The following is a 57671-nucleotide window of genomic DNA, read 5'->3' on the forward strand; positions in this document are numbered from 1 at the left end:
GTATCTTCAGGGTGTTGGGGAGGCAATTCACTAACCTCTTTTTCAACCACTATGGTTTTTAGGTGTACCGCATATTTGGAAGGCGTAATGCCCGTATCGTATTTTTCTGCATAAGATTTGATCTCATAAGGATTATATAGGAATACCAGACCTTTATCGCCAATATAATAACTTTCGGGCAAAGAGAATTTTCCATCCGTAAAGAAATATTTTTTGTCCAAGGGTTCTGTAGGGCTCAGTTTTTCATCTTTTCTGAAAATGCTTTCTGCTATCCTAAGCAGTTCGGTTCTTTTATCACTTTGTATAAGTGAATCCAGTGTAATAGGCCTGTTGGTTTTAGGGTTGAAGTTAAGGTAAGAAATAGAGGTATTGCCATGTGCGCCACCTGTGTAATCAGAATGTACATATTTTAAAGCAATATAATTATGGGTCTGCCTGATCACTTTAATGTCGATTAATAGGTACCACCATTGTGCAGTGCCCGGATTTTCGGCGTAGAATTCATTATACCCCCTAATAAAGCTACTGGCAATATCCTCATAGGAAGCTACTTTTTCTTCTTCTGCGAAATAATTGAATACCTGCCTTTTGAGGTAACTGTTAAGACTGTCATTTTGAAAAATAGGATATTTTACAACAGCACTTGAGGTATCCGCCCTTTCGTTAATCCCTGGTTTGACCAGATGGTTGCTTACCACTTTTACTGAATCGTAGGTATAGCTAAGCGTGTCGTTTTCTGCGGTAATGGTATAGGCTACTTTTTTATCTTTATTTTCATTCCTACAGGCAAATAACATACTAATGGCAAGTAAAATAATAATGCTGTTTTTCATAATATGGATTTTATGGGTTACAAACTATTTAGTTTCTCTTTTGAAAAGAAGGCATTAAGCCATTCACTTTCATATTCTGCTCCATATTTGTTGTAAAAATTGATAGCAGGTTGGTTCCAATCCAATACCTGCCAATTCATTCCGTTATATTTTTTTTCTTTAGCCTCTTCAATAACTTTTTCAAAGAGCAGCTTTCCAACACCCTGACCTCTGTAACGCTCGGTTACCAAAAAATCTTCCAGATATAAACGACAACCTTTCCAAGTGGAGTATCTGATATAGAACAAAGCTAAACCGATAATGGTTTGGTCATGAGTGGCTACAAATGCTTTCCACACAGGTTTTTCTCCAAAACCGGCCTCAACAAATTCAGCTAAGGTAACGGTAACTTCGTGCGGAGCTTTTTCATAAATGGCAAGTTCGGTAATCAATTCCAGTAACCTTGGGCAATCTTCACTTTTGGCCGCTCTTAATTCAAATTTCATGTTTGCGAATTTTTTTATTGTTTGGTATGCGTTATCCACGTAAAACTTATAATGTACTCCTTAAAACTCTAATTCTTTTACTTTCGAATTTTAACTTTCCTTGTTTTTCCAGTGTTTAATTACCCTTTTGCCAAATATATTGCTGCCAATTCTGACCATTGTGCTGCCTTCTGCAATGGCAAGCTTATAGTCTGACGACATGCCCATTGATATTTCCCTGAAACTTTCTTCTTTTCTAAAAAAACTCACTTTTATACCTTCAAACAATACTTTTAGTTCGTTAAACTCTATTGAAGTCTGTTTTTCCTGTGCCGTATTGGTGGCAATCCCCATTAAACCTATGATCCTTACATTTTTAAGTTCGGCGAATTCTTCCGATCGCAGTAGTTCAACGGCTTCATCAAAGTCTAGACCGAATTTGCTTTCCTCGTCGGCAATGTAAATCTGTAAAAGGCAGTCAATAATTCTATTGTGCTTTATGGCTTGTTTATTAATTTCCTTTAATAGCTTTAGGCTATCTACAGATTCGATCAGTTTTACAAAAGGGGCGATGTATTTGACCTTGTTGCTTTGTAAGTGTCCAATCAGGTGCCATTCTATATCTTGGGGCAATTGAGCTTGTTTGTCAACCATTTCCTGCACCAAATTTTCTCCAAAAACCCTTTGTCCCGCATGGTAGGCTTCCAAAACAGATTCGGGTGGATGGTTCTTTGAAACGGCAACAAGCTTTACACCTTGGGCTTCTAATTCGTTTTTATATTTTAATAAGTTATCGGCAATGCTCATTTATCATTATTTTTGGTAAAATTAATAACCTTAGTTCAATTTGACTAAGAAAGATGAAGTTTTATAGAAATGAATAGATTTTTTGCCATCGTTTTTTTAACGATTTTATTATATGGCTGTAAGCCGGGGATCCCAAAGGACATTGTACAACCTCCCGAAATGGAAAAAATTTTAACGGATATCCATATTGTAGATGGTTATGTAGCTTCTATGTCTAGTCCAGACAGTGCAAAAAAGGTAACTGCGCCCATATATAAAGGTATTTTTAAAAAATATGGGATTGATTCCGCTATGCATGCCAAAAGTATGGACTATTATTATAGACATCCGAACATCTTGGTGAAAATGTACGATAACATTACAAGTAGGCTAGAAAAACAAAAAGTAGAAGAATTGAAAAGGCAACAAAAACCTGAAAAAAATAAAGAACCGAAGCCGGTAAAATAATCATATGTTGTATCCAGAAAATTGTGAAGAGAGATTAGGGTTTAATGAAGTTAGACAATTGGTTCGTCAACATTGTTTAAGTACAATGGGGCAAAACTTGGTCGATAAAATGCAGGTCATGTCCAAACATGACCAAATAGATAAGTTTTTGAGACAGACCAAAGAGTTCAAAAGCATTTTAGAAAACCAGGAACCTCTGCAGATCAGTACTTTTTTTGATATTAAGGTATTGGTAGATAAAATTAGGGTAGAAGGAGCCTATCTTGTTGAAGAAGAACTGTTCAAAATCTATACTTCATTACAGACCGTTTTTTCGGTGATACGTTTTTTTGAGGATAGAAAGGATATCTATCCTAGTTTGGAAGCGCTTTTTGAGCATTTGCCTATCGAGCGAAATATTCTAAAAAGAATAGAAAATATACTCGATGCAAAAGGAAAGATGAAACCTAATGCCTCTCCAGCATTAATGGACATCACTTCTTCCATTAGCAAGGGAGAACTGGAGGTGCGCAAAAAGATGGACTCGATCTATAAGATGGCCGTAGCCAGTAATTGGGTAGCCGATGGAAGTCTAACCATAAGAGATGGCAGGATGTGTATTCCTATTTTGGCCGAGAACAAGAGGAAATTGAAAGGGTTTATTCACGATGAATCTGCCAGTGGCCAAACCGTGTACTTGGAGCCAGAGGAAGTCTTTTCGCTGAATAATAAGCTTCGCGACCTTGAATTTGATAGACGTAGGGAGATTATAAGGATCTTAATTGCCGTAACTAACGATTTAAGGCCGTATACGGCCATGCTTTTGTCATACCATGGTTTTCTAACCAAACTAGATTTTGTAAGGGCCAAGGCATTATTTGCCATTCAGATTGATGCAAACATGCCTGTTTTGTTACAGGAACCCAAAACGACATTGATCAATGCCAAACATCCACTGTTGATGCTTTCTTTTGCAGCGGAAAACAAAATGGTAGTGCCTTTAAATATCCACCTGGATGCAGGAACGCGGATAGTGCTGGTTTCGGGACCAAATGCTGGTGGTAAATCAGTATGCATGAAAACAGTAGGTTTATTGCAAATGATGTTGCAGACTGGCCTTTTGGTGCCTGTTGATGAGCATAGCCAAATGGGCATCTTTAGCCAGATTTTTGCCGATATAGGAGATGACCAGTCCATAGAATCAGATTTGAGTACCTATAGTGCCCACCTGAATAAGATGCGATATTTTGTAGCGTATGCCAATCCCAAAACTTTAGTACTTATTGACGAATTTGGTACGGGCACAGATCCTCAGTTTGGAGGACCCATGGCTGAAGCCGTACTGGAAGTGTTGAATAATAAAAAGGTGAGAGGGGTAATTACCACCCACTATTCCAACCTAAAACTGTTTGCAGGAGATACTGAAGGCCTGGAAAATGCGTCGATGTTATTCGATAACCGTAAAATGAAACCGCTTTATATTTTAGATATAGGAAAGCCAGGCAGTTCGTATGCCTTTGAAATTGCGCAAAATATAGGCTTACAACCAGAAGTTTTACAGTTGGCCCAGCAAAAAATTGGCACTAACCAAAATAGTATTGATAGCCTTTTGGTCGACTTGGAAAGGGAAAAGAGACAGGTGCATGAAGCTAAGGTAAGGTTGGCAAATCAGCAGAATAAGCTTAAGAACTTGTTGAGCGAAAATGAAAAACAGAAACAGTTTCTCGAAGAGAATAAAAAGATATTAATTAAGGAGGCCAAGCTGGAAGCGCAAAATATTGTGAAGGACGCTAATAAGTTGGTAGAGAATACCATTGCGGAAATTAAGCAGAAGCAGGCTGATAAAGAAGCCACAAGGGCATTAAGACAAAATTTACAAAAGAGCATTGTTAAAAATGAGGTAAGGCCAGAATCTAAACCTATGGTACAATTTGATCACACCGCCATAGAAGTGGGCGATTGGATACAGTTGGTTAATACCGACACTACTGGTCAGGTTTTGGAGATCAATAGAGATAATTTAGTGGTCGCTTTTGGCGATCTGCGTTCGGTGGTAAAGAAGAACCGTGTACAGAAGATTAGTAATAAGCAGGCCAAAAAGATAGTGCAGGGTAGTTCTTTTTCAAATAGTATGAATGAGGCAATTACCAACTTCAAAGCCGAACTTGATTTAAGAGGCATGCGTGGCGAAAATGCATTGCAGGAGGTTGAGAACTATCTGGATAAGGCCATCATGCTGGGCTTTCCTTCCGTAAAAATTATACATGGTAAGGGAGATGGCATTCTGCGTAAGCTCATAAGGTCTTACCTTAAAAAATATAAGGAGGTAAGCCGTATGGAAGATGAGCATCCAGATAGAGGTGGAGATGGAATTACCTATGTGTATTTAGGCTAGGCTAATTTTGTTTTATCAGTTCATGTGGTAATGTGATCATATTCAGTATAGAGGAAATTGGTGACATTATGGCGGCTGCACATAACAAGGCAATAGAGCTTAATTCGCAGGATTGCGGTCCGGGAGGTCCCATCCCAAAGATTTATATGATGGCGCCATAACAGAATAACTTATACAGAATGTTTTCTGTATGATACTTTTTATTGACACAGCAAACCAAAGTATGCGTTACGTTGTTCTTTTTTAAATGTGACGGATATGAAAACGATATATTGTGGCTTGCTGATCGTTTTTCTTTGTATAGGTTGTAAGAAAAATAGGCAGATAGATGAAGAGGCTAATCTACCCGATGCAACGTTGAAGACCAAGGTTTTGGCCTCGGGTTTAAACTTACCTTGGGAAATTATATATGGGGCCGACCAATTCATTTGGTTTACGGAAAAATCAGGTAAGATCAGTCGTTTGAATCCCCAAACGGGAGAAATTGTTCGCTTGCTGGTCATTAATGAAGTACGTGTAAACGGAGAAGGGGGTTTGTTGGGAATGACTTTGCATCCTAACTTTAGTGCAAATCCTTATGTATATGTATTCTATGGTTATGGCAATCCTTATAAAAACAAATTGGTAAAGTTTAGCTATGCAAACAATGCGTTAAGTAACCCTCAAACACTTTTAGATAATATACCAGCGTCTACCAATCATAATGGTTCTCGCTTACTTATTGTTGGCGACAAACTTTTTATAACTACAGGCGATGCAGAAGATTTAAGCACACCGCAAGATGTAAATTCATTAGCAGGAAAAATATTGCGATTAAACCTAGATGGAAGCATTCCTGCTGATAACCCCTTTGCCAACAATCCAGTTTGGTCTTACGGACATCGCAATGCCCAAGGCTTGGTAGCAGTAGGCAATAAATTGTTCGCTTCAGAACATGGACCAGATACAGATGATGAAATCAACATCATAGAAAAAGGACGTAACTATGGATGGCCAAACGTAAGGGGCTTGTGTAATGAAACAAATGAAAGGCCATTCTGTACACAAAATAATGTGGTAGAGTCTATTATGCAATGGACACCCACCATAGCCCCAAGCGGATTGACATACTATCATTCAGACTATATTCCACAATTTAAAAACTCCTTATTGCTGGCTGTGTTAAAAGGAGCAAAACTGACGCAATTGAAATTAGATGAAACACAATCCAGCATTACCGGCACTAAAGATTTTTTTGTTAACGCTTATGGAAGAATTAGGGCAGTTTGCCAATCTCCAGAAGGAAAAGTGTATATCTGTACCAGCAATGGCGCTGATGATAAGATCATAGAGATTTATAAATAATAAATTTATTAAAGAGTCTGATTTTGTAATTTATTGATGCTGATGTGGTTATCAATTGTATTGGCCTGTCGTTAGTGTATGGATTACAATCTGTTTTTAAGTTTTCATTTTTGGAAGCCAGTTAATAACTTCCTATTTTAGCCACAAAACATGCAATATGATTAATAAAGTTGTCAAAAATGCAGATGTAGCAATTGCTGATATCAAAGATGGTCAAACATTAATGCTAGGTGGATTTGGTTTATGTGGTATTCCTGAAAATTGCATCAATGCTTTGGTGTCCAAGGGGGTAAAAGAACTTACCTGTATTTCAAATAATGCTGGTGTAGATGATTTTGGCATCGGATTAATGCTAAAGACACGTCAAGTTAAGAAAATGATTTCATCGTACGTAGGTGAGAATGCCGAATTTGAGCGTCAGTTGCTGAGCGGTGAACTTGAGGTAGAGTTAATACCACAAGGTACGCTGGCCACACGTTGTATGGCTGCAGGTTATGGTATGCCCGCTATATTTACACCTGCAGGCGTAGGTACGGAAGTGGCAGAAGGGAAGGAAGTAAGAAACTTTAATGGCAAAGAATATTTATTGGAATATGCATTTGATGCCGATTTCGCTATTGTAAAAGCTTGGAAGGGAGATGCTTCTGGTAATTTAATATTCCGTTCCACCAGTAGGAATTTTAATCCTATAATGGCCATGGCTGGAAAAATAACCATTGCCGAAGTGGAAGAACTGGTAGAAGTGGGGGAACTTGATCCAGATCAGATCCATACACCTGGGGTTTTTGTACACCGTATATTCCAAGGTGAACATTATGAAAAACGTATTGAGCAACGCACCGTAAGGCCTAAAAGCTAATGAAACAAGTAATCGCTTTAGAAGAAATGGCCATGTTTCTGCTGGCTATCTTCGGATTTTCCTACTTGCCATTTTCATGGTGGGTATTTCCTGCATTATTATTGTTGCCAGACTTAAGTATGCTTGGCTATCTGGTCAATAATAAAACAGGAGCAATATTATATAATATGGTACATCATAAAGCATTAGCCATTGCGCTATTTATCATTGGGATGTGCCTGGGGTCGGCTGTGCTTCAACTTGTAGGTATTATCCTTTTTGCGCATTCAAGTATGGACAGAGCTCTAGGGTATGGTTTAAAATATTATGATGCCTTTAGTCATACACACTTGGGCATTATTGGAAAAAATAAATAAAATATGGCATTTTCAAAAGAAGAAATAGCAAAGCGAATAGCTAAAGAAATAAAAGATGGGTATTATGTAAATTTGGGCATTGGTATTCCAACTTTAGTCGCAAATTATATTCCCACAGGAATTAATGTCGTATTACAATCTGAAAATGGGCTATTGGGGATGGGACCTTTTCCTTTTGAAGGAGAGGAAGATCCAGATTTGATCAATGCGGGCAAGCAAACCATTACCACCTTGCCTGGTTCTTCCATATTTGATTCGGCTATGAGTTTTGGTATGATCAGGGCACAGAAAATAGACCTCACTATTTTGGGCGCAATGGAAGTATCCGAAAATGGAGATATTGCCAATTGGAAAATACCAGGCAAAATGGTTAAGGGCATGGGGGGTGCAATGGATTTGGTGGCCTCTGCCAAGAATATTATTGTAGCTATGCAACATGTAAATAAGGCGGGAGAAAGTAAATTATTGCCTGCATGTACATTGCCCTTAACAGGTGTGAAATGCATTAAAAAAATTGTAACTGAATTGGCAGTGTTGGATGTTTTGCCTGAAGGTGGATTTAAATTGCTGGAAAGAGCGCCAGGTGTAAGTGTAGAGGAAATTAGGAAAGCAACGGCTGGTAAGCTATATGCAGATGACGATGTGCCTGAGATGGTGATTGATTAAGTTATTACATGAGTTCGGAGAGGAGCTCAAAATTAGTAATAAAAGTATCTTCGATAAGTTCGTCCGTTATTTCATAGTGAAGCACGAGATACTTATCGAAGATAGGTTATAGAGGCCGTTCGGTATACCGAAAATTAGGGATAAGAAATGATCATCATTTTAGGTGTGTTATCACACCAAGTCTTAAAGCAGCGTTGTTCAATGGGATTGGGACATCAAATATTGTAAGCCCGCTAGATCTTCGGTTACAATGTCTGGTTTTATGGCAGATTGTTCTACATCCGTCATCCTTGCTTCGCCTGAAAGTACCAATATGCCAAGTGCATTGGCATTTTTGGCCATTTGCACATCAGTATAGATACGATCGCCCACCATGGCAATTTCTGATGGTTGCAGATGATAACGATGTAAAATCCCAGCTAACATTCTTGGATCTGGCTTGCCGATAACTACATCTGGCTCTCTGTTGGTAGCGCCTTTTAAGCAGGCACATATAGAACCACAATCGACCAAGATATTAGGTTGGTCGGTAGGGCATACCCAGTCTGGATTGGTGGCAATGTATGTCATTTGTTGAGCAATCCAATAAGCAGCCCTACATAGTCGGGTATATACTAACGAAGTATCAAAACCGACAATTACGGCATCAGGCCGATCCTCGGCATTATCTTCAGTAGAAATAAAGCCCGCTTCTTCAAATTCCTTGATCATACTTGGTGTGCCCAAGATAAATAAGCGTTTGAATTGCGGGTGCTTAGATTTCAGGTAATCTATGGTAGCCAAGGCAGAAGTGTACAGCTCTTCCTTGGTTGCGGAAATGCCCATTTTTCCTAAATACCTTAGGTAATCATCGGTACTTTTTGAGGGGTTGTTCGTTAAAAAAGAATAGCCAATGCGGTGTTCTTTTAGGTAGTTTAGAAAAGCTATGGTGAATGGAAACAGGGTACTGCCATTATAGATCGTACCATCCATATCCAATGCAATATGTTTAATGTTTTTTAATTTAAGCTTGATAGCTGATGTTACTGTCATTGTAAATTGTGTTTCAAAAAATACGCTTATGTTGTTTCATAACCATGGGCCCTAGATTTCCATCCCAGTAAAAATACCATGATGCCTACAATACCTAGTCCGAAGAGAATGCCAAAAGTATGATCCCAGCCATATGTTTCGGCCAGATAGCCCATTCCATATCCCGATAAAACCGTGCTGGCATAACCAAATAATCCAGTAAAGCCTCCGGCGGTTGCTGCAGCACGACGAGTTGCTAAATTTGCCGCTGCAATACCAATTAATGCCTGTGGACCATAGATAAAGAAACCGATAAACATCAATAGAACAGTGATTAATAACGTTGATGGATGTTCTATCTGCCAAAATATGCCAATAAATAAAGTGGCACCTACCATGCAGAATAGACAGGTTCTAATGGCCCTTCCCTTAAAATATTTATCGGTTACATAGCCTGCCAATAACATTCCGGCAATTCCGGCAATTTCAAATCCTGCTACAATCCACCCAGCCTTGCTCAGTTCGATACCTTTCCATTGTTTTAGGATACTTGGTCCCCAATCCAATACCGCATAACGAAGGGCATAAACGAAGAAGTTGGCAATGGAAATGATCCAAATGTTTGGATTTCTGAACACCATTTTATTGATGAAAGCTTTGTATTCCTTCGTTTGCTCTTGTTTATCTTCATTTTTTTTATGGCTTATGCCCAATTCGGGTAGTCCAACTGATGAGGGGGTATCTCTTAGCATAAACCATAAAAAAACAGCCCCCAATAAAGCTATAATGGAAGGTACGTATAGGCACCATTGCCATCCCCAGGTAACTACATAGCCACATAAAATGACTGTTAAACTCGCTCCTATAGAGTGTGAAGCATTCCACCATGACATTTTGGTTGCCAGTTCTGAAGGAGGTACCCAATGAGATAATAGCCTGGCCGAAGGAGGGAAACCCATTCCCTGGAACCATCCGTTCAATACCCACATTATTCCGAACAGCATTACGGTAGTACCAAAGCCAAAAATAATATTACAAATGGCGCATAGCACCAGGCCGATGACCATAAAGTATCGGGCATTAACCCGATCGCCAATAAATCCATTTACAAATTTGGAAACCCCATACATTAAGCCGTGTAAGGTTAAAAATGCACCTAGCTCTTTTTTACCTATCCCTAATTCTGTTTCCATGGCAGGCATGGCGATACTTAAGTTTTTTCGTACGAAATAATACATGGCATAACCAATCATGGTACCTATAATAGTTCGGGTTTGCCAATAGCTGAACTTCTTTTTGGAAGAAGCATCCATTGCGGTATACTCTGGGTTTATGGTATTGTCCATTATTTATTTATGGTTTAGCAATTTATAAAATTAGGTGGTTTGAGTTTGAGTTGATGTTTTGGAACGATTAAATTTCCCAAATGCCATGTTTTCCAAAGAGCTTATCAAGCCATTGTTCCAGATGGCCAGTTCTTACCGCCAGGTCGAGTATGGTAAATCTTCTTCTAATGTATTGCGCCCTTATAAAAGTCTCTTTCAAACGTTCTCGGCTAATGCCGATCTGTTCGGGTTCGGTAGGGGCACCAACGGTTGCCAAGCGGGCCTTTGCTTCTTGAAGTGGAACAATCTGTTTGGTCAGCTTAGTTTTAATGTTTGGCCAATTTTCTTTTAGCAATTGAAGTTGTCTCTCTAATTCTTGATGATTGTTATACTTTGCACTGCTTTCTTGTAGGCCAATTTCTGGAAAATCAGTGCCTTCGAAAATGGCCAGCGATTGTTTCTTTAACTCCTCCAAAGTTGGCCATTGAGCTAAGCTGGCTGGTATATCTAGATTTTCAAAATCTGTTTTTAACAACTGATCATATAGTGCTGTAATGGCCAAGGTGCCAATACTTACCTGAAAGCCATGGGAAATGTGTTTGCCGTGATGTAAATGATGTTCCATGTTCCACAAATGGCTAAATTGATGTTCGGCACCAGAAGCAGGTCTGCTAGACCTGGACCACTGCATGGCAAAACCACCTAACATTAATCCTTCGGTTAATTGTGTTACGGCTTTTTTATCACCTTGTTTTGTACCATTTGGATCGGAAAGTGCTTCATGTAGTCCATCTTGTACAATAGACCAGGCCGTTTGATCTATGGGTTCAACCTGTAGGGCATCAGCTAAAATCCAGTCGGCCCCAGCGGTAACTTTCGCAAATAGATCAGCATAACCGGATGCAGTCATTTCGTTAGGTGCCGCACTTAAAATATCGATGTCGGCCAAGCAAGCTTGCGGGGCTGGGCAGTTAAAAGTCTGTTTGGCACCATTGGCTGTAATGGAGGCTCCAAATGCGGTATAGCCGTCCATTGATGCCGCTGTGGCTACGCATAGGTATGGCCTGTTGGTAAGGTGTGCAGCCAATTTGGTAAGGTCGTTGATCGTGCCTGAACCTACAGCTACAGGGATAGCCGTATGTTTATTTAAGATATTAACTAATTCATCCACATATTTATAGGCTGCGTAGATTTCGGGATCTGTATAAACAAATGCAGCTTCCTGTTCGATGTTTTCACTTTCAAATTGTTTCACTATGGTTTTTCCTGCCAGGTTGAAGGTGGTAATGTCGGCAACAATAATGGCTCTTTTTCCTGGAAATTGTTCTTTAAATAGTTCGGAAGTTTGTTTTAATATACCCTGTCCAATAAGTAGGGCTTTGGTTTCACTGGCAGATTGTAATGCGGTAGCTACTTTTGACATTTGTAAATACAGTAAGTTAGTTTGGTTCTATGGTTGATTTAGTCAATTTGTTCTTTTATCAAATTAACGATTTTTAATAAAATAAAACAAATAAAAAGTTAAAATAACATTTTGAAATAATATTTATTTTAAAATAAAAAGTATATAAAACAAAAAAGCGCCTGATTAGGCGCTTTAAAATATGGTGATTGGGCTTTTAGCCGCAATAATTTTTTCTGAATTCGTCAGACATTTGCTCTGATATTCTAATAATATCATCGGCTTCATTAGAGTTATTGTAGATCAGATAGTTGCAGGTATCCTTATAAGGCAATAGATATTGTTTGTAAGCAGGCATGACATGGTTGTGCCATTTATATAATACATCTTCTTCCGGATAGCCTCGTTCAATCCCGTCTCTTTGTATTCTTCTGTCCAAGGCAATATTTTCATCGGCCTCTATAAAGATTTTATAATCGATAAGTTCACTTATTTCAGAGAAATGCAGTATGAAAAGTCCTTCTACAATAACGATGGGAGCGGGGTGTATTTCTAATATTTTGGTAACCGCTAAGGGGTTATTGAAATTATACTCCTTTTTATATACCGTTTCTCCTTTTATCAGTTTTTTAATATCCAGTAGGAATTGTTGATCGTCAATAGTGCTGGGCAGATCAAAATTGTATAATTTATTTTCTTCCTGTGTCATTTCGCCAGCAGGAATGTAATAATCATCTTGAGATACTAAAGTCACTTCATCTGTTTTGAAATGATGGAGAAAACTGTGTAGGAAAAAGGTTTTGCCAGAGCCACTTCCTCCAGCAATACCAATAATTACAGGGCTATTATTTTTCATTATCTTTTGGTCCGTACGATAGGTTACAGAAAAAACGTTTGTCTAAAGCACCTACAGCATCGGCAACTGCTTTTGTCATTACAATAATAACATCTTTTGTGTTTTCATTCTCTGTGAATTTACCAACAACCTTTGCGAAAGTAGAACGATTGGTCATTGGATTGGTAATTTGAATGATTGTACCTACGGGTGCAGTACGGTGTAAGATGAGCATTTTATTCGGATCTAGATCTGGATCGCTGATCCAAACGCCTGTTCCTTTTTCTTCAATACGATTTAAGCCATAAGTGCTTGCCGGTTTCTTTAAACTTGGGTTTTTCAAAGTGACAGCGGCATCGTTTGGTTCTTCATCTGTCTCATCAGCGGTAGCCACTAAAGGCTTTTCTCCCTTAATAATTAGTTTTTGTCCAACAGTAAGCTCATTAGAAGTGAGGTTGTTGAAGTTTTTGAGTTGGTAAGTGGTCAGTTGATATTTCTTGGCAATGGAATAGATGGTTTCATTTGCACTCACAATATGTTCGAAGGAAGGATCGGCTTTTGTTGGCGCTGTTGGGCTTTCAACTTTAGCTTCTATGGCTTTGGTCACTGCTGGTACAGCTACTGATGGTTTGGGAGTATTGGAAACTACCTCTGTTCTGGTCGTTGGAACGATCAGAACTTGGCCTATTTGAAGGTTGTTCGAAGTTAAGGCATTTAATCTTTTGATCTCCTCTACTGTCGTACCATATTGATTAGCAATTAAATTAAGATTTTCCTTGGCCTTAACCTTATGTTCTTCTGTTGCATTTGTTGTGGCAATGACAGTCGGTAGGATAGCCGGTGCCTGACTGGGTGCCTTATTTGGGCTGTTTGTATTTGTAAATGGTACTTTTAAAGATTGGCCCACCTGTAGGTTGTTGGAACTTAAATTGTTCAGTCTTTTTATTTCACTAACGGTGGTCGCATATTTTTCTGCAATGAGATTCAGGTTGTCTTTAGCCATCACCGTATACTCAAAGAAGCCACTGTCATTGTTGGAGGTAACTGGACTTGTAGCTGTTTTTGTAGAAAAGGGCAAGTCGGTTGGCACTTTGATGATCACGCCTATCTGCAAATACTTGCTGTCATTAAATGTAATAACGTCTTTTGGATTAACATTATATCTTCTTGAAATGGAATAGTAAGTTTCCTTCGCTTCAACCTTATGTATAATCAGCTTTTTGCCATTGTTGTTTTCAACACCTATGGAATCTATGGGCTTATAGGCAAATGAAACCGTGGTGCTGATCAAGAGAGCGGCTAGCATTATATATTTCTTTAGCATCAATATTTTAAATTTTGGAGGTACAATTATACGAATAATATATTTTAAGATATCAATGTAACTAAACGGTAACAATTAATATTCTATTGTACGAAATTATAATTTGTAAAAACTTATTAGGGTAATATTTGTTATTTTGATGTTACTAAAAACCTAATAGATTATGTCAGCAAAAGAAATAAGTTTAAGTGAAAAACAAGTAAAACCTATAGTAGATATGCTAAATGAATATTTGGCAAATTATCATGTGCATTATCAAAAACTAAGAGGATGTCATTGGAATATAAAGGGTCAAAACTTTTTTACCCTGCATATTAAGTTTGAAGAACTTTATACCAATGCGCAGTTAACTATAGATGAAATTGCAGAAAGGGTACTGACTTTGGGCAAACCTCCCCATAGCCGTTTCGCAGATTATATCAAAGAATCGACCATTAAAGAAATCAATACTATTGGAATGGTGGATACCGCTATGGTTGAAGCTATATTGGATGATATGTCTAAATTGATAGAACTGGAAAGGGACTTGCTGGATGCTACCGATAAGGCAGGCGATGACGGTTCTAACGATATGGTAAACCGTTTCATGCAGTTTAAGGAAAAAACAACTTGGATGTTGCGTTCTTTCTTGGGCAAACAATAGAAAGTATCAATTAAATACTTGGCCTTAGGTTTGCGGATGGTTTAAAATCTGTCAATCTGAGGCTTTTTAGTGCATAGACATCGCTAAATTTATATCTTTGAAGTATGGGATATAAAAGCTTGGCCCAATGTGTCGACGATTTGGAAAAACATGGCCATCTGATCAGAATTAAAGAGGAAGTAGATCCTTATCTAGAAATGGCCGACATACATTTAAGCGTGTATGAAAAGCAAGGCCCGGCCTTACTTTTTGAAAATGTGAAGGGCAGTCCGTTTAAAGCAGTTTCAAATTTATTTGGTACCATAGAACGTTCGAAGTTTATGTTTCGGGATAGCTTGGCGAGCGTAAAACAACTTGTCGAATTAAGATCAGATCCCATTAAGGCGCTTAAAAATCCTTTTAAATATGCTGGTACAGGATTAGCAGCGCTGTCAGCCCTGCCCTTAAAGCAGTCGCTGTTTAAACAGGTATTTCAGAAAACAACAATTTCCAGATTGCCACAGATCGTAAACTGGCCAATGGACGGAGGCCCCTTTATCACCATGCCCCAGGTATTTACCGAAGATGTGGATAAGCCTGGTGTGATGAATGGAAATTTGGGCATGTACCGCATTCAACTTGCCGGAAACGATTATATACAGGATAGGGAAATAGGGTTGCATTATCAGATACATAGGGGCATAGGTGTGCACCAGACTAAGGCCAATGCCAAAGGTCAACCGCTTAAGGTCAGTATTTTTGTGGGTGGCCCACCTTCGCATCCTTTGGCTGCAGTTATGCCTTTGCCCGAAGGCCTGTCTGAATTGACTTTTGCGGGAGCACTGGGCAACAGAAGGTTTAGGTATTTTAGGGACGAAGAAGGTTTTGTAATTTCTGCAGATGCAGATTTTGTGATCACAGGTACGGTTTATCCACAGGAAAATAAACCAGAGGGACCATTTGGTGATCATTTGGGTTATTATAGCTTAATACATCCATTTCCCCTAATGAAAGTGCATAATGTTTACCATAAAAAGGATGCATTATGGTCGTTTACGGTTGTTGGGCGTCCACCACAGGAAGATACGAGCTTTGGAGAGCTGATACACGAAATTACAGGTTCAGCTATTCCCCAAGAGATACATGGCCTAAAAGAAGTGAATGCGGTAGATGCTGCAGGTGTACATCCTTTATTATTTGCCATAGGCAGTGAACGGTATACGCCTTATCTGAAGGAAAGAAAGCCTCAGGAGATACTCACCATCAGCAATCATATTTTGGGCAAAAACCAATTGAGCTTGGCAAAGTATCTTTTTATAGCGGCTCGGGAAGACAATGAAAAGCTGAATACACAGCAGATCGAACAATTTTTAACGCATATATTGGAACGGATAGATTTGACAAGAGATCTTCATTTCCATACCAATACAACTATTGATACGTTGGATTATTCTGGAGATGGATTAAATACAGGATCTAAGGTTGTTTTTGCGGCCGCGGGAGAAAGGAAACGAGAACTGTTAAGTGAGCTGTCCAAAGATTTTAAGTTAAATCATTTTCATCATTTTAGCTTGGCCATGCCGGGTGTTCTTGTTGTGCAGATGCCTGTATATACCGATCAGCAGCAGGCTAAAAAAGAAATATCACAGCTCAAAGAACAATTGAAGGCTAATGAAATGGCTGCTTTGCCCTTGGTGGTATTATGCGATGATAGCGATTTTACGGCAGCCAATATTAACAATTTGGTTTGGGTTACCTTTACCCGTAGCAATCCTGCTGCCGATATAGATGGCGTTGATGATTTTGTGGTTAACAAACATTGGGGCTGCAAGGGGGCATTGATTATTGATGCCCGTAAGAAACCACACCATGCGCCAGAGCTAATCAAGGATATAGAAATAGAGAAGAAAGTGAAAAGGATGGGAGAGAAGGGCGGTACACTACACGGAATCATATAAGCAAAAAGCCTCCGAAATCATTTCGGAGGCTTTTTGCTGTTATTGTTATATTTAATTAATTAAAATCTAATACCAAAAGTTAAAAAAACATTGTTTTTGTTGTTTTTAGCATCCGCTACAGGCTCTTTAAAGTCATCTAATAAATAAGGACTAAATGTACTGTGCGTCTGTACTCTTTGGTAGGCTAAATCAAAATAATAGTTCTTATTTCTATAACCTATACCACCACTGTAAAATTGGGTTTGAAAATAGTTGTCGCTATCATCTTTGTAAGCACTGCCGTTAATTCCGTATCCTGCCCTTAGGCTGAAAAGATCACTAACTTTAACTTCCCCGCCAACACGATAGTTTATGGCGCTTTTATAGTTGGTCTTTACTTCATTATTGTTTTGGTTAATTGTGCTCATGTCTCCACCATTTCTGCTAGAAAAACGAATAGTAGAATAGTCCACAAAATCAACATCGGCAGATAATAATGCCCTGCTGGCTATAATATAGCTGGCACCAAAAGACCCTTTCAAAGGGGTGCGCAAGTTGTAAGAGAAATCATAGGTTTCGGCATCTAAAATAGCTTTGTCCGTACTGCTTACAGAATAACTGTCGTCTATGGTAAACCATGTTGGTGTTTGTAAGTTAACACCCAGCCTCAACTCGCTAACGGGTCTAAAGATAACCCCTAAACGAGCATTAACTCCCGAACCTTTGGTATCCTGGTTTTGAAAATAGTCAACTTTATAGTTCTCTACATTACCGGTTTCATTAAGGCTAATGTCATTGGTCAGATTCAGATTGACTAGGCCCAAGCTGGCGCCAATATAAATTTGGTTGGAAATGTTTATGGCTCCAGCAACATTAAATTCTGATACAGCACCCGAACGCATTACATTTCCGAACTGCGTGTTTCCCAATGTGCCAGCATTTTCTTCATAAAACATATTATAAACGGAACTTGTATTGTTGATACCAGAAAAATTGGCTTCTAACCCATAGTCATTATTACGATTGTAACCTATACCTACTACTGCACTAACTAAACCTTTTTGTGTGTCCTGTCCCTTGGTCCTGTAAGTAGGCATATGAAATACAACCCCCAATTGATTGAGGTTAATCTGGCTTCTATTGCTGGAAGTATTGGTGTTTAGGTAACTTGAGTTAATGTTTGTTCCGTTGAATTCGGGTGTAAATACAAACTCAGATCTTGTAAATAGGCCTAATCCGGCCGGGTTACCGCCAAGAGAGCTGATGTCGCCTCCAACACCGATCTGTGCATTTCCCATCCCTTTAAACCTGGCTGAACTTCCGTAATTGGTTTGGGAGAACCGTAAGGCATCACCTCCATAGGTAGGCAATATCACTTGCGCGTTAGTATAGCTAGTGGTAGCTATGGCTACCACTAGCATTGCTATATATTTTTTCATCTGTATGTTGTAAAATAATCTGATAATGAATTATTAACCTCTACCACCACCACGTGTTGGACGGGCTCCACCACCACTACTACTGCCGCTGCTTCCACTTCCGCTACTACCACTGCTAGATGGAGGAGGGGTATAAGATGGTCTAGATGGAGGTGTGTAGCTTTCTCTTGGTGGTGTTGAAGGTCGCTCGCTTACCCTGGTAGGTCTTCCGGCATCACCACTGTTAGAAGATCTTTCTGGTCGTGAAGCATTTCCGTTGGCTGAAGGATTATAGCTTTGTGGCCTAGGCCTGCCTACACCATTATCTATAACATTACCACGTGAAGGAACATTACCATTGTATCTTCCGCTAGGTCTGGCATATCCGTCACCTGTTCTGGTAGGTCTTGGTCTGTAGTTTTCATTTCTAACAATGACGGTGCCTCCCCAGCCTCCGCCCCAATAACCACCTCCCCAGTAGCCGCCGCCCCAGCCGCCATACCAAGGATTATAGTAAGAGTAAGGGCCCCATGTGTTCCAATAATACGGACTGCCGTAGTATGCCCAACTTGAATAGGGATTATACCAGCGATTATAGCCCCATCCTATATTGAAACCAAGCGACCAATCGTAAGGATTGTACCAGGAATTGTATCCGTAGAAGTTATAATAATCATCAAAATAAGGTCTGTTGTTACCGTAGTAAAACCTATCTATTCTAGACGAATAATCCATATCATAGTTTGGATTACTTGTGGCATAATTAGGGTCGTTACGACTACTGTCGATTTGTGCTGTTTGTACAGGTGGGGAATATTTATAAACCCGAGCCTGAGCACTAGTGTTGTACACATCATCGGCAACGCTAGTTGTTGCCACCTTTTGTGTAGCGCATGAAGAAACCAATAAAGCGGTTGCGACAAGCATACTGGTGAAAAAATAATTGACTCTCATGATATTTAGGTTTTAATTTGTGTGCTAAATTAAATTGTGACTATAAATTTATAGCTTTGTAGCCAGCAATACAAGAATTTTAACACAAAAAACGTTCCAAATCAGTTATGAGCAAAGGTATTACAAGCAAAAATGTAGATTATTCACAATGGTATAACGAAATTGTTATAAAGGCCGATCTGGCAGAACACTCTTCTGTCAAAGGATGTATGGTGATTAAGCCATATGGTTATTCCATTTGGGAGAAAATACAGGCAGTTTTAGATCACAAATTTAAAGAAACAGGCCATTCAAATGCTTACTTTCCCTTGTTCATACCCAAATCTTATTTTTCAAAAGAAGCAGCGCATGTTGAGGGGTTTGCAACCGAATGTGCGGTAGTTACCCATTATCGTTTAAAGAACGACGGCAATGGCAATATTGTGGTTGATGAAACGGCCAAGTTGGAAGAAGAATTAATTGTTCGCCCTACTTCAGAGACAATTATTTGGAATACTTACAAAGGTTGGATACAATCTTATCGTGACCTGCCTTTATTGATTAACCAGTGGGCCAATGTGGTTAGGTGGGAAATGAGGACCCGTCTCTTCTTACGTACCACTGAGTTTTTATGGCAGGAAGGGCATACGGCCCATGCTACAGCAGAAGAAGCAATTGAAGAGACTGAAAAAATGTTGGATGTATATGCCGATTTTGTGGAGAATTGGATGGCTGTGCCTGTGGTAAAAGGAAAGAAAACACTAACCGAACGTTTTGCAGGAGCATTGGATACCTATTGTATTGAAGCGCTGATGCAAGATGGTAAGGCCTTGCAGGCAGGAACCTCACATTTCTTGGGACAAAATTTTGCCAAGGCATTTGATGTTAAATTTACCAGCAAGGAAGGAAAACTAGAACATGTTTGGGCCACTTCATGGGGAGTATCTACTCGCTTAATGGGAGCATTGATTATGGCGCACAGCGATGACAATGGTTTAGTTCTACCTCCTAAACTAGCACCAATACAGGTGGTTATCGTTCCTATTTATAAGACAGATGAAGAACTTTCCAAGATATCAACTTTTGTAGATGAGCTACTTCCAAAATTGAAAGGATTTGGTATCTCTGTTAAATATGATGATCGTGACAGCCAGCGTCCAGGCTTCAAGTTTGCCGAATACGAATTAAAAGGTGTACCTGTTCGTTTGGCTATTGGCGCTAGAGATATGGAAAATGCAACGGTAGAATTGGCCAGAAGAGACACGAAAGAGAAGTTTACCATTTCACAGGAAGGTTTGCCAGAATATATCTACAATTTATTGGACGAAATACAGCAGAATATATTTAATAAAGCGCTTAAATTTAGGGATGAACATGTTACCGAAGCTAATTCCTACGAAGAATTTAAAGAATTGCTAGAGACCAAAACAGGATTTATTGCTGCACATTGGGATGGTACCGCTGAAACAGAAAAACGTATTAAGGAAGAAACTAAAGCCACAATCAGATGTATTCCTTTAGACAATAAATTAGAAGACGGAGTATGTATGGTAACAGGTAAGCCTTCTATACAAAGAGTTTTGTTTGCCAGGGCATATTAATCATTAAAACTATGGAGCAGACCAATTATAAGCAAATACTTGGTACATTAAAAAGTAAAGCTTCCTTAAAACAGGAAATCTATAGAAATACCATTGATGTTTTTGCCTTGGCCAAAAAAGTATTGTCTAAAATTGCCTCAAATCTTCATCAAGACTATTCTATAAAAGATCCTTCAGTGGAAATTAGCTATAGAGAGGTAAATCCATTCGAAGCTGAACTTAAGTTTTCTGGCGATGTACTCACCTTGTCTATGCACAGTAATGTTTTTAATTTTGAACCGGGGCATTCTATTTTTCAAACCAGTTACATCAAGGCCAACCCATGCTTAAGTTATTGCGGAGTTATTTATATCCATAATTTCTTGGCCGATTCGATAAAGTACAATAGACTTGCCGATGAAGGCACACTTTTGGCAAGAATATTAGTAAACAAAGAAAAGCATTTTCTGGTAGAGGGAGAAGGTGCATTGGGCTTTCTGTATGAGGTTTTTAATACAGAGGAAATTTCAGAGCAGACCTTAACCGATATTATAGAACGGGCAATTCTACTTTGCCTTAATACCGATTTACAACTACCTCCTTTTGCGCAGGTTAAAGACATCACGTTGAATGAAAAGCAGTCTATTATAGCGGCAAGTGGATATCCGACAGGAAAAAGACTGGGATATTTGTTTAAATCGGAAACCCAGCAGAACAATACATTATAACAATTCCGTCATTTCGAACGGAGTTTAGCGAAGTGAGAGATCTGTTTATTTAATGCTACTATCTTAGAGATTTCTCTTCGCAGCTCATCAAAATGACGATAAATTTAAAAAAATATAAACATGAAATTTGCAACAAAAGCTATACATGCAGGTCAAGAGCCAGATCCTACCACGGGTGCGATCATGACTCCAATTTACCAAACTTCTACCTATTGGCAGGCATCTCCGGGAGAGCATAAAGGATACGAATATTCTAGGGGAACCAACCCAACACGTAAAGCACTGGAAGACTGTTTGGCAGCATTGGAAAATTGTAAGTACGGGCTGGCCTTCAGTAGTGGCATGGGAGCTACAGATACCTTGTTAAGGTTATTAAGGCCTGGTGATGAGGTGATCACGGGTAATGATTTGTACGGAGGTTCTTATCGCATTTTCACCAAGGTTTATCAGAATTATGGCATTAAGTTCCACTTTATAGATTTGTCAAAGCCTGAGAATATATTAGCTTATGTGAATGAAAAGACCAAACTGGTTTGGATAGAAACGCCAACTAATCCCACCATGCGTATTATCGATATAGAAGGAGTGGCCAAGATCACCAAGGAAAAAAATATTCTTTTAACTGTAGATAATACTTTTGCGTCGCCTTATTTGCAGAACCCTATTGATTTAGGGGCTGATGTGGTGATGCATTCGGTCACTAAATACATAGGAGGGCATTCAGACGTAGTGATGGGCGCATTGTTGACTAACAGCGAGCAACTTTATAAAGATTTGTTCTTTATCTATAATGCTTGTGGTGCTACACCAGGACCTCAAGATTCATTTTTGGTATTAAGGGGAATCAAAACTTTGCACCTGCGCATGAAAGCACATTGTGAAAATGGAGAGAAAGTCGCCCATTTCCTAAGAAAGCATCCGAAAATTGATAAGATCTATTGGCCAGGTTTTGAAGATCATCCCAACCATGATATAGCTAAAAAACAGATGCGTGGTTTTGGTGGCATGGTTTCGGTTACTTTAAAAGGTGCTGATTTACAGGAAACCTATCGTATTGCTTCGAGGTTTAAAGTATTTTCTCTAGCCGAATCTTTAGGGGGGGTAGAGAGTTTAGTAAACCACCCGGTGAGTATGACACATGGCTCTATACCTAAAGAGGAACGTGAAAAGGTAGGAGTAACCGATAATTTATTACGTTTCAGCGTTGGAGTAGAGGATATAGATGATCTGTTGGCAGATTTAGAACAAGCCTTAGAAGGTTAACTGTATAACTGTTTAAATCGGTTAGCCGATTTAACAATTAATCAATTATGGAATTTAACGACCTTAAGGATTTTCTCGATGCTAAAGTGGCACAATACAATCAGCCTAACTTTATAGCGAATGACCCCATCCGTATTCCACATCAATATACCTTAAAACAAGACATTGAAATTGCCGCTTTTTTTGCGGCAATTTTAGCTTGGGGACAACGAAAAACCATCATCAACAAATGCCATGAATTATTGTCCCGGATGGATAACCAACCTTATCAATTTATGCTCAATCATAGCGATACAGATTTGAAAAGGTTGCTGGATTTTAAGCATCGCACTTTTAACGATACCGATTTGTTATATTTTGTGGCTTTTTTCAAACAACATTATCAACAATCTAATTCACTGGAGACTGCTTTTATTCCCAACGCCTTAAGCTATAGAGCAGATTACATTAGTGTAAATGAACAGGCCGAAGGCGGATTATTAAGCTCTTCCACCTGTTATAGTAATGATTTGGTGATGGGTAATTTTAATATAGAAAGTTCATTAAACCACTTTAGATCTTATTTTTTTGGTCTGCCTGATTTTCCCCGAAGGACAATTAAACACATCTCTTCCCCAAAACAAAAATCAACCTGTAAAAGATTGAACATGTTCCTTAGGTGGATGGTGAGAAAGGATAACTGCGGAGTAGATTTTGGCATTTGGAATATTATTCGTCCTGCAGATCTGATCTGTCCCTGCGATGTGCATGTGGATAGGGTAGCCCGTTATTTCGGATTGATAGAACGTAAACAGACCGATTGGTTAACTGCTGTTGAACTTACAGCACGTTTAAAGGAATTTGATGAAGAAGATCCGGTAAAATATGATTTTGCCTTATTTGGGTTGGGAGTGGAAGGGGAATTTTAGCTAAATTAGTTGTTTAGTTATTTGGTTTTTTGGTCTTCTTGACAACACTTTGAACTTTATACTTTCAACTTTTAAAAATGGTAACATTCAATGCAGAAATAGAAAGGTTTGCAGCCAATGGAGAGAAAACGGGTTGGAGTTATGTTTTTGTTCCAGAGGAAATTGCGCAGCAAATTAAGCCTAACGACAGGCGTGGAATGCGTGTGCGTGGACAGATCGACAATGTTCAGATTAACGGGAAGAGTTTAATACCCATGGGCGGGGGTGATTTTATTTTGGCCTTGGATACCAAATTACGGCAGCAATTAAAAAAGGAAGAGGGTACTAAGATAGTGCTTTCACTTGAGCATGATGTCGATTTCAAAATAGAAATGCCCGAAGATTTGGAAGTTTGTTTGGGACAAGAAGATGGTCTGCTCGAACATTTCTTATCCTATACCAAAGCACATCAAAATTATTTTATCAATTGGTTAAACACCGCAAAAACTGAAATAACAAGAACCAAACGCTTAGTCATGATTGTTGATGCCATGGCGAAGAAGCAAGATTTTGGTTTGATGATGAGGAGCAATAGAAAAGAAAAAGCTTAAAGTTGGAAGACCAATGTCCAAAGATTAAACACCGGATCATGCATGATCTTTTATGGGCTTTAAGCAAAGTATCATTATAGGGCCCTTGTTCGACTCTCCTTCGGGTCTTGTTCGGGAAAATGGCATTTTAACGGTGGTTTTCCGAACAAGTCTCGAACAACGCCCGAAGAAACCTACTTTTTCCTATGAAAAATAGGCTCTTGTAAATGTGTTTGATCAGCCCTCTACTTTTGGCAGATATCACGATACTTAAAGATGAAGGAAAACTTTCACTTCAACATAATGATATCATTCTCATTAATTATGCTGAACTGTTAAAACCGAAAATCATAAAACGTAAATTGGCAGAGGCTAAAGCACTATTTGTTGATACTTATATTGGCTTCTCACAACATATTTTTGATAATGCTAAAGATCCTGTACTGTATATAGATAACCAAAAAATACATCATACTGAAATACGGGCAGCGATTAAGCAATTAAATGTCCGTCATCTCGCTTATTTATTCAAAAAGACCCACAGTTGGCAATTCATTATGGGCAAAATGCTAAAAATAGTGTGGTAAAGGTTTGGACAAAAGTGCAGCTTGAAAAAATTAAGGAAAAAACTAGAGCCAGCCTATTGAATAAGGTGCTAATACCTAACTAAACAACCAATTAACCAGTCAACTAAACAACTAACTATCGATTATAATTCCTAAACCAGCTGTTCACTTTCATCTGTATGACCCCTAAGAAAGCTTCCCTAAAAATTCGGGTGCTCATTTTTGAAGTGCCTTCAGTTCTATCGGTGAAAATAATAGGAACTTCAACCACATTAAATCCATATTTGATAGCCGTAAACTTCATTTCAATTTGAAAGGCATAGCCTACAAACTTGATTTTGTCCATTGGGATCGTTTCCAAAACGCGTCTGCGATAACATTTGAAACCTGCCGTAGCATCTTGTATATTAATTCCTGTAATGATACGCACATACATCGATGCGAAATAAGACATCAGTACCCTGCCCATTGGCCAGTTTACTACATTTACACCTTTTACGTACCTGGAGCCAATTGCCAAATCGGCACCATTTAAGCAAGCCTCCCTTAAACGTACCAAGTCGTCTGGATTATGTGAAAAATCGGCATCCATTTCAAAAATATATTCGTAATTTCTTTCCAATGCCCATTTAAATCCATGTATATAAGCTGTGCCAAGTCCCAATTTACCCTTTCTTTCCGCTATGTGCAGCATTGGAAACTCTTCTTGTAGTTCTTTTACAATTTGGGCAGTGCCATCTGGAGAACCATCATCTATAATCAGAATTTCAAAGTCGTGATTTAAAGAAAATACCTTACGAATAATTTTCTCGATATTTTCCTTTTCGTTGTAAGTGGGGATAATAACTAAGCTGTCGGACAAAGGATCTTAAATTTAGGTTTTGTAATTGCGAAATTAATGAATAAAAGCCGATGTTTATATGTACCTCTACCGTTAAAATATGTTAAACCACTATCTAATGTTTCCCATCCATTTTTTTAATAGGGGAACCAATAAAAATATAAATATGCCAATTGCAGCTGAATAAATAGAAATTTGGAATAAGATATTGGCATAATAGGGTAATGATAGGACTGGATTGTTGGCTTCGATAATATGCTTTGGTACGCTCATTAATGCTCCTATTTTGCCTGCCAGAAACTCCCCAATGGCCGTAAAGAAAAAGAAAATGCCCATCATTAGTCCAACAATGTTTACCGGAGAGAGTTTGGTAATCATGGATAGGCCTACTGGGGAGATACACATCTCACCGCAAATGATAAAGAAATAACCTCCAGAAAATGCCAAAAGGGAAATTAGACCATGGTCCAGACTGCTCTTACAGGCCAGGTAGAAAGTGAAAAAGCCTAAGCCTACAAAAATAAACGATAAGGCAAATTTTGCGGGAGTAGAGGGCTCCAACCCACGTTTATTCAGCCATGGCCATAACGACGCAAAAATCAAACTCAATATGATTACCCAGGCAGGTGGCAGAAAATTATTTACAGCTAGCGCGGGTAATTCGATGCCAAAAATATGCATGTCTACATTACGCATGGCAAATAGGTTTAACGAACCGGAGTTTTGTTCATAAAATGCCCAAAAAAAGGTAGAAACAACTACCAATGCTAAGGCAGACAATAGCTTGTATTTAGCTTCTTTTTCAAGCTTCAACGCTATATATGTAATATAGGCCACCGAAACTACGGCCAATATGGGCATTATGCTATCCAAGGTTTCGTAGTAATTGAAAAGCGTAACAATAAGTGGCAGCGCAACAAAAGATAGGAGATAGATCAGATATTCTATTGTAATGATACCGGCAATTTTCTCTTTCAGTTTAGGGCTTAATGGTAGACCCTTTTCCTGAAAAGATTTTTTGCCCATGATGAAAACAATTAAACCAATCACCATAAAAATACCTGCCATGCCAAAGCCATAATGCCAGTTTATTTTTTGGCCTACGTAGCCACATAACAAACCACCTAGTGCCGCACCTACGTTTATGCCCATATAAAATAGGGAAAAGGCACTGTCCTTTCGAGGATCATTATTATCATAAAGTGTGCCCACCATACTGGAAATGTTTGGCTTAAAAAAGCCATTTCCACATATTATGAAAGCCATTCCATAAAAAAAACTCCAATCTTGCGGAATAGCCAAAACGATATGGCCAATAGCCATCATTATCCCGCCAAAAATAATAGCTCTCCTATAACCTAAAAATTTATCGGCCAACATACCACCGAACATGGGCATGGTATAAACCAAGGCAGAATAAGCTCCTAAAATGGCATAGCCCTTGGGTTCATCGAACTTTAATTGGGTAACCATATAGGCCAATAACAACGCCTTCATCCCATAGAATGAAAACCGCTCCCACATTTCAGTGAAAAATAAGAGATAGAGTTGTTTAGGATGTTTGCTTGTCGCTGTCATTTTAGTTGGTTTATTGTTTAGTTTTTGGATGTTTGGCAGGAAACCTATAACTTATTGCCTTAAGGAGCTAAACGTTCAATTTTCCAGTTTCCATTTATCAAAGTATATTTAATCCTGTCATGCAAGCGGTTAGATCTACCTTGCCAAAATTCAATTATAGTTGGTTTTACGATATAACCACCCCAATGTGCCGGTTTCGGAATGGTTTTGCCTTCGTATTGCTTTGTTAATTCTTCAACTTTGTTTTCTAAAACGGCTCTATCGGAAATGACTTGACTTTGAGGGGAAACGATTGCACCAATTTGACTGCCTACCGGACGAGAATGGAAATATTGTTCAGAGGTTTCCTTATCTAGCTTCTCTATTTTGCCTTCTATTCTAATCTGTCTTTCCAGCTCTCCCCAAAAGAACACCAAGCAGGCCAATGGATTTTTCTTGATCTCTTTACCTTTTTGGCTCAGATAGTTAGTGTAGAAACTAAAACCTTCTTTATCAAAACCCTTAAGGAGTACAATTCTAGCGTTCGGTCGACCCGATTTGTCTGCTGTGGCCAACGTCATTACATTGGGTTCAAAAATCTGCACTTTCATGGCGTCAGCGAACCATTTTTCAAATTGGTCTATTGGGTTTTTAACCACATCTTTTTCACTTAATTCGGCGGCTTTATAATCTTGCCTTAAGTTCTGTATCATTTCTTTTGTAAGCTCCATGTGGCAAAAATAGGTTTTGTTAGCATATTTTTTCTTAATTTTCACAAATGTTAAGTTTGTTAAACCCTTCTGCTGGCAAGTTGTTGATTTCTGAGCCATTTTTAAACGATCCCAACTTTAAACGTTCGGTGGTTTTATTAACGGAATATGAGAATGAAGGTGCCATTGGTTTTATCCTTAATCAATCTAGCAATCTGCTGATCAAGGATTTGATCCCAGATTTATGGTTGGCCGATTTTCCTGTATTTATAGGGGGACCCGTAGAAGTAGATACTGTTCATTTCATACATCGTTGTTATGATAAGATTAAGAGTGGCGTAGAAATTGCCGATGGTATTTTTTGGGGTGGCGATTTTGAAACTTTGAAACTTCTTGTGAACAGTAATAGCATTACAGATGAAGAAGTAAAATTCTTTTTGGGCTATTCTGGATGGGATGCTAAGCAATTGGAAGGGGAAATTACAGAAAATACCTGGATAGTTTCTGATCAATATCATCCAGAAACTATTTTTTCTCATAATGAAGAAGAATTATGGAAAGAGGTGATTATCAACTTAGGCCCAAAATATGCTCATATCAGTAATTTTCCTATCGATCCAAACTTAAATTAGTTTACACCTTCAATGTGCGATAAACGGATGCAAGAGAAGGCAAAAAACTCAATTCTGTAAACATTGGGAATTTAAGCTTCCATCTCAGCAGCAGATTCTTCTACCTTTTTTCTTAGTTCATCTTTGTAAGCTTGCATTTTTTCGGCCAATTCTGGTAATGCAGTAGATAAAATTTGTACGGCCAGTAAACCAGCATTTTTTGCCGCGTTTAGGGCTACGGTTGCTACTGGAATACCATTTGGCATTTGTAAAATAGACAGGATACTGTCCCAACCATCAATGGAATTTGATGATTTCACAGGGACACCAATAACGGGTACCGTAGTAATTGAAGCTACCATACCAGGCAAATGTGCCGCACCACCAGCTCCAGCAATAATTACCTTTATGCCCCTTTGGGCAGCGTCTTTCGCATATTGGAACATTCGTTCTGGCGTGCGATGGGCAGAAACTACGGTCATTTCAAATTCAACACCAAAATCCTTTAATATTTCGGCAGCATCGTTCATGATAGGAAGGTCAGACTTACTGCCCATAATAATTCCTACTTGTGCGCTATTTATATTTTTTTGCATGATAAATTCCTGTCTAAATGCTGTTAAGCTTAGCTTTTTACTTTTAAGGTAGATTGTACAAAACGTGCTTTTTCAATAGCTCTTTCTCTATTTTGGTCAATAACAGTCAAATGGCCCATTTTACGGAAAGGTTTGGTATACTTCTTACCATATAAATGAAGATATACACCATCAACTGCCATGATTTTTTCCAGACCATCGTATTTGGCTACCCCATCGTGGCTTTTTTCGCCCAAGAGATTGATCATTACGGCATTGGAAATAGAACGGGTATCGCCTAATGGCAGGTTAAATATAGCCCTCAGGTGCTGTTCAAATTGCGAAACATAATTTCCTTCAATGGTATGATGCCCACTATTATGCGGACGGGGGGCAAGTTCATTCACCAAAATATCGCCGTGTTTGGTAATGAACATTTCTACTGCTAGAATGCCCGTAATATTTAGGGCAGAAGCAATATCTATGGCTATTTTCTCCGCCCTATGCTGTATACTATCCGGATAGGTAGACGGAGAAATCAGAAATTCTACCAAATTGGCCTCGGCATTGAATTCCATTTCTACCATCGGAAAAGTCTTAATATCTCCATTTGGGTTTCTAGCTACAATAACAGCGATTTCCTTTTCAAAATCTATTAATTCCTCCACTAATATTGGGGCATTAAAGGCATTTTTAACATCGTCCATGTTATTGATTTTCATCACACCTTTGCCATCATACCCATCTTTCCGCAGTTTTAGGATATAGGGAAATTCAAATTTTCCGTTGGTCAAATCCGATTTGTTGTTCACCAATTGAAAAGGAGCCGTTGGAATATCGTTTTCTTTGAAAAATTGTTTTTGTATGCCTTTATCCTGTATCAGCCTGATCACTCTGGATTGGGGATAAACCTGCTTGCCTTCTTTTTCAAGTTGTTCGAGCGCTTCAATATTTACTTTTTCTATTTCTATCGTAATGATATCGGCTTTCTTTCCAAAGTTATATACGGTATCGTAATCGGTAATGGAACCACATTCAAAGTAATTGGCTATGTTTTTGCAAGGGGCATCGGCATCTGGATCCAGCACCAATGTAGTCAAATTGTAATTGATTGCTTCTTGAATGAGCATTCTTCCTAATTGTCCACCTCCCAATATTCCTAATTTTAACTCGCTAATCTGTTTTGCCATTACCAATTTAAATTTGTTATCTCGCACAAAAATAGCAAAAATAAGCATTTGGTTTGGGTTAATTTATATATTAAGCTAATTATGGGAAGCAAAATTGCTATCCTTCTATTTTTTGTTTGTATAGCCCATTTGTTTTATTTTGTCAAACACAAACTTGGACTTTGGCTTAGGTAACGTAACGAAAAATGGCAGACTAAATCAATGTTGACCCTACAGCAATTTAAAATTTTGCCTTTTTACTTTTAACTTAATATTACCTTTGCCACATGGTTTACGATGCAGTAATTATTGGTGGTGGCGCTTGCGGATTAATGTGTGCTGTGCAGGCAGGGTTTTTGGGCAAAAAAGTAGTTGTGCTCGAGAAAAATGCTCAACCAGGCGCTAAGATTTTAATTTCGGGAGGAGGGAGATGTAACTACACCAATCTTGGCGCTACAGAAGAACAATTTATTTCTGACAATCCACATTTCCTAAAATCTGCATTTAAACAATGGACTGTAGAAGATACCATCAGCTTCTTTGAAACCTATGGTATTTATGGTGCAGAAAAAACTTTGGGACAATTATTTCCAGAAGCTAAGAATGCCAAAGATATAGTGGCCGTTTTTACCTCCCTTTGCGAAGAAATGGAGCAAGCAATTATTTGTAATGTAGAAATCAGGGCTATAGATGGAGATGACGGTCATTATAAAGTGACTTATACTACCAACGGTAAAGAGAAGTTTTTAACTGCACCAAAGCTGGTAATTGCTACCGGAGGTTTGCCCATCCCAAAAATGGGTGCTACAGATTTTGCCTTCAAATTTGCTCGTCAACATGGCCTTAAACTTATAGAAATGGCACCAGCACTGGTTCCACTTACCATTACAGGGAGAGATGAGGCTTGGTTTTCACATCTTTCAGGCAATTCGGTGTTTTGTAGGGTAAGTAATGATCAGATAAGTTTTGAAGAAAATATTTTATTTACACATTGGGGCTTAAGTGGCCCAGCGGTTTTACAGATTTCCAGTTATTGGCGTAGGGGAGAAAGTATAATCATAGATTTATTGCCAACGGAAAGAATTTTGGATTTAATTGAGGTGCAGCGGGCCACAAACGGCAAAGTCATGTTATCTACTTTGTTGAATAAATTTTATCCTAAAAAATTTACCGATGCCTTGGCTAAATTTCTACCCATACATAAACCGGTTGCCGATTTAAATAAAGGAGAGATGCATACGATTAACGTAACCATACATCATTTTAAAGTAAAGCCAGCAGGTGATAAAGGCTATGATAAGGCAGAGGTAATGCGTGGCGGTATTGATACGAATGAACTTTCTTCCAAAACCTTGGAAAGTAAGAAAATACCTGGTTGTTATTTTGGTGGGGAATGTGTAGACGTGACTGGTTGGCTAGGCGGATATAATTTTCAATGGGCATGGGCTAGTGGCTATGTAATTGCACAAAATATTTAATATGCCAAATTAAATATTTTTAAAATTGTCCAAAAAGCTTCATTTTCTGTGCCTACCGAAAAATAACATTTTGGACAAAATTGTTCATTATGATAACTTGATTTTTATTTTGTTTTGGTCGGTCTTACCTCTATTTTACTTGGAAGTACATTTGGATTCATATTTAAGAGATCTACTACCATTTGTCCTAGATCAGCAGGTTGTATTTTCCAAGAATCATCTTCATTAGGTTCATGGTCATTAAAATGGGAAGTTACCGAACCCGGCATAATGGTGGTCACCTTAACATCGTATGCCCTCAAATCTAACATTACTGCCTGTGTAAAACCAACTACACCAAATTTAGAAGCATTATACCCGGCACCACCGGCAAAGAAATTGGTGCCAGCTAAACTTGAAATGGAAATGTAATAACCCTTGTTTTGTTTCAGTTGTTCAACACTTGCCTTTAACGTATGGAAAACCCCGGTTAAGTTGGTATCTATCATGGCCTGCCAATCAGCTAAGCTTAATTGATCTATGGGCGCAAATTTGCCCAATCCTGCGTTGGCAATTACGATATCCAGCTGCCCGAATTTAGATATGATCTGTGCTATGGCATTGGCTTCTTGCTCAAAATAACGCACATCCGATTGAATGGCCAATACATTCACGTTGCCCAATTGAGCTTTTGCTTTTTCTACATCTTCTAATTTCCTGCCAGAAATGGCCACCTTTAATCCCGCATTAACCAAAGCTTTTGCTATGCCTAATCCTATACCTTTAGTGCCGCCCGTAATATAGGCTACCTTATTTTTTAAACTCATCTTTTAGCTTTTAAGTCTAGCTAAATTGCAATATTTAAGACGAAAATCAAAGCATGAACCTATCCTGTCTGCTAATCTTACCTTATGATGATTTTGGTCTTATCCATCGCTAAGCTTATTAATCAGCTCATAAATACCTATTAGTGAGTATTTTTTTAACCCTTTCGGTTAATTAATTTTATGCAGAACGGCCTATGTTGTGAAATGGGCAGGACATTAGAAAAGGAAAATATGAAATACTCTTTGATGTTGTTGATATTGGTGACTTCGGTTTCATTCGCGCAACAAAAAAAAACAGCTGGCAATTCATCTCCTGCTAAGGTAACTTCTAAATACGGTGCTTTGGCAGTAGATAGAAGTAACGGCTTTTATTATGGGTGGGCCAATGACCAACCAAGCTTGAGCGCGGCAGAGAAGCGTGCGTTGGAGGAGTGTAACAAAAAAGGTGGCAATTGTACCCTTGTACTTTCTTTTTCAGGTGCTGGTTGTGCAGCCTACAGAACTATTGATGGAAATGTGGGTACGGCTTATGGTTGGGGGCTTGCCAAAACAAAGGAGCTGGCAGACGCCATAGCTATGGCAGAATGTAATAAAAGAAGTATGGGAACGCTACCAAGTAATTTTGTATGGGCCTGCAACTCGAGCAATTCAGGTGTTTTAAAAGAAATTTATAATGCCAGTGATGAAATTGAGACCCCCATAAAAATTGGCAATCAGGTTTGGATGAATAAAAACTTGGATGTTGGCAAATTTAGAAATGGAGATCCTATTACAGAAGCAAAAACGCCTGAAGAATGGGAAAAATTATCTTCTGATGAAGTAGGACAAGCTGCTTGGTGCTATTATAATTTCGACCCTAAAAATGCGGCAAAGTATGGTCGACTGTATAATTTCTATGCAGTTGCTGATAAAAGAGGGCTTGCACCGCAAGGATGGCATATCCCTAGTGCAGTTGAATTTGAAACACTGATCAGTTATTTAGGGGGCGAATATTCTGCCAGTAAAAAGCTAAGGAGTAAGACGGGCTATAAAAATGGAAACAACGGCACTAATGAGAGTGGCTTCAATATTCAGCCGGCAGGCTATAGGGGAGGCTATGCCAGTAGCGGTTTTAGCTGGCTTGGAGAAACTTTTCTGATCTGGTCGTCTACTCCTAAGGATAAATGGCAATGCCATTATTTGGCCTATAATCGTGATAAGGATTTTGTATATATTGGTTCATGGAGTAGGGATAATGGTTTTTCGGTCCGTTTGATCAAAAACTAATAATCGTAGTCAATTTAATTAAATCCCTGCAAACAATTTTCGGCTTTTGGTTATTCTATAATTACAAAACTAGAACATTATGGAAAATTCAAGCCGAGAAAATAAAAATATGCCTATACAAAATAGTCCAAAGCCAAGTGATCAGGTACAATTGGAAATAGAAACCGTTACACCCGATACGGAAAAAGATGTACTACCAACGGAAAGCAGCATCAACAAGTCGGCAGGTTTACTCAAAAAACAACCAATAGATTCTACAGGAGATGACACTAACAATAAAGATAGTGAAGCCTTAACCACAGATAAAAATCAAGGTGAACACCAACGAAATGAAAATGCTGAAGCTATACTTGAAAAAGGACGGGATATAGGTGCCAATCATATTGAACCAAAAGACCAAAATTCCTCTGATGAACGAGATAAGATTGAGACCATCAGTCCTTGATTGAAACCATTTAAAATCCTCAATTCTATCCGATGCAGATCGGTGGAGTGGGGAAATACTAAAAATGCCTCCATTAGTTTATACAGACTGAAAACGTGTTGGACTGGTAGGTTGGTGTATTGTCATTGCAGGCCCACTGCCTTATAATTAAAAATGCGCTCTGATGTTAATCTACAATCATCAAAGATGCCTCGATCTCAAGTAAATGATATTTTTTCATTTATATCATCGTTGGCAAACCTTTCCATTTCTTTTTCCGTATATATTTTCAAAAAAAATGAGATTGAACTTGAATTTTCTATTTTAAAAGTTTAATTAAATAAAATAGGTGGTCATGATTTCTAAAAATAGTCAGAAAATGAAATATGAGCTGAAATTTTTTTGAGTAAATTAAGATTGATCGAAAAATATAAAGAAATTGCGGGAAGGATGCTGTGTCGATAATTTTATTTGAAAATCTACAGGAGATAAAGGCATAATTATTAACAAATAATCATTATATTGGAACAATTTATTAAATTATGATCAAGAAAATCTTGGTGCTAGAAGATGATCAGGACATCCTGTATGTGGTTCAAGAAGTATTGGAGTACGAGCGTTTTTTGGTGAAAGGAATTTCTAATTGCCAAGAAGTGCTTAAATTGGGAGAAGAATTTGTTCCAGATTTGTTTCTTTTGGATTTTAGGTTGCAGGATGGAAATGGGGGCGAGGTATGTAGAGATTTAAAATCTCATCCCTTATTTGCAGCAACCCCTGTAATTATTTTTTCTGCTTATGCGCAAAAGAACATAGATTTTTCCGCCTACGGTTGTGACGGGGTGATCGAAAAGCCTTTTGATCTCGATCAGCTTATCGAAATGGTCAACCTGTTGCTCACAAAAACTAGCGTTTAATTGGCTGCTTTTAAACTTTGAATCAGGCTAAAGGCAAACTGAAATAGAAGCTAGTACCTTTTCCAGATTCGCTTTCAGCCCAAATTCTGCCGTGGTGCAAACGTATAATTTCGGCACACAGGTACAGCCCAATACCAAAACCGGATATAGCCTTGGTATGTTTGGTTTCTACACGATAAAATCTATCGAATAACCTGTCCACTTCATGTGGTTTAACGCCCATTCCCTCATCGGTCACTTTTACAATGGCTTCATCTTTATCCACTTTACAATTAATGGTAATATTCTTGCCCAAAGGAGAATACTTAATGGCATTGCTCAATAGGTTTCCAAGTACCTGTGCTATTTTGTCACCATCTGCAAATACTTCTACTTCTTCACAATCGATAATGGAGATGATGTGGTTTTTGGAAAGGAGTTCTGCTTCCTCTATAGCTTCATGAATCAATTTTCCCAGGTTGATCTTTTGCGGATCAATGATCAGTCTTCCCGATTCTAGGCGGGCAACATCAAGAAAACCCTTGATCAGGGAATGCATTTTATCTATCTGTAAAAGAGATTTTCTGACAAAGGGTTTAAAAATATCATGGTTGATTGATTTTTCAATTTTCGTTTCCATAATCTGCAGATAGCCTTTTAAGCTTGTCAACGGAGTCTTTAGCTCATGGCTGGCTATGGCAATAAAATCATTCTTTCTGATTTCTTCCAATTTTCGATTAGTGATATCGAGTACCGTACCAGAAAAATTTGCTTCTAGGTCTGCTTCGGTTTTATAGGTTCTTCCTGTTGCCCTTATCCAACGTAAAGTGCCGTCTTGACGAACAATAATAGGGAATTCGAGTTCAAACTTTTCGTCATGTTGAATGGTATTTTCAATGGCCTGTTTTACATGCTCACGGTAATCATCGTGAATTTGTGCTATGGCTTCATCAAAAGACATTTCTTCGTCTTCCAGAAAACCTAAAATTGTCTTTAACCGTGTGGATGGACTAAACTCCCCATCTTGTAGGCGAATATTCCAAGTGCCCAATTCTGCCGATTGGACCGCTAAATTTAACCGTGCTTGTGCGCCTTCTACTTGTTTGCGTGCTTTTACGAAAGGGGTAATGTCGGTAAGGATAACCAGTATACCGGTTACTTTTCCTTTTGTGTCTTTTAGAGGATGATATAATGAATGTACATAAGCATCCCTTAGGCCTCCTTTGTAATATAAACGTACTTTCAGTTCGTTATTGGTCTTTGGTATTCCAGTTTGATAAACCTCGCGTAGCCAATCGTTCATGGGTTGGCCTTTAAGTTCAGGTCGTGCCAACTCATGTGAGCGGCCAATCAGTTCCTCTCGCTGACGGCCCCAGATCTGTAGCATATTGTCATTTACAAGTTCAATGATCAGATCTTCACCTTTTAAAAAGCACATACCTACTGGCGACTGTTCGAACAAGCTTCTGAACCGTGTTTCATTTTCCTTTAGCTTTTCAAAAACGGAACTTATGTGTGCCTGTGCTTCAAAAAGCTCTTCATTGGTGGTGGCCAATTCTTCATTTGCGGCAGCTAATTCTTCATTTAAGGATTCAAGCTCTTCCTGTCTATCTTGTAATAGCTTTTTATTATTGATCAGTTCGGTTACATCATTAACACTGGCTAATATGGCTTCTACATTGCCATATATATCAAAAAGTGGGTCATATGAAAAATCAACATAGGCTTTTTTCAAGGCTCCATTTGGTAGACGTATGTCAACTGGCATCCCTAGCATAGCCACTCGCTTTTTACTTTCGAAAACTTGGCTAAGCAACTTTGGGAATGATTGTTGTTGCAGTTCCGGGAAAACATCTATCAGTCTTTTATTGAGGATCTCTTTTTCACTTCGACCCCAAATCTGCAATATGGGGTCATTAACAATGTTAATGATCAGGTCTTTACCTTTGAGTATCGTTAGGCCGATAGGTGTGGTACTTACAATCCTATTCAATTGATGTGCGCTTTGTTCAATTGTTTTTCTCGCTATAACTTGGTCAGTTACCTCTGTAGCTACAATCATAATGCTTGTTGTAGGGCCTTCAGGATCTTTTATGGGCTGGTATACGAAATTGAAATAGGCCTGTTTTACCTGACCTTTAGCTGTTGCCATATCTGCTTTGATCTCGTTACCATAGAAAGCTTGGCCAGTATCAAATATCCTGTCCAGTATGCCTAAAAAGGATTGATCTTGTATCTCAGGCAAGGCCAAATGTAAAGGCATACCGATTACGTTGGACCTTTTTCCAAAATATGCTAGCATTTTTTGATTGGCAGATTCAATGAACAGTTCTTTTCCGGTAAGAACCACAATGCCCACAGGGGCGCTCGAAATCAGAAACCGTGCTTTTTGTTCGCTTTCCACTAGAGCCTTGGTACGTGATTTCACTTTTTCTTCGAGCTGGTTATTGAGTTGGTAAAGTCGTTCTTGTGATTTGATGAGGTCTTCATTTGTTGCCCGCAATTCTTCATTGGCTGAAGAAATTTCTTCGTTAACTTCTTGTAGTTCAGATAAGAGGAGGGCTTCTGTTTCTTGGGAAAGGCGAAGGGCTTGTTGATCTTGTATTTTTGCCGTAACATCATATAAGGTCAACATTAGGTATTCAGGTACAGTTGACGAGTTAAATATGGCAGTGATGTGTAATTCTAGCCAAATAGGGGCTGTACGTAACGGTTTATGGATAAAAGCCGGTAAAGAAATACTTTCTTTATGGGAAATGGCTTCGGTTATTTTTGACTGTAGTGTTTGATCATCGAATGGAAAGATACTTAGGTAACTTTTAGTGTCTAAAAATGACATTCCCGAATAAGAAGTGGAATCGCCAACAAGTATCTCCCAAGCCTGATTAGCCTGGATAATTGTCAATGTAGGGAAATCGGCCTTGAGCAATATTCTTGCTTCTTGGAGCTGGCTGAATAGTATTTGAAAGAGAGGATCCTTAATGTGGTGCATGTTGATTAAGTGGTATAACGACAGTCTTTCAATAAGAGATTAGTACATAGTTATTTCATGATAAAAGTAAATTCAGTTGATCTTTAAGCTCATTAAGATCAAAAGGTTTTTTGATAAAAGCATCTGATTTCGAATTTTTATTAATGGTTTCGGCCTGTGAATGTGCAGACATGATCACCACCGGAATGTGGGCAAATGCAGGATCTTGCTTAATATGGTTACATAAGCTAATCCCGTCACCATCAGGCAACATAACATCCAGTAGAAAAATGTCATTATGTTGTTTTTGATAAGTGCTTAGAAAAGCAGAGGCCGTATCAAATAAAGTAACTTCAAAGCCTTCTTCCTGAAGATAGATATCCAATACATCGGCAATATCTGGATTATCCTCCACAATACATATGGTTTTACTCATCATTTTAGATTTCTAGTGGTTTAGTCTTGTAGTGCAAGATAAACAATTTTAACTAAAATTTAAGGCTAATTCATGGTGATGTTAAACCTATAATAACCAAGTAGGTATTTATCTATTTTCAACAGAAAGTAAAAGATAACAAACTCTTTCTATAAAAAATGCTTTAGCCAAATATTTCTGGTTAGCTTTGCCAAGTATTTCTATTTGTTAACTAGATTATTTTGAACACCAATTTTTTAAAGCATATTGCTGATCGCCAGAAAGAGTTAGAAGCAGTACCTTCTAATCAAATTATTGCCAATTGGGCATTAACATTGCTTCACCTGATCTATCCAGAGCGCATGCCAGTGCAAAAGCTCGATGTTGCTGAATTGCAAGATGCGTTTGCTCAACAAAAGGTCGAATTGTTAACGATATTAAATGCCACCAAGTCTTGTAGTGGTAACAATGAAGAGATCGCCATTCGGTTTTTTGATCATTTACCCGTTTTGTATGCCCAGTTAAATACAGATATAGCCGCTATTTTGTTGGGTGATCCGGCAGCACAAAGCGAATTTGAGATTATCAGATGCTATCCAGGCTTTTTGGCTATTGCTCTTTATAGAATAGCCCATCAGTTATATAAAGCCCAGGTGCCCCTTATTCCTAGGATCTTAACTGAATACGCACATTCGGTTACCGGCATAGATATACACCCGGGAGCCGTTATTGGGGAATATCTTTATATCGATCATGGTACAGGTTTGGTGATTGGCGAGACGACCATTATTGGAGATCATGTGAAACTATATCAGGGCGTAACTTTGGGTGCGTTAAGTGTAGAAAAGCTAATGGCCAATACCAAAAGGCATCCTACTATAGGTAATCATGTAATTATCTATTCAGGGGCTACTATTTTAGGGGGAGATACCGTTATAGGAAATGATTGTATTATAGGCGGAAATGTATGGTTGACGAAAAGTGTACCAGCAGGATCTACTGTTTACCACCAGTCTGTAATTAAGATTACCGAAACAAAGAAAACCATCCATTAAAGTTATAGATTATATAAGCAATGAACAGTATTATAGATTGCATTGGCCATACTCCCTTGGCAGAGATCAGAAAGCTGCATACCAATCCAAATGTTAAAATATTTGCCAAGTTAGAAGGGAATAATCCGGGGGGAAGCGTTAAAGATAGAGCTGCATTAAATATGATACGGAGTGCAATGGAACGTGGGGAAGTGGATAAAAATACCCGTTTAATTGAGGCTACAAGTGGGAATACCGGAATTGCCTTGGCCATGATTGCCGCCATATATGGAATTGAAATAGAATTGGTCATGCCGGCCAGTTCGACTCGCGAACGTACCTTAACAATGGAAGCCTATGGTGCCAAGGTTACGCTTTTGGAATCTATTGAAGTGTGTAGAGATTACGCGGAAGAAAAAGGGAGTAAACCAGGCTATTTTCTATTGAATCAATTTGCCAATAAAGACAATTATTTGGCCCACTATAAAACAACGGGTCCAGAAATTTGGAAAGATACCAATGGACAGGTTACCCATTTTGTGAGTAGCATGGGTACCACGGGAAGTATTATGGGCAATTCTATGTACCTAAAAGAACAAAACCCACAAATACAGATTGTGGGATGCCAGCCCACAGAGGAATCGTCCATTCCGGGTATACGCCGTTGGCCTGCCGCTTATTTGCCAAAAATATATGATGCAAGCCGTGTAGATAGGATAATGGATGTTTCCCAACAAGAAGCCACTTTAATGGCTAGACAGATGGCCAAAGAAGAAGGTATTTTTGTAGGAATGAGTAGTGGAGGTGCCTTACATTGTGCCTTAAAGGTAGCGACTGAACTAGAAAGCGGCTTGATAGTTTTTATTGCCTGCGATAGAGGTGATCGCTATTTGAGTAGCGATCTTTTTGCCAGCTGATAAAAATTAATTATGAATTAAGGGGCTTACAATTCCCCTTAATCTTTCGTATAATCCATTACATATTTGCTCAAGTTGGGCAACTGTTTTTTCTTGCGACTGAGCTCATATTCATAAATACTGCGTCCCAGATTTTTCATAAAAGGATAGCATACCGTCTCATATTCATATTTGCCATCGTTATAAATACCATCTTCATTACTCTGTATCACTGCGGTTAGGAAAAATTCTACTCCATTTTTAAAATCTACAAAATAGGAATTGTCGATAATGAAACCGTAACTATCGCCATATTTGTCGAATATTCGGATATGTGGTGCGATGACAGCATTTTTATCACGACCATAAAACAGCATTTTGGCATAAGTAGGCCAAAACTCTTTTGGATCATATTTTGGATAATTGCTTTCGGTGGGGAACTTGCTCATATAGGTATAAATAAGCTGATAATCATCAGCACTAAGCTTGAACCTTTCTTTGACAGGATAGGCTTCTGGCATCATTAACCTCATCATTAATGATTGTTGGTCTTTAATGGTAAATACATTTTTGTGCTCAAAGCTGTAGGGTTTGTTAACCAACTGTTCCTTACTATCCATATAGCCTATACCTACAATAAGGTGGGTCAGCGCTAATGGATAACTTTTGGGGTCATATTGTGCAGGTTGGTTATAAACCAATCGGTCGCCTTCATAAAAACGAATAGGATTGGTATTTTTTTCACTTTCGCCGCTATCGCCTATGGCCAGACGATTTAAAATGCGGCTTTCAGTCATTCCGTATTTTTTCAGTTTGGCATTGATTTCCGCCCGCCCTATAAATTCAAAAAGGCGATTATAGGCATCATTATCACTGGTCAGCAAAATTTTTTTAATGTAATGTGCTATGCTTGGTTTGCCACTGGCTGCACTTTCATCTGCTGTTACCTTGGTCTGGCCTTTAAAAGCACTGTCGGTAATCATGCTGCAGTTGGCTGTTAAACCTGGTATTTTCAATTCATTGATTTTCTCTAAAGCAAAAATTACAGCAGCTAATTTAACCGTGCTGGCAGGGTAGAAATAATGTGTTGGATCTATCCTATAACTAAAGCTTTTGAAACTAGGCTTATTGTTTTTATCACGGTTAACCTGGGTATACATGATCTGTACTTCATTTTTATTCGGATGCTTAAGTATGCCGGAGAATAAGTCAGGCTTGCTTTCTAAAAGCTGCCTTAAGAATACAGTATCGGTTTGTGCCATGGTCTGTGTGCTGATGAAGAGGAGTAAATAGAAGATTGCTTTTTTCATGATAAAGATTGCTGCTGGTTAAAGATAGGGAAGAAAGACTAAAGACTAAAGAACAAATCCCTAAACAACGAAATAACCAACCAACCAGTTTACGTTAAAAGTATAAAGTATAAAGTATAAAGTTCAAAAGTACTGTCAATAGGACCAAAAACCTAAACAACCAAAGAACAAAGACTAAAAAGCCAAACAACGAAACAACTAACCAACAAAACAACCAACTAACGAAAAAAAGACTATCTTTGCCTTGCTTTTGGTTTCCGTAAGTTACGTTCGGAATTAAAAGGGAATACGGTGTAAATCCGTAACTGTCCCGCAGCTGTAAGCTCTGTAAACTGTTTTCTATTCATGGCCACTATCTGATTAACATACGGATGGGAAGGCAGAAAACGGAGAGTAAGTCAGAAGACCTGCCTTTAGCCTTATAAATTCATAGCTTTCGGGGATTGAAGCTTGGAGTGATGTGCCAGTATTTTTACTTGCTCCTTAATTTCTGTTTGCTGTGGGATCATCTCACATCAAAAAAATGGTAAAGAAAAACTTTGCGCTATTGGGCGTAAATTTTGCTTCTTGTTACTTTTGGCTTTGGTTAGGTATTGTTGCCTTGCCTTGTACCTGTTTTGCCCAAAAAGCAGACAGCATTCAAAAAATAAACCAGTTAAATGAAGTGCAAATTCAGCAGTATCGTTTAACTAAGCAAAATCTTTCGCCAGTTCCGCTCCAAATTTTAAGTGCCCAAGAGCTAATGCGCATCAACAGCCTATCGGTTGCCGACGCTATCCGATACTTTTCTGGTGTACAGCTTAAGGATTATGGAGGCATAGGGGGATTAAAGACGGTAAATGTTCGAAGTATGGGCAGTAACCATACTGCGGTTTTTTATGATGGTATTGTTGTGGGAAACGCACAGAATGGCCAAGTAGATTTGGGTAGATATGGTTTGGATAATTTGGAGGAAATTTCATTATGGAGTGGACAAAACTCCAATTTGTTGCAACCTGCCAAAGCTTACGCATCTGCCAGTGCTATCTTTTTGAAAACAAAAGTACCCGATTTTGATCAGCAGAAAAGATATTTCCTAAATGCTGATGTCAAGCTTGGTGATTTTGGTCTGATTAGCCCTAGTGTCAACTATCAATATAGAATTAAGAATAAACTTTGGGGGAGCATAAGTACGAATTATATTCATGCCAATGGCAGCTATAAATTTAGATTGACCAATGGGGTTTTCGATACCACTGCGCTAAGAAACAATGCTGATGTAGAAAGATTTAGGATACAGGCTGCCCTATTTGGAGAAACCAAGTATAAGGCCAAATGGAATATACAAGGCTATTCTTTCTGGTCTAACAGAGGTTTGCCAGGCGCTATAGTTGCCAATAAATTCGATTATAGTCAGCGCATTTGGGACCAAAACTTTTTTGTACAGGGCGCCTATCGACAGGATTTTAATCGTGTTCAGTTGCTGTTCAATGCCAAATTTACCCACGACTATACACGTTTTGTAGATCCAGAATATGTAAAGATAGATGGTTTTTTAGACAATAGGTTCAGGGAAAGTGAGGTCTACTTCTCGGTAGCTGTCAAATATGATGTCAATACCCAATGGAGCTGGTCGCTGTCTTCAGATGATCAGTACCAATACTTAAATGCCAATCTCTACCGCTTTGCTTACCCACAAAGAAATACATTTTTAAATGTATTGGGTACAGCCTTCAAAACAGATCGTTTAACCTTACAGGGCAATTTGCTAAGTACAACCGTAGTAGATAGGATACAAGCCCTTGAAAACCCTAATGATAAACAGATTTTTAGTCCAACGCTAATGTTTTCATGGAAAATATTTCAGCAGCATAACCTAAGCATTAGGGGCTTTTATAAGGATATTTTCAGGATGCCCACCTTTAACGATCTCTATTATACTTTTATTGGCAATACGCTACTACGTCCTGAGTTTACCAAACAATACGATTTGGGCTTAACCTATTCCACGTTTTTCAACCAGGGTAAGCTGAGGTTTGTTGAGTTGCAGGGCGATGTATACTACAATACGGTAAAAGATAAGATTATAGCCCAACCAGGCGCAAATCTGGCCAGGTGGATTATGTATAACATTGGCAAGGTAGAAGTTAGGGGGCTGGAAATTAACGCAAAAACTGGAATTGACCTCAGGAAAGGATTGAATATTGGCTTTGGTATAAATTATACTTATCAACAGGCCATAGATGTAACGGATAGAAATGAAGATAGCTTTGCTGATCAAATTCCTTATGCTCCAAAGCATAGTGGTTCTTTTTTAGCTAAGGTCGATTACAAGCATTGGAAATTGAACTATAGCTTTATTTATACAGGTTATCGTTATAACCAAAAAGCCAATCTTATTTATAACTATATGGAGCCTTGGTATACACACGATATGGCCATGGGCTATGGGTTCAAGTTAAAAGAAAGTTGTGTTCAGCTGAACTTTGAAATCAATAATCTCCTGAATCAATATTATGATGTGATCCCCAATTTCCCAATGCCGGGCAGAAACTATCGCTTAACCTTAAATTATAGCCTATGAGAAACTTGAGCTTTTTGTTGGTGTTCATTTTGGTATTGCTGGCCTGCAGAAAGGAGCCTAGGCCACTGCCTTCCGAAATCAGCAGGGTCGAACCAGAGCCAACTGCTGTGCTTAGGGGTATGTACCTGGTAAATGAGGGAAACATGAACATGAACAAGGCTTCCCTTGATTATCTGGACTTTAGAAATGGCATTTATACACGTAATTTTTACAACCAGATTAATCCAGAAGTGACTAAAGGATTAGGTGATGTTGGTAATGATATAGGTATATATGGCAGTAAGTTATATATCGTAGTGAATGTTTCCAATAAAGTGGAAGTATTAAATGTAAGGACTGGAAAACGCATTGGGCAGATCAATATAACAAATGGAAGATATCTTGCTTTTGCCAAAGGAAGAGCTTATGTGAGCGCCTATTTAGGGAGGGTTGGCGATCCAACGGCCGTAAATGGTATAGTGGCCGAGGTTGATACCACCACTTTAAGCATCAGCAGGACAGTGCGGGTTGGCCGTCAGCCCGAAGAAATGGCCATTGTTAATAACAAGCTTTATGTGGCCAATTCGGGAGGCTACAGCCCACCGAATTATGAAAATACCATTTCGGTGGTTGATTTGGATAGTTTTATGGAAACAAAAAGAATAGAAGCAGCCATTAACCTGCATCGGTTAAAAGCCGATAAATATGGCGATCTGTATGTGACTTCAAGAGGTGATTACTATGATATTCTCTCCAAACTACTGGTGATCGATACAAAGACAGAAAAAATTAAGAAAACATTTGATTTCGCTGCAAGTAACCTGACCATAGATGATGAGGTAGCTTATATCTACGCTACCTCATGGAACTATTTACAGGGCAGAAATACCATCAATTATTTTATGATCGATGTAAAAGAAGAACTGTTGTTAAAGCAGCAGTTTATTACAGATGGGAGCGATAAGCATATAAGGGTTCCTTATGGCATAGCGGTAAACCCCTATAATAAGGATATTTATATTACCGATGCCAGAGATTATGTAACCCCAGGCAAATTACATTGTTATAATGTAGAAGGTCACCTAAAATGGTCGGTAACTACTGGTGACATACCGGCACACCTAGTTTTTGTGAAATAAAATTAAATAGAAGTGAATATGAATTTCAAAAATTACTTTAAACCTGCTATAGCAATAACTTTTGCTGTAGCGGTATTCTTTAGTTCTTGTAAAAAGAATAATGAAGAGGAAAAAATATTGGTGCGGGAAATTACAGGTACCAAGGGTATTTATGTACTGAATGAAGGGAGCTGGGGAAATGCCAATAGCACCCTTAGTTATTATGATATAGAAAAAAAGACTGTCGTTGCCGATTTTTATAAACAGGTAAATGGTACTGCTTTGGGCGAAACAGCCAACGATCTGAAAGTTTATGGCAGTAAAATGTATTGTGTAGTAAGTGGTACCCAAGGAAAACCCCAGTCTTTTGTAGATGTAATGAACGTAGCTACTGGCAAAACCATCAGACGTATATCCTTCAATTCTAACAATGATGGTTATATGCCACGCTATATTGCATTCTATAAAAACAAAGCATATGTCTCTAGATATGACGGAATAATTAGCCGTATAGATACGGCCAGCTTAAGCATAGATGCCGAGTTACAGCTTAAAAATGGTGCTGATAATGCGGCTGCCTTAGAAGGTTTGGCCGTAGCAAATGGAAAGTTATATGTAACTAATTCTGCTCATACAAACCCTATTTATTCAAATAGTTTAAAAAGTAAGGTTACTGTTATCGACTTAACCACGTTCACAAAAAATAAGGATATTGAAGTTGGGAATAACCCGGTAAGGATTGCCGCCACGGAGAATGGAGATCTATATGTCATTACTTGGAATGATTGGGTAACATTCAATGAACCTACACTTATTAGAATTAGCAGTGCTACAGATCTGGTAGTGCAAACAGAAAATAATACTGATTTAGGAGCCATTAATATTGTTAAAGATCAAGCATGGGCAACAAAAGATATATACAATAGTGTACCTATTATTAAATCTATTAATCTATCTACTGGTAAGCTTGATAAAACACTGATTAATTATGAAGCAAGCTTTGGATCACCCTATGGAATTACAATAAATCCATTTGATAATAGTTTAGTGGTAGCAAGTATGAACAATAAAGCCTTTGTATTTGGTCAAGATGGAAAAGTGAAATACAGTTTTGAAACAGGTATCAATCCTCAGCATGCGGCATTCAATTATAGTTACAAATATGAATATAAGATATTCTAACAGGGCCATTCATATTCTGTTATTTATCCTGTCTATCCTATTTGTTTCCTGTAAAAAAGATAAACCTATTGACGAGGAACCATTGGTAGATAAGAAACGGGCTTATATTTCAAAAATATATGAATACAAACCTGCCCCAGGTCAGTTTATTAACGACAACAGCTATGGAACTCTATCCAAAGCAGCAGAATTGGTTGGAGGCGTAGATCGCGGGCTTATTTCTTTGGGCGGCTTTGGCGGCTATGTCATTTTTGGCTTCGACCATGCCATTGAAAACAAAGCGGGCTACGACTTGGGCATTTATGGCAACCCCTTAATCGGGGTGGGAATGGAATGGTCAGAACCTGGTATTGTTTGCGTTATGCAGGACCTTAATAAAAATGGCCTGCCAGATGATGGAGAATGGTACGAATTGGCTGGCAGTGAGCATGAGGCATCGCAGACCATAAAAAACTATGTGATCACCTATTTTAAACCTGCCACTGCTACCGAGGATATCAGATGGACTGATAACTTAGGTAACGTTGGTTATGTTCTTAAAAACCAATATCATAATCAAAATTATTATCCATCCTGGTTTGCAGGAGACCAAGTTCAATTTAAAGGTACCCTGTTAAAGAATACCCTAGGTATTAATGGTGGTTTAGTGTTCAACCAACCTTTCAGTTTTGGCTATGCCGATAATGGTTCCGCAAACTATCTTAAGATACAAAGCGAATTAGGCAGAGGCTATAATGTTTTTGATATAGATTGGGCCATAAATTCCAGTGGCAACAAGGTAGTTCTTACCCATATAGATTTTATAAAGGTCTATACTGCCCAGAACAGTAATGGCAATCCCTATCATCCTGACTATACTCATTCACAGGCCAGGAGCATGGGTGAAGTATCTACCGAAATGGGGGGAGCAATAGATTTACACTTTAAATAAAAATTAATAAAAAACATATAAACATAAAAATCAAATGAAGAGATATCTTTTACTTTCCTTGTTACTAATCACCCTATTTTTTTCTTGTAAGAAAGACAGCCCCGAACAATTTCCTGATTTGCACATGTCGGTAACAGAGAAAACGCTAACCATAGCGGTGAATACCGAGCGTTCATTCTCTGTTGTTATAGCAGAAGGCAAAACCCTAAATAATGAATGGAAGTTAAATGGGGCAGTGGTAGGTAAGGAAGTTGCCTATACATTTAAACCTAGCATGGCAGGCGACTATACGTTAGTTTATACAGGGAGTAACGCATTGGGTAGTTTTTCTTATAGTTATGCCATTAATGTTCCTGTGCCCGTAATTGATGCCGGCGCTAACAGCAGTAAGTACATCAGTAAGGTATTCGAATATTTTCCGGCACCCGGACAACATATCAACCAAGCCACATTAGGTTCGCCTGAACAGGCACAAAAATTAGTGGGGGGTATTGCAAATTTGGTTTCGCTAGGTGGTTATGGAGGATATATCATTTTTGGATTTGACCATTCTGTCGTTAATCAAACAGGTTATGACCTGGCTATCTATGGAAATCCTTCTGGTGCGCCATACCACTTCGCAGAGCCAGGAATTGTAATGGTGAGTCAAGACAAGAATGGTAATGGATTACCCGATGATGAATGGTATGAATTGGCAGGTAGTGAATATGAAAAAGCCACTACGATAAAAAATTATGAGATTACCTATACCAATCCAAAGGCTTTTGTGGATGTACCTTGGACAGATAACCAAGGCAATAGCGGGGTGTTAAAAAACCTATCTAAAAATAAAAACCACTATCCTTTATTCGTGGCGAATCAAGACAAGATTACCTTTAAAGGAACCCTGTTGCCTTCAACCTTAAGTACAACAGGGCTTGTATTAAATAATCCATTTGAATGGGGTTATACCGATAGCTATTCTGTAGGAGATGATTATGCAAAAAATTTGTATAACAGTTTTGATATTTCTTGGGCCGTAGATAAAAATGGCAAAAAAGTAAGTTTAAAAACGGTAGACTTCGTTAAGGTTTACACCGCACAAAATGTAAATGCAGGCATTTTAGGGGAAATTTCCACCGACATTAAAGGAGCTGCAGATTTGAATATTAAATAATCTCAATACATGTTGAAGAATAAAATGTTTAGGACAAGCCTTCATAAACTGCTTATTTTGGTCATTTTGGCCACGGCAGTAATGGCTTGTCGAAAAGAAGAAACAAATAAGGTATTATTTGCGAACGATATTAAAACCTCGGAGCGGCTTAAGGTAGGAGAAAGTATAACTTTAACCCCAAGTCTAATGGGAAAGGCTAAAAGCTACGAATGGATAGAGAATGGTGAAGTGCTAAGTACCTCAAGCAGCTATGTTTTTACCAAAGCACTGCCAGGAGATTATGAGCTGACCTTCAATGTTATAAATGCAGCGGGTAAAAATACACTGGTCTATAACATCAAAGTGGTTGGCAGGTATGCGGATGGTATTTTACTTCTGAGTAGTACCGATGCGAATGGAACTGGTGGAGCTAACCTATCCTTTCTAAATGAAAAGGAAGAATTAAAACTTGATGTATTCTCTCTGGAGAATAATGGTGCAAAACTGTCGGCTTCCGCAATGGGGGCATTTCGTTATGGTAATCAATTATATATAAGTGGCTCTGGCCAACCCGATTATATTACCGTAGTTAACGATGAAACACTCAAGGCCACCAGTAATATCACGGTTTCTGGAATTTCAGGGATAACTTATTTTGCCACTACCAATGGTAAAACAGGTTATGTAAATAGCAGTACACGCAGAAAATTGGGCCTGTATCCTGTAGATCTGACGGCCAAAACCATTGGAGCTACCTCATTGAATGGAACTACCGATGCTGCGTTATTGCCAATTACCACCATAAATAGTGCGATTTTAGTGCCTGTAGCTAAACAATTAGTAAAGGTAGAGAACGGAATGGCACAAACGCTATATACCCATACTGAAAATGTAGCAGGTGTAGTGAAAACGGCTAACAAGCAACTTTGGATGGGCGTACAGGGTATTAACAGTAAAGCAAAGCTCATCAGACTGGATGATAATTTGGCAGTTCTGGAGACTGTAGAACTGGAAACTACTTTTAAACTGCCTGCCAATGGTATCTTGACCGCTTCTGGAGCAGATGAATTTATCTATTGGCAAGAAACTTCTACAGGTGAGTTCTGTAGGTTTAGTACAACGACAAAAAAAGCCGAAAAATTTATAAATCCTATGAATGATGGTTTAAGTTTTGCCACTGCTTGGAAAGTAAATCCCCAAAATGGCGAGTTTTTCATTTTGGATAGCCCTGGTATATTTACTGGATCAGACTCTACCAGCGACCTATATATTTATACCAAATATAAAAAGTTCAGGAAGAAAATAAGCAAAGTTGGCTATCAGGTGGTGGACATTATTTTTCCTAAATAGTTTTTGTTAACTTTGTATGATAACATCATGGATAACTAATGGAAAGAACATCGAAAAATAGGCTAGTGGTTTTATTATTATTTATTGCTACCATTATAGGCTTGAGGATAATTGCACCACTTTCGTCAGATTTTAAAATATTTGCTAATATTTCAGGTTTGGGTGCCGTAGCTATTTTCAGTGGAAATTATTTTAGGAATAAGTTCTCGGCCTATATTTTACCAATGCTAGTACTTCTATTAAGCGATTTGGGCTTAGCCATCATGATGGGAGAAGCTTATGCCTTTTATGCAGGTTGGTATTATACCTACATTGCTTTTGCCTTAATGGTTTTGGTTGGACAGCTATTTATCAACAAGGTAAATGTTCCACAAGTGTTTGGAGCTAGCTTGGTGGCTGTTTTTATACACTGGATCGTATCTGACTTTGGCATGTGGTTGGGATTTGATACCTATCCCAAAACTTTGGCTGGTTTCTGGACCTGCTTAGTGGCTGCGATACCATTTGAGTTGAATTTCCTTTATGGTACATTAGTGTATTCGGCCATTATGTTCTTAGGTTTTGAAATCCTAAAATCTAAATTCCCATCATTGAAATACAGATCAGTAATAGCTTAACAAAAATATTTAGTGTATAAGCCCTCTTGTTTAAGTACAAGAGGGTTTTTTGTTTATATTTAAGGGTATGAAGAAAAAAATAGTGGTGCTAACTGGGGCGGGAATGAGTGCCGAAAGTGGTCTGAAAACTTTTAGGGATGCCGATGGTTTATGGGAGGGCTATAATGTAATGGATGTAGCTACCCCCGAAGCATGGCAACGAAACCCAGAATTGGTACAACAATTTTACAATGAAAGACGTATACAGGTTTTACAGGCCCAGCCAAATGCGGCTCATTATGCGCTAGCCAATTTAGAAGCACATTTTGATATAGAAATTATTACACAGAATATTGATGATCTGCATGAAAGAGCAGGTTCTACAAAGGTAACACACTTACATGGCATAATTACTTACGCACAGTCTTCAAGTAACCCAACGCTCATATATCCCGTTGAAGGAGCCGAAATAAAAATGGGCCAATTATGTAAATGGGGATCGCAATTACGACCACATGTAGTATGGTTTGGAGAGGCTGTACCAATGATCGAAAAAGCAGCGCAGATTTGTTCACAAGCTGATGTTTTTATATTGATTGGAAGTTCATTAGCTGTTTACCCCGCTGCAGGGCTGATAGATTTTGTACCGAGAGAAGTAACAAAATATGTTATCGACCCCAAAATACCAACAGTTGGGCACTATCAGCACATAATCAAGATTGAAAAATCGGCAACAGAAGGAGTAAAAGAGTTGATCGTGTCACTTTTGGGCTCTTAATTACTTGATTAATTTACTTAAATTAGGTTTTATGCCAATAGTTAAAGGCATGCTGCTAAACTTTCTATCTTGAATGTTGTTGAAGCCGTTCATATAGCTAACTTCCGTAAAAATAGAGAGACCACCCAAATTTAGTTCTGCTCCTAATCCTGCTTCTAACATGGCCATGCCATTTGTTTGATTTGAAAACTCAACTTCTAAAGCGGTATTGTTGGTTTTTACCCGAGGGGTAAGTATGAAGCCACCTCCACCGCCAGCAAATCCATAAAAAGCAAATTTACCCACCATTTTTCTATAACCTAAAGCCATATTTAACAGATAGGTAGTTACCCTTGAATTTTGTGCAGTGTAGTTATAGCCATGATCGGGTCTTATGCCATTATAAGTGAAGGCATGTAGGCTCACTTTTGGATATAGAAAAAGACCGCCCTTGCCCAAGCCCAGGTTTAACCCGAATGTGGTAGATATCTTTGGCCCCAGAAAATCGCTACTTTCACCAATGGGAATAGAAGTGCCAATTCCACTCACAGTGTATAACTTGTCTGTCCGTGCAGTTTGTTGGGCATTCACCTCTAGATTGCTAAATAGCAAGAGAATACCAGTGAAAAAAAATAGAATATTTATGCTCATAACCAATTTATGTCTCTATTGATAACATGAACATCTACCTATTGTTTCATCAACCTCATAAATGACCAGTTGGCTATGCTCAAATTCCGAATTTTGGTAATTAGGAATTCTTCTAAATTATAGCAATGACATCAAAAACAACTTTGTTATTCCGATATTAGAGTAATATCCTTTGTTTAACCTTAAATTGTTTTTCTATGGATGAAATCGATTCTCATGCACAGGGCGATACCCGACGTGATTTTTTAAAGAAGACTTCGCTCTTTACCGCATTATCATTAACTCCTGTAACTATATTGAAAGCGGCAGATCAAAAAGTTGATGAACGTTTTGCCGAGCTTTTTGAGAAAATTCCATTGAATTTTACAGTGAACAATAAAGCTTACCAATTAAATGTTGAACCTAGGGTGACACTTTTGGATCTGCTAAGGGAGGAACTTCATTTAACAGGAACAAAAAAAGGTTGTGACCATGGTCAATGTGGCGCTTGTACTGTTCATGTAGATGGAAAGCGCGTTAATTCCTGCTTGAGTTTGGCGGTAATGAATGAAGGTAGGAATATCACTACGATAGAGGGCTTGGCCAAAGGTGATGAGCTTCATCCTATGCAAAGGGCCTTTATTAAACATGATGGCTTTCAGTGTGGTTATTGTACCCCAGGTCAGATCATGAGCGCAGTGGCCTGCATAAGAGAGGGACATGCCAATTCTAAGGAAGAAATAAGGGAATACATGAGTGGTAATATTTGTCGTTGCGGCGCCTATCCTCATATTGTTGAGGCTATACAAGAAGTTAAGGAAAAAGGAGGGACAATATGATCAATTTTCAATACCTGAGAACAACGGCAGTTAAAACTGCGTTAAACTTGATAGTTAAGGACCCTAAAGCTGTATTTATTGCTGGTGGTACTAATTTGATAGACCTTATGAAAAGAGGGGTGGCCACACCCGAAAAGTTGATCGACATTAATCATCTTCCATTAAAGGATATAGAATTGGTCAATAATGTTTTGCAAGTGGGGGCATTAACTTCCAATACGGCATTGGCAGAACATATAACGGTTAAACAGCAATTCCCGTTGTTGATGCTCGCCCTGCAATCTGGAGCTTCGGCACAATTGAGAAATGTAGCTACTGTTGGCGGCAACATGATGCAGCGTACCCGTTGCGGTTATTTTTATGACATCACTATGCCTTGTAATAAACGTGAGCCGGGAAGTGGCTGTGGGGCCATAAATGGATATAACAGGATGCATGCTATATTTGGAACTTCAGAATCGTGTATTGCTGTACATCCTAGTGATATGTGTGTAGCTTTGGTAGCTTTAGGGGCACAAGTAGTCATTTTGGGTCATAAAGGAGAAAGAAAAATCAACTTTTCCGATTTTCATCGCTTGCCAGGAACTACACCAGAAACAGACAACAACCTTCGAAAAGGAGAGCTTATTACCAAGATACAGATCCCGATTAATGGTTTTAACCAAAATTACCATTACCTAAAAGTGAGAGATAGATCTTCCTATGCTTTTGCCCTAGTTTCAGTTGCCGCGGCTTTGATCATTAAAAATGGCCTGATCAGCGATGCTCGCTTAGCCATGGGTGGAGTAGCACATAAGCCTTGGCGCTTAACTTCCTCAGAAGATTTTTTAAAAGGGAAAGCTGGAACAACAGCTAATTTTGAAGCAGCTGCTCAATTGGCCATGAAAGATGCCAAAAGCTTCGGAGAGAACGACTTTAAACTTAAGTTGGCTCCAAATGCAATTGTAGAAGCGTTAACCATTGCTAAATCTAAGTCTTAATGGAAAAATTATTATTGACAGATGAAACCAGCATGAACCAAGTGTTCACAGAAAAGGATGGATATAATCATGTTAGTTTCTTAGATGCTATCGACGAAAATGACCGTGTAGATGGAGTAGCTAAGGTGACTGGAAAAGCTAAATATTTTGCCGAATATCAATTGCCCGGGCTCACTTATGGCGTTCTGGTAACCAGCACCATCACCAAAGGAAAAATTGTAGATATCGATACTAAAGCTGCGAAAAATGCTCCTGGAGTTTTGGATGTGCTTAGCCATATGAATAAACCTGCTGTCGCTGGATATGAACAGGAAGGTGGTTCGCCCATGAAGATTTTCTATACCGATCAGATCTTTTATAATGGACAGCCTATCGCTTTGGTAGTGGCCAATACCTTTGAGAGGGCAACTTATGCCGCCAGTTTGGTTAAGGTAAGCTATCATAAAGAGGCCTTCAATACCGATTTTAAAAGCAGTATAAAAGATGAAAAAGTAAAGAAACTACAAGGGCAGCCCCCCTATAAGAGAGGAATGGAAGATGCCTATAAAACCGCCGAGGTGAAAGTAGAGCAGGTATATACCATGCCTGTAGAAACACATAATCCAATGGAACTACATGGCATTATAGCCGATTGGCGCACTAATGATCAGGTGACCGTTTACGCAAAAACACAAGGGGTAAAGGCTACGCAAAATACAATAGCCAACGTATTTAAAATTCCAGTAGAAAATATACAGGTAAACAGTGAATTTGTAGGTGGTGGTTTTGGAATGGCCTTAAGAACCTGGCCACTAGAAATTGCTACGATTATGGCCTCTAAACAGCTTAAAAAGCCAGTAAAGCTTGTCATTACCCGCGATCAGATGTTTACCATGGTAGGCAACCGACCTGCTGCTTATCAAAAAATTGGTTTAGGGGCTACTAAAGAAGGTAAGATCACCGGAATAACGCATATTGCTTTTGGCCAGAGTGCCACTTATGAAAATTTTACCGAAGGTGTAGTGAACATGACCAAGTTTATGTACGATTCGGAAAATGTAAACACGAATTATTATGTCATCCCATTGGATATGGGCGTACCCATTTGGATGCGCGGTCCTGGTGAGGCTACGGGTGCATTTGCCTTGGAAAGTGCCATAGATGAAATGGCACATGCCCTGAATATGGATCCTTTAGATTTCAGGATAAAAAACGATCCGGAGAAAGACTTGGCACAAAATAGACCTTTCTCTAGTAAATATATTAAAGAAGCCTATCGTTTGGGCGCTGAGCAGATTGGTTGGAAAAATAGAAAAATGATACCCGGTAGCCTGATCGATGGATCATGGCAAGTTGGCTATGGGGTTAGTATTGGGGTATTCAATGCATCGAGGGGGCGGGCCAGTGTAAAAGGAATATTAAAGGCAGATGGTACTTTGGTTTTACAAAGTGCAACTAGTGATATTGGTCCGGGCACGGGTACGGGAATGACCCTCATTGCAAGTAGGTTATTAAATATTCCTGTCGATAAGATTGTTTTTGAATTGGGAGATTCTTCTTTGCCACCTGCACCTAGCCAAGGTGGATCTGCCACACTTTCCACGGTGGGATCTGCCGTAAATGATGTCTGTGTATCGTTAAAATCCACCATTGCCGAGCTTGCTGCCAATTCGAATATGGATGCTCATGCCCACTTTACGGAGGTGCTTAAAAAGAATAATCTGCCCATGATCGAGGTGACCAAGCAATCACAGGCTAATGCAGAGGCCAAAAATTATTCAATGTATTCTTTTTCTATCCATTTCGTACAGGTAAAAGTACATCAATTAACAGGAGTGGTCAAAGTCAGTAAGGTGGTTTCCGTAGGTGATTCTGGCAAGATTGTTAGCCCTAAAACGGCACGTAGCCAAATGGTAGGTGGTGCTGTAGGGGGTATTGGAATGGCTTTAATGGAAGAAGCCTTATTGGACAATCGTTATGGCAGATATATAAATAACAATTTTGCTGACTACCATGTGCCTGTACATGCAGATGTACCAGAAATAGACGTGATCTTTATTGATAAAGCAGACCCTATTATTAACCCGATGGGGGCAAAAGGTATGGGAGAAATTGCTTTGATTGGTTTTGCCGGAGCTGTGGCTAATGCGGTATTTAATGCAACAGGTAAAAGAATTAGAAGTTTACCTATTACACCCGATAAAATTCTACAGGCATAGCTTATGGTTAGACAAAACGTAAAAAGTAAAAATGCAAGCCTATAAGCCGGGTTCTGTTTTCCGCAAAGCGGAACTTCTATCATTAATCTAGAATAAATGTCGCCATTTACCTCAAACGACCTACCCACTAACATCGGACGGGCAGCCCTACGTACGTTAGCCTATTTGGTCTTTCAACTCCCGGGGTTTACCAAAACGTTAATCACTTAACGAGCTCGTGAGCTCTTACCTCACGTTTTCACCCTTATCCCGATAAATCGGGACGGTATATTTTCTGTGGCACTTTCCGTTCCCGATAAATCGGGACCTTCCCGTTAGGAAGCGAGATGCCCTACGTTGCCCGGACTTTCCTCCTCGATACAAGATCGCGGCGATAGAACAGCTTGCATTTTTGCAAAGATAGCATAAAGCTTTAAAGTTAACCTACATTTTAACGGGCATTATTATTCCAAATCTTTGTTCAATGTGGAAGTATCCTTGGTTTCCCTCATAAAAAGATAGACCAATAATGAGATGGATATACAGCCGGTGATGTAATAATAGAAATAGTCTTCATGGCCAATATCCTTAAACCAAAGGGCTATATATTCTGCCGAACCTCCAAAAATAGCTACGGTCAATGCATAGGGTAGGCCTACGCCTAATGCCCTTATGCTGGCTGGAAAAAGTTCGGCTTTTACAATAGCATTAATGCTTGTATAGCCACTTACGATAAGGAGTGCAGCCATTAATAAGAAGAAAATAGCCGTTAAAGATGTGGTATGGCTAAGGGTAACCAATAATGGAATGGTAAAGACAACACCAAGTATACCAAAACCTAAAAGTAGTGGACGGCGACCAATCCGATCTGACAAAAGCCCAAAAAGTGGTTGAAGTAGTGCAAAAATGAGTAAAGTTAAAAAGGAGAGAAATGTGGAGTCTTCTTTGCTCAGCTGTACAGTGTTCACCAAAAACTTTTGCATATAGGTGGTATATGTATAAAAAGCAAGTGTACCACCTAGTGTAAGTCCAACAACTGTTAATAAAGCTTTAGGGTATTTAAGCAGTTCTTTTACTGATCCTTTTTGAGCTGTGCCTTCTTTTAATTTTTCGAATGCTTCGGTCTCCTGTATATTTCTACGCAAGTAGAAGGCCACTACAGAAAGTAGGGCACCAATAACAAATGGAATTCTCCAGCCCCATTCATGGAGTTCAGTTTCAGTGAGCAGTAATTTTTGTAAAATCAACTGTATGCCCAAAGCAATTAATTGACCACCTATCAGCGTAACATATTGAAAACTGGAATAAAAGCCCCGCCTTTCCTTGGTGGCCATTTCACTGAGGTAGGTAGCAGATACGCCGTATTCGCCACCTACACTCAAGCCCTGTAGCATACGTGCAATCAACAAAATGATAGGGGCCAAAATGCCGATATACTTGAAGGTAGGTGTTACGGCAATTAATAAAGATCCCAATGACATTAACAGAACGGATAAGGTCAAACTCTTCTTTCTGCCTATCTTATCTGCAAGATTGCCGAAAAGCCAACCCCCAATTGGCCGCATTAAAAATCCTAGGGCAAAAATACCGGCAGTATTAAGAAGTTGGGCCGTTTGGTTTCCCTCTGGGAAAAAAGAGCCTGAAAAATACAGTGCAAATGCAGAGTAGGCATACCAATCGTACCACTCTACCAAGTTCCCTATGGAACCACCAAAAATAGATCTGATTCTGTAGCCGGCTGTTTTAGTAGGTTTTATAGGGCCATTTTTCTTATACATGCGTTAAAAATAACTGATTTATGCATAAGCTTTATAAAATATGCCCCGATATATTAACTTTATTTACAGTTCTTTATATCGTTGGCCACCTGTTCATAAGTATACATGCCCTGGTTGTTGCCAAATGAA

54 protein-coding genes, 1 other RNA gene and 1 riboswitch (1 of these 56 running past the window's edge) are annotated in these 57671 nt (G+C 38.8%); of the genes, 32 read left to right on the forward strand and 23 right to left on the reverse strand.

What is annotated here, in order from left to right; translation table 11 throughout:
• From JHD79_RS09590 to JHD79_RS09600, 3 genes are all read right to left on the reverse strand, one after another.
• On the reverse strand, window positions 1-833 hold an 833-nt coding region (locus JHD79_RS09590), incomplete at its 3' end, for a DUF3298 and DUF4163 domain-containing protein (protein ID WP_199119012.1).
• Between the two features lie 17 nt (window positions 834-850).
• Window positions 851-1318 carry a GNAT family N-acetyltransferase gene (locus JHD79_RS09595; RefSeq protein WP_199119013.1) on the reverse strand — a complete coding sequence of 156 codons (468 nt, stop codon included), beginning with the start codon at window positions 1316-1318 and terminating at the stop codon, window positions 851-853.
• 90 nt (window positions 1319-1408) lie between these two features.
• Window positions 1409-2104 carry a YggS family pyridoxal phosphate-dependent enzyme gene (locus JHD79_RS09600; RefSeq protein ID WP_199119014.1) on the reverse strand — a complete coding sequence of 232 codons (696 nt, stop codon included), beginning with the start codon at window positions 2102-2104 and terminating at the stop codon, window positions 1409-1411.
• Window positions 2105-2173: 69 nt separating this feature from the next.
• Between JHD79_RS09600 and JHD79_RS09605 the strand changes: the two genes are divergently transcribed.
• The 6 genes from JHD79_RS09605 to JHD79_RS09630 all read left to right on the forward strand — a co-directional run bounded on the left by JHD79_RS09605 (window position 2174) and on the right by JHD79_RS09630 (window position 8150).
• Entirely contained in the window at window positions 2174-2551 is a 378-nt protein-coding gene (locus JHD79_RS09605; protein ID WP_233164634.1) for a DUF4296 domain-containing protein, read from the forward strand.
• Between the two features lie 4 nt (window positions 2552-2555).
• Window positions 2556-4925, forward strand: a complete 2370-nt coding sequence (locus JHD79_RS09610; protein WP_199119016.1) for an endonuclease MutS2 — start codon at window positions 2556-2558, stop codon at window positions 4923-4925.
• A 258-nt stretch (window positions 4926-5183) separates the two neighbouring features.
• Window positions 5184-6269 (forward strand): sorbosone dehydrogenase family protein, encoded by a 1086-nt coding sequence (locus JHD79_RS09615; protein ID WP_199119017.1) that lies wholly within the window; start codon window positions 5184-5186, stop codon window positions 6267-6269.
• Between the two features lie 157 nt (window positions 6270-6426).
• The gene (locus tag JHD79_RS09620) at window positions 6427-7128 is read left to right on the forward strand and encodes a CoA transferase subunit A (RefSeq protein ID WP_199119018.1); all 702 of its coding nucleotides are present in this window, start codon (window positions 6427-6429) and stop codon (window positions 7126-7128) included.
• Window positions 7128-7484 (forward strand): DUF4260 domain-containing protein, encoded by a 357-nt coding sequence (locus tag JHD79_RS09625; RefSeq protein ID WP_199119019.1) that lies wholly within the window; start codon window positions 7128-7130, stop codon window positions 7482-7484. Before JHD79_RS09620 ends, JHD79_RS09625 begins: the two co-directional genes overlap by 1 nt.
• A gap of 3 nt (window positions 7485-7487) precedes the next feature.
• Entirely contained in the window at window positions 7488-8150 is a 663-nt protein-coding gene (locus JHD79_RS09630) for a CoA transferase subunit B (RefSeq protein WP_199119020.1), read from the forward strand.
• A 198-nt stretch (window positions 8151-8348) separates the two neighbouring features.
• Here JHD79_RS09630 and JHD79_RS09635 read toward each other — a convergent pair whose 3' ends face one another.
• From JHD79_RS09635 to JHD79_RS09655, 5 genes are all read right to left on the reverse strand, one after another.
• On the reverse strand, window positions 8349-9182 hold the full coding sequence (locus JHD79_RS09635; protein WP_199119021.1) for an HAD-IIA family hydrolase: 834 nt from the start codon (window positions 9180-9182) through the stop codon (window positions 8349-8351).
• 26 nt (window positions 9183-9208) lie between these two features.
• Complete coding sequence (locus tag JHD79_RS09640) at window positions 9209-10507, reverse strand: MFS transporter (protein ID WP_233164635.1); 1299 nt, start codon at window positions 10505-10507, stop codon at window positions 9209-9211.
• A gap of 67 nt (window positions 10508-10574) precedes the next feature.
• Entirely contained in the window at window positions 10575-11909 is a 1335-nt protein-coding gene (locus JHD79_RS09645; RefSeq protein ID WP_199119022.1) for a sn-glycerol-1-phosphate dehydrogenase, read from the reverse strand.
• A 196-nt stretch (window positions 11910-12105) separates the two neighbouring features.
• Complete coding sequence (locus tag JHD79_RS09650) at window positions 12106-12744, reverse strand: uridine kinase (protein WP_199119023.1); 639 nt, start codon at window positions 12742-12744, stop codon at window positions 12106-12108.
• Window positions 12734-14029: a LysM peptidoglycan-binding domain-containing protein gene (locus tag JHD79_RS09655; protein ID WP_199119024.1), complete on the reverse strand. Its 1296-nt coding sequence runs from the start codon at window positions 14027-14029 to the stop codon at window positions 12734-12736. Before JHD79_RS09655 ends, JHD79_RS09650 begins: the two co-directional genes overlap by 11 nt.
• Window positions 14030-14210: 181 nt before the next feature.
• Here JHD79_RS09655 and JHD79_RS09660 point away from each other — a divergent pair, with 181 nt between their 5' ends.
• Window positions 14211-14690: a Dps family protein gene (locus tag JHD79_RS09660; RefSeq protein WP_199119025.1), complete on the forward strand. Its 480-nt coding sequence runs from the start codon at window positions 14211-14213 to the stop codon at window positions 14688-14690.
• 104 nt (window positions 14691-14794) lie between these two features.
• Entirely contained in the window at window positions 14795-16627 is a 1833-nt protein-coding gene (locus JHD79_RS09665; protein WP_199119026.1) for a UbiD family decarboxylase, read from the forward strand.
• A gap of 59 nt (window positions 16628-16686) precedes the next feature.
• On the opposite strand, the gene JHD79_RS09670 is transcribed toward JHD79_RS09665, so the two are convergent.
• Both JHD79_RS09670 and JHD79_RS09675 read right to left on the reverse strand, forming a co-directional pair.
• Complete coding sequence (locus JHD79_RS09670; RefSeq protein WP_199119027.1) at window positions 16687-18045, reverse strand: OmpP1/FadL family transporter; 1359 nt, start codon at window positions 18043-18045, stop codon at window positions 16687-16689.
• A 33-nt stretch (window positions 18046-18078) separates the two neighbouring features.
• A complete protein-coding gene (locus JHD79_RS09675; RefSeq protein ID WP_199119028.1) occupies window positions 18079-18978 on the reverse strand; it encodes a hypothetical protein in 900 nt (299 codons plus the stop codon).
• Window positions 18979-19085: 107 nt separating this feature from the next.
• Here JHD79_RS09675 and proS point away from each other — a divergent pair, with 107 nt between their 5' ends.
• The 6 genes from proS (at window position 19086) to JHD79_RS09705 (ending at window position 24592) form a co-directional block, all read left to right on the forward strand.
• Window positions 19086-20558, forward strand: coding sequence for a proline--tRNA ligase (gene proS, locus JHD79_RS09680; RefSeq protein WP_199119029.1), 1473 nt, complete (start codon window positions 19086-19088; stop codon window positions 20556-20558).
• A gap of 11 nt (window positions 20559-20569) precedes the next feature.
• Window positions 20570-21265 carry a hypothetical protein gene (locus JHD79_RS09685; RefSeq protein ID WP_199119030.1) on the forward strand — a complete coding sequence of 232 codons (696 nt, stop codon included), beginning with the start codon at window positions 20570-20572 and terminating at the stop codon, window positions 21263-21265.
• Window positions 21266-21385: 120 nt separating this feature from the next.
• Window positions 21386-22528, forward strand: coding sequence for a cystathionine gamma-synthase (locus JHD79_RS09690; RefSeq protein WP_199119031.1), 1143 nt, complete (start codon window positions 21386-21388; stop codon window positions 22526-22528).
• Window positions 22529-22575: 47 nt separating this feature from the next.
• A complete protein-coding gene (locus JHD79_RS09695) occupies window positions 22576-23436 on the forward strand; it encodes a TIGR02757 family protein (protein ID WP_199119032.1) in 861 nt (286 codons plus the stop codon).
• Window positions 23437-23513: 77 nt separating this feature from the next.
• Window positions 23514-24026 carry a YdeI/OmpD-associated family protein gene (locus tag JHD79_RS09700; protein ID WP_199119033.1) on the forward strand — a complete coding sequence of 171 codons (513 nt, stop codon included), beginning with the start codon at window positions 23514-23516 and terminating at the stop codon, window positions 24024-24026.
• 206 nt (window positions 24027-24232) lie between these two features.
• Entirely contained in the window at window positions 24233-24592 is a 360-nt protein-coding gene (locus tag JHD79_RS09705; RefSeq protein WP_199119034.1) for a hypothetical protein, read from the forward strand.
• 115 nt (window positions 24593-24707) lie between these two features.
• Here JHD79_RS09705 and JHD79_RS09710 read toward each other — a convergent pair whose 3' ends face one another.
• The 3 genes from JHD79_RS09710 to pdxH form a co-directional block, all read right to left on the reverse strand.
• A complete protein-coding gene (locus tag JHD79_RS09710; protein WP_199119035.1) occupies window positions 24708-25433 on the reverse strand; it encodes a polyprenol monophosphomannose synthase in 726 nt (241 codons plus the stop codon).
• A 90-nt stretch (window positions 25434-25523) separates the two neighbouring features.
• Window positions 25524-26990 carry a peptide MFS transporter gene (locus JHD79_RS09715; RefSeq protein WP_199119036.1) on the reverse strand — a complete coding sequence of 489 codons (1467 nt, stop codon included), beginning with the start codon at window positions 26988-26990 and terminating at the stop codon, window positions 25524-25526.
• 59 nt (window positions 26991-27049) lie between these two features.
• Complete coding sequence (gene pdxH, locus JHD79_RS09720) at window positions 27050-27700, reverse strand: pyridoxamine 5'-phosphate oxidase (protein ID WP_199119085.1); 651 nt, start codon at window positions 27698-27700, stop codon at window positions 27050-27052.
• Between the two features lie 47 nt (window positions 27701-27747).
• Here pdxH and JHD79_RS09725 point away from each other — a divergent pair, with 47 nt between their 5' ends.
• Window positions 27748-28311 carry a YqgE/AlgH family protein gene (locus tag JHD79_RS09725; RefSeq protein ID WP_199119037.1) on the forward strand — a complete coding sequence of 188 codons (564 nt, stop codon included), beginning with the start codon at window positions 27748-27750 and terminating at the stop codon, window positions 28309-28311.
• A 71-nt stretch (window positions 28312-28382) separates the two neighbouring features.
• Here JHD79_RS09725 and purE read toward each other — a convergent pair whose 3' ends face one another.
• Window positions 28383-28886 carry a 5-(carboxyamino)imidazole ribonucleotide mutase gene (gene purE / locus JHD79_RS09730; protein ID WP_199119038.1) on the reverse strand — a complete coding sequence of 168 codons (504 nt, stop codon included), beginning with the start codon at window positions 28884-28886 and terminating at the stop codon, window positions 28383-28385.
• Between the two features lie 29 nt (window positions 28887-28915).
• Entirely contained in the window at window positions 28916-30055 is a 1140-nt protein-coding gene (locus JHD79_RS09735) for a 5-(carboxyamino)imidazole ribonucleotide synthase (protein WP_199119039.1), read from the reverse strand.
• Window positions 30056-30321: 266 nt separating this feature from the next.
• On the opposite strand from JHD79_RS09735, the gene JHD79_RS09740 reads away from it, so the two are divergent.
• Window positions 30322-31512, forward strand: a complete 1191-nt coding sequence (locus JHD79_RS09740) for an aminoacetone oxidase family FAD-binding enzyme (protein ID WP_199119040.1) — start codon at window positions 30322-30324, stop codon at window positions 31510-31512.
• A 104-nt stretch (window positions 31513-31616) separates the two neighbouring features.
• Here JHD79_RS09740 and JHD79_RS09745 read toward each other — a convergent pair whose 3' ends face one another.
• A complete protein-coding gene (locus JHD79_RS09745) occupies window positions 31617-32318 on the reverse strand; it encodes an SDR family oxidoreductase (RefSeq protein WP_199119041.1) in 702 nt (233 codons plus the stop codon).
• 180 nt (window positions 32319-32498) lie between these two features.
• On the opposite strand from JHD79_RS09745, the gene JHD79_RS09750 reads away from it, so the two are divergent.
• From JHD79_RS09750 to JHD79_RS09760, 3 genes are all read left to right on the forward strand, one after another.
• Window positions 32499-33584, forward strand: coding sequence for an FISUMP domain-containing protein (locus tag JHD79_RS09750; protein ID WP_199119042.1), 1086 nt, complete (start codon window positions 32499-32501; stop codon window positions 33582-33584).
• Between the two features lie 79 nt (window positions 33585-33663).
• A complete protein-coding gene (locus tag JHD79_RS09755; RefSeq protein ID WP_199119043.1) occupies window positions 33664-34029 on the forward strand; it encodes a hypothetical protein in 366 nt (121 codons plus the stop codon).
• A gap of 521 nt (window positions 34030-34550) precedes the next feature.
• Window positions 34551-34922: a response regulator gene (locus tag JHD79_RS09760; protein ID WP_199119044.1), complete on the forward strand. Its 372-nt coding sequence runs from the start codon at window positions 34551-34553 to the stop codon at window positions 34920-34922.
• A 22-nt stretch (window positions 34923-34944) separates the two neighbouring features.
• Here JHD79_RS09760 and JHD79_RS09765 read toward each other — a convergent pair whose 3' ends face one another.
• Both JHD79_RS09765 and JHD79_RS09770 read right to left on the reverse strand, forming a co-directional pair.
• On the reverse strand, window positions 34945-37893 hold the full coding sequence (locus tag JHD79_RS09765) for a PAS domain S-box protein (RefSeq protein WP_199119045.1): 2949 nt from the start codon (window positions 37891-37893) through the stop codon (window positions 34945-34947).
• Window positions 37894-37948: 55 nt separating this feature from the next.
• The gene (locus JHD79_RS09770) at window positions 37949-38311 is read right to left on the reverse strand and encodes a response regulator transcription factor (RefSeq protein ID WP_199119046.1); all 363 of its coding nucleotides are present in this window, start codon (window positions 38309-38311) and stop codon (window positions 37949-37951) included.
• 218 nt (window positions 38312-38529) lie between these two features.
• Between JHD79_RS09770 and epsC the strand changes: the two genes are divergently transcribed.
• The gene (gene epsC, locus JHD79_RS09775) at window positions 38530-39342 is read left to right on the forward strand and encodes a serine O-acetyltransferase EpsC (RefSeq protein WP_199119047.1); all 813 of its coding nucleotides are present in this window, start codon (window positions 38530-38532) and stop codon (window positions 39340-39342) included.
• Between the two features lie 20 nt (window positions 39343-39362).
• Window positions 39363-40238, forward strand: a complete 876-nt coding sequence (gene cysM / locus JHD79_RS09780; protein WP_199119048.1) for a cysteine synthase CysM — start codon at window positions 39363-39365, stop codon at window positions 40236-40238.
• A 38-nt stretch (window positions 40239-40276) separates the two neighbouring features.
• Here the strand turns inward: cysM and JHD79_RS09785 are convergent, their stop codons facing one another.
• The gene (locus tag JHD79_RS09785; RefSeq protein WP_199119049.1) at window positions 40277-41527 is read right to left on the reverse strand and encodes a serine hydrolase; all 1251 of its coding nucleotides are present in this window, start codon (window positions 41525-41527) and stop codon (window positions 40277-40279) included.
• A gap of 234 nt (window positions 41528-41761) precedes the next feature.
• Window positions 41762-41957: riboswitch (cobalamin riboswitch) on the forward strand.
• 93 nt (window positions 41958-42050) lie between these two features.
• Between JHD79_RS09785 and JHD79_RS09790 the strand changes: the two genes are divergently transcribed.
• The 8 genes from JHD79_RS09790 (at window position 42051) to JHD79_RS09825 (ending at window position 51159) form a co-directional block, all read left to right on the forward strand.
• A complete protein-coding gene (locus tag JHD79_RS09790) occupies window positions 42051-44090 on the forward strand; it encodes a TonB-dependent siderophore receptor (RefSeq protein WP_199119050.1) in 2040 nt (679 codons plus the stop codon).
• Window positions 44087-45208, forward strand: coding sequence for a YncE family protein (locus JHD79_RS09795; protein ID WP_199119051.1), 1122 nt, complete (start codon window positions 44087-44089; stop codon window positions 45206-45208). Before JHD79_RS09790 ends, JHD79_RS09795 begins: the two co-directional genes overlap by 4 nt.
• Before the next feature lie 18 nt (window positions 45209-45226).
• A complete protein-coding gene (locus tag JHD79_RS09800) occupies window positions 45227-46369 on the forward strand; it encodes a DUF5074 domain-containing protein (protein WP_199119052.1) in 1143 nt (380 codons plus the stop codon).
• Window positions 46350-47300: a PKD domain-containing protein gene (locus JHD79_RS09805; RefSeq protein ID WP_199119053.1), complete on the forward strand. Its 951-nt coding sequence runs from the start codon at window positions 46350-46352 to the stop codon at window positions 47298-47300. Before JHD79_RS09800 ends, JHD79_RS09805 begins: the two co-directional genes overlap by 20 nt.
• A gap of 34 nt (window positions 47301-47334) precedes the next feature.
• Window positions 47335-48456, forward strand: coding sequence for a PKD domain-containing protein (locus JHD79_RS09810; protein WP_199119054.1), 1122 nt, complete (start codon window positions 47335-47337; stop codon window positions 48454-48456).
• 9 nt (window positions 48457-48465) lie between these two features.
• The gene (locus JHD79_RS09815) at window positions 48466-49785 is read left to right on the forward strand and encodes a DUF5074 domain-containing protein (RefSeq protein WP_199119055.1); all 1320 of its coding nucleotides are present in this window, start codon (window positions 48466-48468) and stop codon (window positions 49783-49785) included.
• A 38-nt stretch (window positions 49786-49823) separates the two neighbouring features.
• Window positions 49824-50402 carry a DUF6580 family putative transport protein gene (locus JHD79_RS09820; RefSeq protein WP_199119056.1) on the forward strand — a complete coding sequence of 193 codons (579 nt, stop codon included), beginning with the start codon at window positions 49824-49826 and terminating at the stop codon, window positions 50400-50402.
• Between the two features lie 67 nt (window positions 50403-50469).
• Entirely contained in the window at window positions 50470-51159 is a 690-nt protein-coding gene (locus tag JHD79_RS09825) for an NAD-dependent deacylase (RefSeq protein ID WP_199119057.1), read from the forward strand.
• On the opposite strand, the gene JHD79_RS09830 is transcribed toward JHD79_RS09825, so the two are convergent.
• Complete coding sequence (locus tag JHD79_RS09830) at window positions 51160-51789, reverse strand: autotransporter outer membrane beta-barrel domain-containing protein (RefSeq protein WP_199119058.1); 630 nt, start codon at window positions 51787-51789, stop codon at window positions 51160-51162.
• Between the two features lie 197 nt (window positions 51790-51986).
• Between JHD79_RS09830 and JHD79_RS09835 the strand changes: the two genes are divergently transcribed.
• From JHD79_RS09835 to JHD79_RS09845, 3 genes are read left to right on the forward strand one after another with little or no spacing between them, the layout of a single operon-like run.
• A complete protein-coding gene (locus JHD79_RS09835) occupies window positions 51987-52607 on the forward strand; it encodes a (2Fe-2S)-binding protein (protein ID WP_199119059.1) in 621 nt (206 codons plus the stop codon).
• Window positions 52604-53587, forward strand: coding sequence for a xanthine dehydrogenase family protein subunit M (locus tag JHD79_RS09840; RefSeq protein ID WP_199119060.1), 984 nt, complete (start codon window positions 52604-52606; stop codon window positions 53585-53587). The genes JHD79_RS09835 and JHD79_RS09840 overlap by 4 nt, the downstream gene beginning before the upstream one ends.
• Window positions 53587-55785: a xanthine dehydrogenase family protein molybdopterin-binding subunit gene (locus tag JHD79_RS09845; RefSeq protein WP_233164636.1), complete on the forward strand. Its 2199-nt coding sequence runs from the start codon at window positions 53587-53589 to the stop codon at window positions 55783-55785. Before JHD79_RS09840 ends, JHD79_RS09845 begins: the two co-directional genes overlap by 1 nt.
• Window positions 55786-55811: 26 nt before the next feature.
• Here JHD79_RS09845 and rnpB read toward each other — a convergent pair.
• The 3 genes from rnpB to JHD79_RS09860 form a co-directional block, all read right to left on the reverse strand.
• Window positions 55812-56175: RNase P RNA component class A (gene rnpB, locus JHD79_RS09850), an RNA gene on the reverse strand.
• A gap of 53 nt (window positions 56176-56228) precedes the next feature.
• Complete coding sequence (locus tag JHD79_RS09855) at window positions 56229-57542, reverse strand: MFS transporter (protein ID WP_199119061.1); 1314 nt, start codon at window positions 57540-57542, stop codon at window positions 56229-56231.
• Between the two features lie 59 nt (window positions 57543-57601).
• Window positions 57602-57671, reverse strand: the 3' end of a protein-coding gene (locus JHD79_RS09860) for a cytochrome c (RefSeq protein WP_199119062.1). 353 nt of this gene lie beyond the right edge of the window; the window shows 70 of its 423 coding nt (coding positions 354-423); the start codon falls outside the window, past its right edge — the gene reads right to left on this strand; the stop codon is at window positions 57602-57604.

Origin of the sequence: Pedobacter sp. ASV28, assembly GCF_016428855.1 — a bacterium.
Taxonomy (GTDB): Bacteria; Bacteroidota; Bacteroidia; order Sphingobacteriales; family Sphingobacteriaceae; genus Pedobacter.

Excerpts from the sequence above, each read along its gene's own strand:
- JHD79_RS09595 (WP_199119013.1), bottom strand. The coding sequence starts at position 1,318 with ATGAAATTTGAATTAAGAGCGGCCAAAAGTGAAGATTGCCCAAGGTTA.
- JHD79_RS09600 (WP_199119014.1), bottom strand. The coding sequence starts at position 2,104 with ATGAGCATTGCCGATAACTTATTAAAATATAAAAACGAATTAGAAGCC.
- JHD79_RS09605 (WP_233164634.1), top strand. The coding sequence starts at position 2,174 with ATGAATAGATTTTTTGCCATCGTTTTTTTAACGATTTTATTATATGGC.
- JHD79_RS09610 (WP_199119016.1), top strand. The coding sequence starts at position 2,556 with ATGTTGTATCCAGAAAATTGTGAAGAGAGATTAGGGTTTAATGAAGTT.
- JHD79_RS09615 (WP_199119017.1), top strand. The coding sequence starts at position 5,184 with ATGAAAACGATATATTGTGGCTTGCTGATCGTTTTTCTTTGTATAGGT.
- JHD79_RS09620 (WP_199119018.1), top strand. The coding sequence starts at position 6,427 with ATGATTAATAAAGTTGTCAAAAATGCAGATGTAGCAATTGCTGATATC.
- JHD79_RS09625 (WP_199119019.1), top strand. The coding sequence starts at position 7,128 with ATGAAACAAGTAATCGCTTTAGAAGAAATGGCCATGTTTCTGCTGGCT.
- JHD79_RS09630 (WP_199119020.1), top strand. The coding sequence starts at position 7,488 with ATGGCATTTTCAAAAGAAGAAATAGCAAAGCGAATAGCTAAAGAAATA.
- JHD79_RS09635 (WP_199119021.1), bottom strand. The coding sequence starts at position 9,182 with ATGACAGTAACATCAGCTATCAAGCTTAAATTAAAAAACATTAAACAT.
- JHD79_RS09640 (WP_233164635.1), bottom strand. The coding sequence starts at position 10,507 with ATGGACAATACCATAAACCCAGAGTATACCGCAATGGATGCTTCTTCC.
- JHD79_RS09645 (WP_199119022.1), bottom strand. The coding sequence starts at position 11,909 with ATGTCAAAAGTAGCTACCGCATTACAATCTGCCAGTGAAACCAAAGCC.
- JHD79_RS09650 (WP_199119023.1), bottom strand. The coding sequence starts at position 12,744 with ATGAAAAATAATAGCCCTGTAATTATTGGTATTGCTGGAGGAAGTGGC.
- JHD79_RS09655 (WP_199119024.1), bottom strand. The coding sequence starts at position 14,029 with ATGCTAGCCGCTCTCTTGATCAGCACCACGGTTTCATTTGCCTATAAG.
- JHD79_RS09660 (WP_199119025.1), top strand. The coding sequence starts at position 14,211 with ATGTCAGCAAAAGAAATAAGTTTAAGTGAAAAACAAGTAAAACCTATA.
- JHD79_RS09665 (WP_199119026.1), top strand. The coding sequence starts at position 14,795 with ATGGGATATAAAAGCTTGGCCCAATGTGTCGACGATTTGGAAAAACAT.
- JHD79_RS09670 (WP_199119027.1), bottom strand. The coding sequence starts at position 18,045 with ATGAAAAAATATATAGCAATGCTAGTGGTAGCCATAGCTACCACTAGC.
- JHD79_RS09675 (WP_199119028.1), bottom strand. The coding sequence starts at position 18,978 with ATGAGAGTCAATTATTTTTTCACCAGTATGCTTGTCGCAACCGCTTTA.
- proS (WP_199119029.1), top strand. The coding sequence starts at position 19,086 with ATGAGCAAAGGTATTACAAGCAAAAATGTAGATTATTCACAATGGTAT.
- JHD79_RS09685 (WP_199119030.1), top strand. The coding sequence starts at position 20,570 with ATGGAGCAGACCAATTATAAGCAAATACTTGGTACATTAAAAAGTAAA.
- JHD79_RS09690 (WP_199119031.1), top strand. The coding sequence starts at position 21,386 with ATGAAATTTGCAACAAAAGCTATACATGCAGGTCAAGAGCCAGATCCT.
- JHD79_RS09695 (WP_199119032.1), top strand. The coding sequence starts at position 22,576 with ATGGAATTTAACGACCTTAAGGATTTTCTCGATGCTAAAGTGGCACAA.
- JHD79_RS09700 (WP_199119033.1), top strand. The coding sequence starts at position 23,514 with ATGGTAACATTCAATGCAGAAATAGAAAGGTTTGCAGCCAATGGAGAG.
- JHD79_RS09705 (WP_199119034.1), top strand. The coding sequence starts at position 24,233 with ATGTGTTTGATCAGCCCTCTACTTTTGGCAGATATCACGATACTTAAA.
- JHD79_RS09715 (WP_199119036.1), bottom strand. The coding sequence starts at position 26,990 with ATGACAGCGACAAGCAAACATCCTAAACAACTCTATCTCTTATTTTTC.
- pdxH (WP_199119085.1), bottom strand. The coding sequence starts at position 27,700 with ATGGAGCTTACAAAAGAAATGATACAGAACTTAAGGCAAGATTATAAA.
- JHD79_RS09725 (WP_199119037.1), top strand. The coding sequence starts at position 27,748 with ATGTTAAGTTTGTTAAACCCTTCTGCTGGCAAGTTGTTGATTTCTGAG.
- purE (WP_199119038.1), bottom strand. The coding sequence starts at position 28,886 with ATGCAAAAAAATATAAATAGCGCACAAGTAGGAATTATTATGGGCAGT.
- JHD79_RS09735 (WP_199119039.1), bottom strand. The coding sequence starts at position 30,055 with ATGGCAAAACAGATTAGCGAGTTAAAATTAGGAATATTGGGAGGTGGA.
- JHD79_RS09740 (WP_199119040.1), top strand. The coding sequence starts at position 30,322 with ATGGTTTACGATGCAGTAATTATTGGTGGTGGCGCTTGCGGATTAATG.
- JHD79_RS09745 (WP_199119041.1), bottom strand. The coding sequence starts at position 32,318 with ATGAGTTTAAAAAATAAGGTAGCCTATATTACGGGCGGCACTAAAGGT.
- JHD79_RS09750 (WP_199119042.1), top strand. The coding sequence starts at position 32,499 with ATGCAGAACGGCCTATGTTGTGAAATGGGCAGGACATTAGAAAAGGAA.
- JHD79_RS09755 (WP_199119043.1), top strand. The coding sequence starts at position 33,664 with ATGGAAAATTCAAGCCGAGAAAATAAAAATATGCCTATACAAAATAGT.
- JHD79_RS09760 (WP_199119044.1), top strand. The coding sequence starts at position 34,551 with ATGATCAAGAAAATCTTGGTGCTAGAAGATGATCAGGACATCCTGTAT.
- JHD79_RS09765 (WP_199119045.1), bottom strand. The coding sequence starts at position 37,893 with ATGCACCACATTAAGGATCCTCTCTTTCAAATACTATTCAGCCAGCTC.
- JHD79_RS09770 (WP_199119046.1), bottom strand. The coding sequence starts at position 38,311 with ATGATGAGTAAAACCATATGTATTGTGGAGGATAATCCAGATATTGCC.
- cysM (WP_199119048.1), top strand. The coding sequence starts at position 39,363 with ATGAACAGTATTATAGATTGCATTGGCCATACTCCCTTGGCAGAGATC.
- JHD79_RS09785 (WP_199119049.1), bottom strand. The coding sequence starts at position 41,527 with ATGAAAAAAGCAATCTTCTATTTACTCCTCTTCATCAGCACACAGACC.
- JHD79_RS09790 (WP_199119050.1), top strand. The coding sequence starts at position 42,051 with ATGGTAAAGAAAAACTTTGCGCTATTGGGCGTAAATTTTGCTTCTTGT.
- JHD79_RS09795 (WP_199119051.1), top strand. The coding sequence starts at position 44,087 with ATGAGAAACTTGAGCTTTTTGTTGGTGTTCATTTTGGTATTGCTGGCC.
- JHD79_RS09800 (WP_199119052.1), top strand. The coding sequence starts at position 45,227 with ATGAATTTCAAAAATTACTTTAAACCTGCTATAGCAATAACTTTTGCT.
- JHD79_RS09805 (WP_199119053.1), top strand. The coding sequence starts at position 46,350 with ATGAATATAAGATATTCTAACAGGGCCATTCATATTCTGTTATTTATC.
- JHD79_RS09810 (WP_199119054.1), top strand. The coding sequence starts at position 47,335 with ATGAAGAGATATCTTTTACTTTCCTTGTTACTAATCACCCTATTTTTT.
- JHD79_RS09815 (WP_199119055.1), top strand. The coding sequence starts at position 48,466 with ATGTTGAAGAATAAAATGTTTAGGACAAGCCTTCATAAACTGCTTATT.
- JHD79_RS09820 (WP_199119056.1), top strand. The coding sequence starts at position 49,824 with ATGGAAAGAACATCGAAAAATAGGCTAGTGGTTTTATTATTATTTATT.
- JHD79_RS09825 (WP_199119057.1), top strand. The coding sequence starts at position 50,470 with ATGAAGAAAAAAATAGTGGTGCTAACTGGGGCGGGAATGAGTGCCGAA.
- JHD79_RS09830 (WP_199119058.1), bottom strand. The coding sequence starts at position 51,789 with ATGAGCATAAATATTCTATTTTTTTTCACTGGTATTCTCTTGCTATTT.
- JHD79_RS09835 (WP_199119059.1), top strand. The coding sequence starts at position 51,987 with ATGGATGAAATCGATTCTCATGCACAGGGCGATACCCGACGTGATTTT.
- JHD79_RS09840 (WP_199119060.1), top strand. The coding sequence starts at position 52,604 with ATGATCAATTTTCAATACCTGAGAACAACGGCAGTTAAAACTGCGTTA.
- JHD79_RS09845 (WP_233164636.1), top strand. The coding sequence starts at position 53,587 with ATGGAAAAATTATTATTGACAGATGAAACCAGCATGAACCAAGTGTTC.
- JHD79_RS09855 (WP_199119061.1), bottom strand. The coding sequence starts at position 57,542 with ATGTATAAGAAAAATGGCCCTATAAAACCTACTAAAACAGCCGGCTAC.